We start from the raw sequence: 57,671 nt of genomic DNA, 5'->3' as shown, positions 1-57,671 counted from the left end.
TTGCCTTCGGCAACCTCTCGCCGGCGCAGCAGGAAGCGCTGTACTCGAAGGTCTCCAACGGAGCCATCGTTCACTACGTTCTGGGGCAGTCTCGCAACGCCCAGCACGTGGGTGACGGTGACTGGCGCCTCTTCCGGGAGGGCAGCCAGGCGATGGCTCAGGCCGCTCTGGAGCAGGTCCTGGCGTCCAGCCGGGGCACGAAGTTCGGGCTTTTCATCGATGACTACCAGATGGTCCTCGTGCCCGGACTGATGCGCCGCCTCCTCGTGGAGAACGGCCGCGAAGGGGACGTGCACCTCCAGATGCACATCCACACGACGTGGAGCTATCCGGAAGACTGGAACGGCCTCTCGGCCAACTACCGCGCCGAGATCGTGCGTGGCATGTTGGGAGCCGACGCCATCGGCTTCCACACCGCGACCGACGTCCGCAACTTCGCGAACTGCGTCGGCCGGTGGCTGTCTGGGGCGAGCGTCAGCGGCAACTCGGTGCGGTTCGAGGGCCGTACCATCAAGCTGGTCGCCAACCCCCTCGGTATCGACACCAGGGGGATGACGAGCAAGCTGAACAGCAGCGGTGGCCGGGACGCGGTCAGGAAGATCGCTCGCCTGATCGACGGGCGTACCAACGTCGTCGCCAGCATCGGGCGCACCGATCCGACGAAGAAGCTGGATACGCTCCTCCTCGCGTACGAACGTGACCTCCAGGACAACCCGGAGAAGGTCAGCGACACCGTGCTCCTGCTCCACCTCACGAAGAGCAGGCTCAACGTGCCGGTCTACGCTCGGCACTTCGACCTGCTGAATCGAGAGGTGGACCGGATCAACGGGCGCTTCTGGGAGCAGGCCGGGGGTCGCAACGTGGTGGAAAAGTACGTCGAGAGCGACCCGTTCCTGCCGCTCGGGCAGTATGCCCAGTACACCGTCCTGGTCATCCCGTCCGAGCGGGATGGCCTGGCCCTCACGGCCCTCGAAGGCCCGTGGGTCAACCAGAAGGACGGTGTGCTCATCCTGAGCACGGGCGCCGGTGCGTACACGCTGCTCTCCGACGGTGCGCTACGCTTCGTGCCGGGAAGCGGCGAAGTGGAGCAACTGGCTGGTCTGCTTCAGCAGGCCAGCGAGATGTCCCCGCGGGAGCGGGCGCGCCGCCAGCAGAGCCTGCGGGCGAACATCCGCAGGTACGACATGGGGGCGTGGCTGAAGCAGCGCCTGAGCCTCATGTAAGAGGCCCAGACCTGCGAGGCCGACCCTCACCCCATGATCCGGCCCCATCCGAACACGTACAACGTTCGGGTGTGGGCCGGGGCATGGCTGTTCCATGAAGGACGCTTCCGCACCTGGGTTCCAGGTGCGGAAGCGTCCTTTTTATGTGTATATCTATAAATAGTCGTTTTAGGGGTAGAGACATTTTGTCCCTATTTCCTTCTGGTAGGGGTTAGGGTAGAATGGTAGGGTAAGAATGGCGGCGACTCCACCGTATAGAGATAGACACGGCCGCCGCTCTCTCTGTTGTGCATCGTTGCCTAGAAAGAGGATTGTGTGCATCCTTCCCCTTCCATTCAAGGCTTGCGTATTAGCCTTGCCAGCCCTGAAGTGATCCGCGCCTGGAGTTTCGGCGAGGTCCGCGAGGCCGAGACTCTCAACTATCGTACCCTCAAGCCTGAGCGGGATGGCCTCTTCTGCGAGCGCATCTTCGGCCCCGTGAAGAGCTTTACCTGCGCTTGTGGCAAGCACACAAAGAAACCCCGCAAGCCTGGATTGATTTGCGATCAGTGTGGGGTACCTCTCATACCAGCGAGTATGCGCCGCACGCGAATGGGTCATATTGAACTGGCGGTCCCTATCGTGCACCCCTGGTTCGTTCAGGGCAACCCTGGACGCCTCAGCCTCCTCCTCGATCTACCGCAACAAGAGCTACAAGATATGCTGTATACCGGGGCGGGCGCGGAGGCCCTTCAGCCCCTAATGGCTCAACTTGATCTTGACGCGCTCTCCCAGGACCTCCGCCACGAAATTGCCGAGAAGAAGCAAACGCGCCGCAGCCGTGTCATAAAGCGCCTGAAACTTGTGGAGTCCTTGCGCGCGTCTGGTGTGCGGCCCGAATGGATGATTATGTCCATCCTCCCGGTTCTGCCGCCTGATTTACGACCAGTGCTCAGGATGGGCAGCGGGCACTTCGCATCGACTGACATTAATGTGTTGTATTGTCGAGTAATTCAGCGCAATAATCGCCTTAAGCATCTCCTAGAGGTGGGTGCTCCGGCTCTGGCGCTCCAGCGCGAGAAGCACGCGCTGCAGGTCGCGTGCGATGCCCTCTTCGATAATGGACATAGCCGCCAACCTTTTGTGGGCGCACGTAAGCAACCATTGCGCAGCCTCTCTGATACACTTGTGGGCAAGGGTGGGCGCTTCCGCCATAGCTTGCTTGGCAAGCGCGTCGATTATTCTGGGCGCTCGGTCATTCATGTTGGCCCAGACCTGGAACTCCACCAGTGTGGCCTCCCTCACAAAATCGCGCTTGAACTCTTCAAACCGTTCCTTATACATAAGCTTCTTGCCTATGGGCTCGTTGAGACGCATCGACAGGCTCGGCGTGCGATTGAGGATCGGTGCGAAGAGATATGGGCGCTTCTGGATGCGGTGATGCGCGATAAGGTGGTCATGCTTAATCGCGCGCCTACCCTGCATCGCCTCAGCATTCAAGCCTTCGAGCCCGTTCTAGTAGAAGGGGACGCGATTCACCTGCATCCCCAGGTGTGCGCGGCCTTCAATGCTGACTTTGACGGGGATCAAATGGCGGTCCACCTCCCCCTTTCGCCTGAAGCCCAGGCAGAGGCGCGTGAGCATCTGCTCTCTATCCACAATCTTCTCTCGCCCGCCTCGGGTGAGCCATCCATCGCTATCGCCCAGGAACAGGTGCTTGGGTGCTACTATTTGACGCAGGAGCGCCCACAGAAAAAAGGCGAGGGGCGCGTATTCGCTGATGAGCAGGACGCCATCCTGGCCTACACACATGGCATTATTGATCTCCAGGCCCCTATCCTGGTGCGTATGACGCTGGATACTTGCTACGATCAACCTCCTCCCGCCGCGCCAAACGTCCTTTTTCAAGGGACCCGCCTGTGTACGACCGTAGGGCGTATTCTCTTTAATCAGGCGTTACCCAGAGCTTTGCGCTTTCGCAACTATGCCATGAAGAAGGAGGCTCTCCACCAATTGCTCTGGGACTGCATCAAGATCTGTGGGCAGGAACAGACTGCTAGCATGGCTGATGCGATCAAGCGCCTTGGCTTTCAGTACGCGACCAGGGCAGCCATCTCGTTCTCTATGGCCGATATCGTCGTGCCGCCCCAGAAGCAGGCTATCCTAGAGCAGGCTGATGCCAGGGCTCTTGCTCTCCTATCCGAATGGCAGGAAGGGACCATGACGCGCGAAGAGCTGTATCAACGAACGATTACACTCTGGCAGGGCGCTACTGAAGATGTAGAGCGGCAGGTCCAGGGCGTGCTCGATCCATATGGCTCGCTCGCCACTATCGCGAATTCGGGAGCCACCAAGGCCCGCTTACAGCAGATTCGCCAGCTATCGGGTATGCGCGGTTTGATGGCGAGCCCATCCGGCGCGATTCTCGCTACCCCCGTGCGTGGCAACTTCCTGGAAGGGCTGACTGTCGCGGAGTACTTTCTCAGCAGCCACGGAGCGCGTAAGAGTATGATGGACCGCGCCCTCAACACCGCCCACTCAGGGTATCTGACCATTCAATTGGTGAATGCCGCCCAAAACGTCGTGGTTACAGAGGAAGACTGCGGAACGCAAGAGAGCATAGTTATCTCGCATGCGGAGAGTGTGGCTATGGGATTACCAGATAGTTCAAGCCGCTTACTGGGCCGTGTTCTGGCCCAGGACGTGCCGGAGGCAGGGCTCTTGAAGGGTCATGAGTTAGATGAAATCGCCATCATGCGCCTCTCGCAAGCTGGTGTAACTCAGGTATCTGTGCGCTCGGCTTTCACCTGTTGGTCGCGCACAGGAATCTGCAGTAAGTGCTATGGCTGGGATCTCTCGAAGCGCGCGCTAGTGTGCAAGGGGGTCGCGGTGGGCATTATCGCGGCCCAATCTATCGGCGAGCCCGGCACGCAATTGACCATGCGAACCTTCCATAGCGGAGGAATCGCGGGTGGTCAGGGAGATATTACGCAAGGTTTGCCACGCGTCAAAGAGTTGTTTGAGGTCCGCCCCCCTAAAGATCCCGCTCTTGTGAGTGCCATCACGGGCGTCGTCTCTATTACCAGGGATGAGCGTACTAAGGGCCACATCGTGCGCGTCAGAGCGGATCACAGTGAAGAGAGCGAGCAAGGAGAGGCTCAAGGCTGCTATACCATTCCCGCCGGACGGACCATGCTTGTCCAGCATGGGCAACATGTCCAGGCAGGCGATCCCCTCACCGCTGGAGGATGTGCCTTACAAGATATCCTGCGCTACAAGGGGCGGACAGAACTGGCGCTCTATCTCTTGCGAGAGCTTCAGCAGGTCTATCGCCTCACCGGAGCTTATATTCACGATATTCACTTTGAAGTCATCATTCGCCAGATGCTCCAATATGTGCGCGTAGAAACGTCGGGGGATACGACATTTCTTCCAGAAGATATCATCGACCGCTTTGTATTTACTGATGTCAATGCACTCCTTCAGGCGAAAGGCGGAACACTCGCGACAGCCAACCCGGTCGTGATGGGTCTGATACCTGTCGCCCTGGCAACGGATGGCTGGTTAGCAGCAGCCTCCTTCCAACAAACGACGCGTGTGCTCACTGACGCGATGCTTGAAGGACGTGTCGACTCCCTCAAGGGGATGAAAGAGCATGTCATGCTAGGGAGAATGATACCAGCGGGAACGGGCCTGCTCCCTCATCCAGTGCGTACGGCCCCTCGGAAGCGTGGACGCCCCCCCAAATATCCCCAGGTCCCAACCCTCCTGTGACCGCGCTCCAACCGAACAGGCATGCTAATTCTGCCCACATTTCGCGTGTTCTTACACCTTTTCATTGGCTTGCGAGCTACCATTGATATTCGCCCTTTCAAAATCTTAGTGACTATGCTACAATAGCTTTCAATGAATCATTAAACAAAGTTGTGATAAAAATAGCTTAGTCATAAAGAGAAGCGTGGCTTGTAAGGAGGCTCACAAGTTGTCAAGGGATAATCAGGAAAAGCCTGCTGATAGACGAGGCGAACTGGCACGCGAACTCCGGCAGTTCCACGGACTGGGCGCATCCTTCTTCCGGGCGGCAGCTGCTAGTATCGGTATGACCGTCACAGATATGCAGGTTATCGACCTTTTGGAGAGCGCGGGACCCGCGACGGCGGGTCAACTCGCCGACCTGACGGGCCTCACCACGGGCGCGATCACGGGCATGCTCAACCGCTTAGAGGAGACTGGTATTGTACACCGGGAGCGCGACCCCAACGACGGGCGCAGGGTTATTGTTCGGCTCGCAAGCAATAAAAGCGAAGATCGCAAAGTTGGGCCGCTCTTTGCCTCTCTGGATCAGGCATGGGGAACCCTGACGTCAGACTACGACGAGGAGCAGATAGCCTTTCTATTAAATTTTCTCAAGCGCAGCAACGCGCTTGCGCGTAGCGAGATCGTCCAGTTGCGAGAGGCACCTGAGAGCGATGAGGGGATTTCCTCCGCTCCGCTGGGAAGAATAGAGAGCGGTAAACTCGTCGTCTCATCCGGTCTCTCGCGCCTGAACATACGCGCCGCTGGGAATACTGACAACCTCTATCAGGCTCGCTTTGAAGGGCGTATGCCAGACGTGAAGGTCAAAGAAGGAGCGGTCACCATTCGCTATCCACGACGTCTGCTGGCCCTGAGCAGCAAGCAGGAGGCGGCGGAGGTCGAGCTCAACGCCAACATACCCTGGCGGGTCGCGATCCAGGGTGGTGGTCTGGAGGTTGACGCCGAACTAGATGGTCTGAACCTCGCCGGAGTGGACGTCAAGGGGGGATATAGCATCATCCGCCTGAAGCTTCCCGTACCAACTAGCGTCGTTCCTGTACGATTCACCGGGGGAGCCTCGGAGATTGACATTCAGCGCCCCGCAGGGGTTTCCGCCCGGGCGCACCTCAAGGGCTGGGTCTCTGCCTTCTACTTCGATGACCAGACCTTTAGCGATATTGGCAACAACATACATCTACAAAGCCCAGGCTACGAACCCGCCGGTCCATACTACGATATCGAGGTTGCCAGTTCCGCCAGTTCCGTTACTATCACCTCTAGGTAAGCACCAGACGAATGTGCTGCACTTAACGCGAAATTGGGGGTGAATAGGGAACATTTTTCCTCTTTTTGGGAAAGAAATGGAGTATCATAAAAGATGTTCTGACTTGTTCTCGTTCCGTCCGCTCTTGTCGCCGAGAACAGATTGGTTACGATCTCACCTGAAAGGAGAGAACTTATACCAATCCCGGAGTTGTCCTATATGACTCCCTAGACAAGCTCCATGCCGCACTTGCGCGAAGGGTTTTATATAAGAACCCCACCGCAGCATTTCGCGCAGGAGAAATGGACATTCACAACGAGTTGACTGGGAGGTCAACGTAATGCAGCGGAAAGTCGACGTATTCGGCAGCAAGCCCCAAACCGGGGGCATCTTTCCCCGACAGTGGGAGTGCTTCAAAGCGTGGGCCGAATGCGGCTCAGTCGTCGCGTTCGCGACCTGGCTGGTGGGCGGCTTCATGCGGTGGAGCTGGAACGCGGACCACCGTGGCGAGGGCTACAACGTGCGGGACTACGACAACTGCTTCGACAGCGACTACTCGTGTGAGCGCTGGGTCAGCGCCCAGTGGCCGCACTCCGCCGCCGCCTGGGCCTGGCACGCTCTCATGGCCTTCGTCATCGCGGGCCTCGTCTGCGAGGTGATCTGCGCCTACGCCCGCAAGCGTCACGGCGCGTACAAAGACCTGGTGGAGATCTACCGTACAACGCCTCCCGTGGACGACATCTCGGGCGGCGAGCAGCACCAGCGCCAGCCGGTGGACCTGCGGCGCCAGCGCACGTGGCTCACCGAGGTTCCGCTCCTGGGGGCCGTCTGGGGCGCCGCCATCGGAGTCGGGATCGCGATCCTGACCTGGTTCGTGAGCTCGCAGGTGTTCGGGCTGCGGGGCCTGCCCTACGGGTGGATCTTCCTGGGCGTCGTGCTCGGCACAACGCTCTTCACGGCGTGGACGGCCAGGTACTGGGCCGTCCACACCGACGAGCTGGCCATCACCGAGGCCCAGAACCAGCCCTACCTGCAGGGCTGACCTCTCAGAACAACCGCGCGCACGGCGGGCCGGGAACCCCGGCCCGCCACCCCTGGGGGAGCATCGCTCCCCGGTGGGTGCGGCGCGTCACCTTATGTATCTAAGCGGGAACCACGGCGATAGCATCTATCTCCACCAGAAAATCCGGGTGCGCCAGCCCCGCGACAAACATTCCAGTGATTATGGGTGGATTGGGTTGACGACCCCAGAATTCTTGAAAGGCCTCATAACCTGCCTGAAATGATTGCCCCTGAACCAGATAAATATTCCATTTGATGATATGCTCTGGCCTGGCACCAGCGGCGTCGAGCACTAAGCGCAAGTTTTTCAAGACCTGGCGCGTCTGAGCGGCGAGGTCACCCTTTCCTACGATATTGCCATCAGCGTCAACGGCATCTTGCCCGCCAATATAGATCGTTCTTGTCGGTCCTGTGACGGTGATTGCCTGCGTAAACGCGGGATTCTTATGCATAGTCTCAGGGTTTAGGTGTTGCACTGAGCCGTGGATAGGGCTCTCCTCTGGATGCTGTGTCATGCATATTCCTCGCTTTTCTGATTAAGCGCGTAAGGCCGCTAGATCGGGATCGCTCTTTGAACGCTCTTCGAGTTCGGGTGTGGCTGTCACCGCTTCTTGGAGACGTGTCGCCGCTTTCTCTAATTCATTGTGCTGCGCGTAGAAGCATGCCAGGTTATAGATAAACCACCCCTTCACCCATTCTGGTACCCCCGTCTGAAGGATGGTGTTAATGCACCGCTCACGTACTTCAATCGCCTTCGGGAGGTCGTGATGATCAACATAGTATTGCGCGAGATGCTCATGCTCATGCTCGAAGAGCGCGCCAAAGAAGGTCGTGTACAGTGGATTTTTCCCTGAAATTGCGGGGAAACGGGTGGAAGTCAGATCATCCTCGCTCAATTGCTCTGCCAGGCGGAAAAGCTCCGCGTAGGCGTGCTCAGAGTCGGCATGGATATCCAACCAGGGGCGCTGAGATTGCGTCTTATACGTTGACTCATTGAGATGCTCTTCGTCCTCATCGGTTGAAGGTATCTCCTGCTGCTGTACAAGCGCGGTCAACTTCCGGTTAAGATCCTGACGCCAGAACGTCCTATGAGCTATATGATCCTTGGCGGACCAGAGTGTCCACTCCCCGGCGGCATTGCGCTCGGCCTCGCTCATCCCCTGCCAGAACGCCTCTTCATCAAGCTGACTCTGCCGCACTAAGTCGAGTACTATATCCTTGAATGGCTGTGTGGTCATTGAGATACCCTTTCATAATTCGCTTTAAATATTTGCTTATGGATAGTATCTCATTTAAACCGGACAAGTTTGGTCCGGTTATGCGCGTTTCTGGATATCGCCAAAAAATTTCGTGAAAACAAAAGGAATAATAGGGGTGAATGGAGATCTATAATGAATTTAAGGCCAAAAAAGTAGGCGCTGGCTAAGAAAGTGTCCGAAGAAGAAAGTTTAGTATCGGAAAGGAGCTAAGCGAGAAAGCATGAGCCGGATAGAGGCAAGCTGGATGAACGCCTCGGAACTGGTAGGTAAGCCTTCGTAATCGCGAGCGAGCCGACGAAAGCGCGTAAGACACGCGAAAGTGCGCTCAACGATCCATCGTTTGCGTTGTACCAGAAAGGTCCCCTTGGGCTTCTTCGCAGGCCTGTAAACTGGTTTGGCATTGATCCAAACCCATGTGCCAGAAACCGGAGTGATTGGGCTTGGACGGGCAACAATTTCCGTCCTCCATCCCAAATGCATCCTGATCCAGTCGGTCAGAGGCCCTTGATAGCCACGATCAGCAAACAGGTGCCGCACTCGGGGAAAGCGACCCTGCTGGTTTTGCAGCAGCAAGGGAGCCCCCAGGCAATCGACGATCTGTGCTGAATGGACTTTCACCGCAAGCAGGTGACCTTGGGTATCAACCAGAATATGGCGTTTACGGCCGGTAATTTTTTTTCCACCGTCAAAGCCGCGTTCAGGCCCTCTGACGGGAGCGGTTTTGATGGACTGGCTATCAATGATAACCGCGCTGGGCTCAGGATCTCGTCCCATAGCGGCACGAGATCGTTTGCGCAGATGGGTCATGATGGGCTCCCAGACCCCTTGCTGGCTCCACATGCGAAAGTAGTGATGTGCCGTCTTGCCATGAGGCAGATCATGTGGCATTTGCCTCCATGAGCATCCTGTACGCAAGACATACAAGATCGCATTGACGAGTTCCCGTCGATCAATGGTTGGGATGGTGGCGTTGGCTGACACTTTGGGTATGAAGGGTTCTATCAGTTCCCATTGGGCATCCGTCACATCCGATGGATAGGCTTTTCGCTTGCTCGTCTCACACATCTCGTTCGTTCCTTTCGGCTCATCTATTTGGGGCATTGCTCCTTTCTTTTTTCTATCGGCTACTCTTTGGTCTTAGGACACTCTCTAAAGCTCAGCGCCTACTTTTTTGTCCTCTTCCTGTATCCTCCCACTTGCGACATTTAGCATGCGATCTACGTCCACTCCACTTTTAGATGTTCATAGCCCCGGAAGAGAAGGGTGGGAATATGTGTGAGATGCTGTCCCGGTACGATGCGTAGCTGTGGAATGCGCTGGCTGAGCACCTCGAATGCTATCCGCCCCTCCAGGCGAGCCAGGGCAGCGCCAACACAGAAGTGTACCCCATGACCGAACGCGAGATGATGGTTAGGCGTGCGTTGCGGCTGAAACTCATGCGGACAATGGAACGCGGCCTCATCCCGATTTCCCGATCCATAGAGCAGTAGGAGTGATGCCTCTTCAGGCAAGATCACGCCGTCTACTATAACTTCTCTGGTTGTGGTACGGGCAAACATCTGAATAGGGGCATCATAGCGCAGGATCTCTTCGACGACCTGGGGAATTGACTGAGGATGTTCACGTAACCATGTCCAATGCTCAGGTTGTTCTAGCATGACCTGTAGCCCGGTGCCAATCATATTGGTCGTGCTTTCGTGGCCCGCTAAAATAAGCCCCTGTAACATAATGACCAGCTCGTTCTCTTCTAACGGCTCCTCTTCCGGCATCTCAAAGTGAATAAGCGTGCTAATTAAATCGTCTTTGGGCTCCCGCCTTCGCTCCGCGACCAGCGCGGCTAGATAACGCTGGAAATCCACCGTTCCCCGCGCGTACTCAATCTGGCGCTCCTCCTCAATCTGGGTAGACATGAGAATAAGCCAATCCTGGCTCCATTGCCGAGTTTGCTCAATGTCGTTGCTTGGAATTCCCAATAAGGAAAGCACGACTTCGAGCGCCAGGGGGTACGCGAATTGACTTATGATCTCTACCTGCCGTCGCTGGATAAAAGTGTCTACCAGCCTGTTCGCCACCTCGAATACAAAGGGCTCCATCTTTCTGATTCGAGATGGCGCGAAGGCTTTGATCAAGGGCTGGCGGAAGCGTGTGTGATCGGCACCATCCGTATTGAGAACAATAGGGACGGGGAGGTAACCTTTTATTAGCTCCTCAAGCACGCGTGGAGAAAAGACCACGGGAGATGTTAACGCGTTGGATGATGAGAAGATCGCGGGCTGCAAAAGAATTTGCTGAATATCCTTATAGCGGGTTATGATCCAGGCATCCAGTTCGGGACTGTACATTATTGGCTCTTCATGCCTGGCCCTGGTATAAAATGGATAGGGATCTTCCGCGAGCGGATCAAATGCGACTCCAAGAGCTTCTGACATTGCTCACTCCTCCTTTCTGAAGATCTGTTGCCACGACAAGTTATAACGCGGATGTCAGAACGGTTCTTACTGCCTGGAGTTCATTCAATAGAGTCTCGAAGCGAGAGAGCCCAAAGTTGTTCTCAATGTAGTTCTGAGCCTTTTGCCATAAAGGCCAGGCATCTTCAAGAACTAGCAGCCCTTCCGGAGTCATGCTCAAGGGCATGGTGTAGAGATCATTCCCCGCCTCAAATGAGATAAAATCTTCATTCGCCAGCACTTTCAAGTGACGCGAGAGGGTACCCCGATCCATGCCTATGATTTTGATAAGGCGATTAGTGGTGATGGAATCGAACGTGTCGATAGCGCACAAGATCGAGAATTGCAGGGCGCTGAGGCCACTTGGGGCCAGCATCCCATCATAGAACTGTGAAACCACCAGATCCGTGCGCCGCAGATTGGCGCAGGCGCAGATATTCGCGGCGGAGGTATCGATCAATTCTTTCATTCTGCTTTGCTCCTTGAATTTCATGAAAGGTCTTCCACCAATGGTCGATGCATGAGCTTACCCGCTACTTACATCGCGAGGAAGCATTACTCCTGACGCTTTTCTACGAAATCCTCTCTCAGGCGTCCCGTTGCGACAAGCCAGCGGGCAAAGACCAGACGGTGCCGCTCTTCCCGCTCCTGTTGCTCAAGAGTAGTGCAGAGTTTTTCTAAACGCTTGATCTCTTCTGGAAGAAAGCCAATCGCGGAGAGGCTCTGGACATTCTGATAATTTCTCATGCGATATCTTCTCCTGCCTGCCCTAATGCGGATAGCATGACTGGCGCGACCGATGGTTGAGTAGCGACCTGTCTTGACTGGATGTATTGCTCTAGTTTGTCTGGCGTATCGATAGCGAGCGCGGTGGCCTGTGGTGCGATTTTGCGCACAAGTTTGGTCAGAACCTGGCCCGCGCCGAGTTCGATAAAGGTATCGCAGCCATTCGCGATAAGCTCTTGCATACAGAGAACCCATTGCACGGGACTCGCGATCTGCTCAATTAGCTCTTGCTGGATCTCAGAACCCTGGGTGAGCGGCTTTCCGGTCGCGTTCGCTACCAGGGGCACATCGGAGTTGCGCCAGTTCAGCTTACTCGTCTCTTCTCGTATCTGCTTCTGCACCCCGATCATCAGGGAAGAATGGAAGGCACCCTTCGCTGAAAGCGGCAGGACGGTTATGCCTTTGCGGATGCTTAACAACTCTGTCAGGCGCTGGACACCGCTCATGGTTCCCGAAACAACGAGTTGCTCTGGCGCGTTCCAGTTGGTGACCTGGACGAGATCGCGCCGGGATATTTCCTGGCATATTGGCTCTAGCTCGTTCTTAGGGAGACCCACAATCGCTGCCATTGCTCCAGGGTGCTCATCTTGCGCCGCCTTCATCAGATGCCCACGCTTGCAGACGAGCTCAAGTCCCTCCTGAAATGAGAGCGCACCCGCCGCCACGGCTGCCGTATATTCACCCAGGCTATGACCAGCTACCATATTGGGCCGCAGATCCAATTGCCGGGCATATTCGGTTAGAGCCAGTGAATATGTGAAGAGAGCCGGTTGGGCGATGTGCGTCTGGCTTAACTGCTCAATGGACCCCATCAGACTGATGCGGCTCACTAACTCGCCGGAAACCCGGTCGCTCTGCATGACGTAGCGTTTAAATAACACAGGATGAGAGCGTAATAGTTCTTTACCCATGCCAACTTTCTGCGATCCCTGACCGGGATACAAAAAAGCGATCTTGCTCAAGCTCGTTATCCTTTCTTGTGTCTGCACCCATGACGTGACGCAATATTGGTAATAGTTCTGGAAGACACTGTTGTTCCTCCTTTTTACCCCTGACTTACCGTGATCTTAAATGATTTTCTCGATTGGTAAGAGTCCGTGCAAAAATTTGGGTGGCCGTGGATTTGCCTCTGATCGATGGTTGGGAAATGTTCTTACCTCGAAAGTCAGTAGTTAGCAAGATTGCCTCAGTAGTGTTCACAAAGGTTGTACGAAGACCAACGAGCTGCCATGCCCGCAAGGGGTTGCGGCTCAGGTTTTCCGATAAGGCGGAAGTGAAAGAAAATCCGAAGGGAGATTGCTAATGGCTTTTGTGATTACTCAACCATGCATTGGTAACAAAGACGCTTCATGTGTTGATGTATGCCCTGTAGATTGTATTCATCCCCAGCCTGGGGAGCCGGGCTATGAAGATGCCGAGCATTTGTACATCAACCCGAATGAATGCATTAGTTGTGGCGCATGTGAGCCAGCCTGCCCCGTAACGGCGATCTTTGAGGAAGCAGCAGTCCCCGTAGAATGGCGTGGTTTTCTGAAGAAGAACCAGGATTTTTTTGTTGGCGATCCTCTCGCTCATTGAGGTGAAGGAGAAAATCTTTTATGAGTGATGTATACGAACGTATTGCAGCCCTACCAGCGGAAAAGCGTGCCTTGTTGCAACAGCAATTGCGAAATCGTAAGACACAGAATACAGCCCATGCCACTCAGGATGAGAACCACACGCCAGATCAATATGATGTCGCGATCCTGGGCGGCGGGATTTCTGGTTTGACCCTGGCGCTCGAATTGAAGAAGAATCGCCCCTCGATGCGCATTCTGGTCATTGATAAACAAAAGCACCCTGTGCCAGAGGCCGCGCACAAAGTGGGGGAATCGTCGGTTGAGATAGCCGCCCACTATTTGCGCGATATCCTGGGCCTGAAAGAACATCTAGAGACGCAGCAGATACGCAAATTTGGCCTGCGCATGTTCTTTACCAACGCCGATAACAAGGACATCACGCGCCGAGTCGAGCTTGGTTCAACTGAGTTTCCACCACTCGCTACCTACCAGATTGACCGGGGCCGCCTGGAGAATATGTTGGGCAAATTGCTGCCTGAGCAGGGAGTTAACTTTCTCGATGGAGTCAAGGTACAGCAGATCATGCTGCGACCAGAGCAGGACACGCATTGTATCACGGTAAACCAGGGGGGACAGGAGCGTCAGATATCCGCCCGTTGGGTTGTCGATGCCAGTGGGCGCAGCGCTCTCTTACAGCGTCAGTTAGGGCTCGCGAAAAAATGGGGCCATGCCGCGAACTCGGCCTGGTTCCGGGTCAAGCATCCCATCGACATCAATACATGGTCAGACGACCCGGCCTGGCACTCACGTATCCCGAAAGGTGACCGCTCACTCTCAACCAATCACCTGATGGGTCCGGGCTATTGGGTCTGGATTATCCGCCTTGCCTCTGGCTCAACGAGTGTCGGGATCGTCGCCGATGCCAATGTTCACCCCTTTGAAGGATTTAACCTCTTTGAGCGAGCAATGGCCTGGCTGCATGAGCGGGAGCCGCAACTGGCTCAGTTGATTGAGGAGCATCGGGATGAGGTGCAGGATTTCCGCGTGATGAGGGACTATTCCTATGGCTGCCAGCAACTCTATTCTGGCGAGCGCTGGTGCCTCACAGGCGAAGCCGCTGTCTCTCTGGACCCGCTGTACTCCCCCGGTAGCGATATGATCGCCATTAGCAATGGCCTGATCTGTGACCTGATTACCAGGGATATGAAAGGGGAGGACATCCAGAGCCGCGCCGCGATCAATGACAGGCTCTTCTTAAATCTAGCCAGTATATGGATAAACATCTATGAAAAGCAGTACTCGCTGATGGACAAGGCTCAGGTCATGGTGTCGAAGATTATCTGGGATACCGCCTTCTACTGGGGTGTCTTCGGCCTGCTCTACTTCCACCATGCCTTCCGCGACATAGCGGAAAGCCCCGGCATAGCCACGAACCTCGCGAAGATCGCTCAGTTGAGTAACCGCGTCCAGGCATTCTATCGCGAGTGGCATTCTATCGCGGATAAAGAGGCGGCGGATACTTTTGTTGACCTCTATTCGCCTATCAACTTCATGGTGAAGCTGCATGCTGGAATGGATGCCAAACTCTCCCCCTCTGAGCTTGATGCCCAGTTCGCGGCGAACGTGCGCCTGTTTGAGCAGCTCGCCGGACAACTCATGAGTACGGTAATCCAGACTTACGCGTCTCGCGCTGGAGATGAAGCTGTGCTCAAACAGATTCAGCGCTGGCAAACCGAACCTTATCTGGCTGAGCTGATTGCCACGTACCGGCGCGAGAACCGCGTCAATCCCACCAGCACCGGCTGGATGATGCTAGATCAGGGTGTACGAGAGAAGGTCGAGGCAATTAGATAACTTGAGTTCTCTCATCTGGCACAAAGCGACAATTTACGCATCTGGTAATAGAGCGGTAAATGAAGCAAGCGATTTTGTCTGCTAGATTGAGCATACCTGTTATCCAAGAGCACGCGCAAGATGAAGAAAGGTGAATTACTGATGAGTGAGGCGACAGAGAACACCACTCAAGAGCAACAAACCACTCTGGACGAGTACGATGTAGCGATCCTGGGCGGAGGACAGGCGGGTCTAACCCTGGCTTTGCAGATCAAACAGACCCGACCCGAAACCAGCATCGTCGTGATAGAGAAGCAGCGCTTCCCGGTTCCCGAAGCCGCGCACAAGGTCGGCGAGTCCACCGTCGAGATCATGGCCCATTACCTGCGTGACATCCTGGGTCTTCAGGAGCACTTGCAGACCCAGCAGCTCCGCAAGTTTGGGTTACGCATGTTCTTCAGTGCCGCAGGCAACCAGGATATTACCCATCGTGTCGAGTATGGACAAATCGCCGAAGCCCCCCTGCCATCCTATCAACTGGATCGCGGACGCTTTGAGAACACGCTGAGTCAACTTCTCCCAGAGCGAGGAATCACCCTGCTCGACGGCACCAAGGTCCAGCAGATCGACCTGCAACCCCAGAGCGAGACGCACCACCTGCGCCTTGACGGGGAGCAGGGAGAGCGCGAGATCAACGTGAAATGGGTCGTGGATGCCTCGGGCCGGAGCTCGCTACTCAAGCGTCAGCTTGGACTGGCGAAGAAGGTCGGACACCATGCTAACTCCGCATGGTTCCGCGTCAATTACGCGGTAGACATCAACGACTGGTCCGATGATCCCGAATGGAAGGGACGCGTCACCAATGGCGAGCGCCGCCTCTCGACCAACCACCTCATGGGGCCGGGCTACTGGATCTGGCTCATTCCATTGTCCTCGAACTCGACGAGCATAGGCATCGTGGCGGACGCCGAGATGCATCCCTTTGAGGGCTTCAACCTCTTTGAGCGAGCGCTGAGCTGGCTGCATGAGCGAGAGCCGCAACTGGCTCAGGTAGTGGAGGAGCACCGGGAGCAGATTCAGGACTTCCGCGTGATGCGCGACTATTCTTATAGCTGTGAGCAGGTCTATTCCGAAGAGCGCTGGTGCCTCACGGGTGAGGCCGCCGTCGCCATTGATCCGCTCTATTCGCCGGGTGGCGACCTCATCGCCATAGGTAATGGTCTGACGTGCGATCTGGTAACCAGGTACCTTGACGGTGAGGATATCGAGGACCTAGCCGCCGCCCACAATCAGATCTTCCTCATCTTCAGCGAAGTCTGGTTGGTCGCTTACGAGAAACAATACCCACTGATGAGTAACGCGCAGGTCATGGTCGCCAAAGTCATCTGGGACACCATCATCTACTGGGCCTTTCCAGGCTTGCTCTTCTTCCATGATAAGATTCGCCGCCTGGGAGATAGTGATGGAGCCCTGGCGAACCTGTATCGCTGCTGGAACCTGCATACTCGCGTGCAACAGTTCTTCCGCGAGTGGCATAGCTTCGACCAGCCAGAGGCTACCGATACCTTCGCCGACCCCTATTCGCTCATGGATTTCCTGGTGGACCTCCATAACGGAATGGCGGCAAACCTGCCGGATGACGAGCTTGAGGCGCAGTTCGCGATCAATGCGCGCCTGCTAGAGCAACTCTCCGGACAGCTTGTCCAGACCGTTATCGACAAGCACGAAGGTCGCGTGGAGGATGAAGCCGCTCAAGAGCAGATTCGGAAGTGGCGGGAAGAGCCCTTCATCGCCGAAGTGCTCGCGATCTATGAGGAAGAGCAGCGGACCAACCCGATTGATAATAGCTGGATAACGTTGGGATACCAGAGCGAGCGCGAGAAACAGGAGATCACGCGATGACAGATTCTCAACAGCAAACGCAAGCAACTGAGTACGACGTAGCGATCATGGGAGCGGGGCAGGCAGGTCTGACTCTGGCCTTGCAGATGAAACAGGCCCGGCCCGAAACCAGTATCGTCGTGATAGAGAAGCAGCGCTTCCCGGTTCCCGAAGCCGCGCACAAGGTCGGCGAGTCCACCGTCGAGATCTCTGGTCACTATCTGCGCGATGTCCTGGGGCTTGAAGAGCACTTGCAGACGCAGCAGCTTCGCAAGTTTGGGCTACGCATGTTCTTCAGCACCGGAGACAACCAGGATATCACGCGCCGCATCGAGCTTGGTCACGCCGTCCTGCCACCGCCCATTGTCGGCACCTACCAACTGGATCGCGGACGCTTCGAGAACGCCTTGAGTCAGATGCTTCCAGAGCGAGGGATCACCTTGCTAGATGGCACCAAGGTACAGCAACTCGATTTGCGACCCCGGAGCGAGACGCACCATCTGCGCCTTGACGGGGAACAGGGGGCGCGCGAGATCAACGTGAAATGGGTCGTGGACGCCACGGGCCGTAGCTCGCTACTCAAGCGTCAGCTTGGACTGGCGAAGAAGGTCGATCACCACGCTAACTCCGCCTGGTTCCGCGTCAATTACCCCGTTAGTGTAAACGACTGGTCGAATGATCCAGAGTGGCGGGGACGCATTAAGCAGGGAGATCGTCGCCTCTCAACCAATCACCTGATGGGGCAAGGCTACTGGATCTGGCTCATCCCACTCGCCTCGAATTCGACAAGCATTGGTATCGTGGCAGACGCTAATATGCATCCCTTCGAGGGGTTCAACCTTTTTGAGCGAGCGCTGAACTGGCTGCATGAGCATGAGCCACAACTGGCTCAGACAGTGGAGGAGCACCGGGAGCAGATTCAGGACTTCCGTGTAATGCGGGATTACTCCTATAGCTGCGAGCAGCTCTATTCCGATGAGCGCTGGTGCCTCACTGGCGAAGCTGGCATCTCGCTAGACCCGCTCTATTCGCCGGGTGGTGACCTCATCGCTATTAGCAATGGCCTGGTCTGCGACATGGTCAGCAAGTACCTGGACGGAGAGGATGTCGAAGACCTCGCGGCGACGCATAACCAGCTCATGCTGCTCTTCACCACTTCCTGGCTGAGCACCTATGAGAAGCAATATTCGCTGATGGGCAACGCGCAGATCATGGTCGCCAAGGTCTTCTGGGATACTGCTGTCTACTGGGCCATTCCGGGCTTGCTCTACTTCCATGACAAGTTGCGCACCTTCTCTGACTCGCCAACCATCCCGTTTGACCTGTTGCGCTTCTCTGTTCTAAGCGAGCACGTTCAGGCCTTTTTCCGTGATTGGCTGGCCTTTGCTCAGCAGGATGCCTCTGACGGTTTCATTCGCTACTACGATTATCAGTTTACGTCTGATCTCCATATTGGCATGACGGCTGAGATCGCTGACGATGAGTTTGATACCCGCTTCGCCGCGAATGTGCGCTTCATTGAGCGCTTAGCAGGCAAGCTTATCAAAACGGCCATCCAGGATTGCCTGGAGCGCTCGGACAGTGAAGAGGTGCGCAATCAGGTTGCGCGCTGGCAGGAAGATCCCTTCTTGCAGGAACTTATCACGCTCTATGACGCTGAAGCCGAGACGGCCCCGATTGAGGGTGGTTGGGTGACATTGGGCCGAGTACTTCAAGAGAAACAAGAGGTTGTCAGATGACAGATCTTGCCACACGTATCGCGGCGCTGCCTTCAGAGAAACAGGCGGCGCTCATTCAGCAACTCAAACGAAAACAGCTTAATCAGCGGAATATGGTGAAGCCTTCACCCTCTGAGAAGTGGATCGTGCGCTATCGACCCAACGATCAGGCCCGCTTACGCCTGTTCTGCTTCCCCTATGCTGGTGGGGGGGCCTCGGTCTTTCGCTCATGGGCGGATGGAGCGTTTGAGGATGTGGATGTGTGCGGTATTCAACTTCCGGGCCGTGAGAATCGCATCGGGGAACCAGTCTACACGCAGCTAACCACTCTGATTCAGACCCTGGCGAGTGTCATCCAGCCATACCTGGACCGGCCCTTTGCCTTCTTCGGCTATAGCATGGGAGCCCTGATCAGTTTTGAGTTAGCTCGCGAACTGCGCAGGACTTATAAGAAGCAACCAGTCCATTTAGGCTTTGCAGCCTTTCGCGCGCCCCAGTTGCCCAATCCCAACATCAAGATCTATCACATGCCGGATGAGGTCTTCAAAGTGGTCATGCGCGCGGACGGTATCCCAGAGCAAGTGCTGCAAAACACGGAATTAATGCAGGCTATGTTGCCTACACTGCGAGCGGATTACGAACTCTGCGACACCTATCAGTTCAAGGGTGAACCCGCATTCTCTTGCCCATTTTCCCTATACGGTGGACAAGATGATGTACGCGTGAATCAGGTTGACCTGGACGACTGGCGAATCCATAGCACCGCGCCTACGTCGCTCATGATGCTTCCAGGCCCGCACCTCTTTCTCCATAGCGCGCCAGATCTTTTGATGAGCGCCTTCGCTAATGATCTCGCGCGGAGTGTTAGTGAATTTAGTTCTGCTATAAAAACACGTCAGGAGGGTTCCTATGCGTACTGAAAAAGACGCTGGGCATGATCCCGCGTTGACTTCACAGGTTAGCGATGCTCAACCTGTCGCCACGCGTGAGCCACTCGCGATTGTGGGTATTGGGTGTCACTTCCCAGGCGAAGCGAACAGCCCGCAAGCCTTCTGGGATCTTCTGTGCGCCGGAGTCGACGCCACCAGAGAGGTGCCGGAGAATCGGTGGCAGGTACGAAAATTCTATGATCCCGAAGGGAAAAAAGCCGGTAAGATGGGTACATTTCGGGGTGGCTATTTGGAGCGCCTCGACCAGTTTGACGCCCAATTCTTTGGCATCTCCCCGCGTGAGGCCATGTGGTTAGACCCACAGCAACGCCTCCTGCTTCAGGTGACATGGGAAGCGATGGAGGACGCGGGACTGATTGCTGACCGCCTGTCGGGCAGCAATACAGGCGTCTTCATCGGCGGCTTTACCCTGGACTATCAACTGCTACAGAACTACGGCGTGTACAGCCGTTATGAGTTGCAGACGCACTCAGCTACAGGCATGATGATGACGATTCTGGCGAATCGTATCTCCTATGTCTTCAATTTTCGCGGTCCAAGCATGGCGATTGATACGGCCTGCTCTGGCTCACTCGTCGCGACCCATCTGGCCTGCCAGAGTATCTGGAACGGCGAATGCTCCCTGGCTATCGCGGGTGGCGTCAATGCCATGATGGCCCCCACCATGACCATCGCCGAATCAAAGGCAGGCTTCCTCGCGCCCGATGGACGCAGCAAAACCTTTGACTCGTCGGCTAATGGATACGCCAGAGGCGAGGGCGCTGGTGTCGTGCTCATCAAACCACTGGCGCAGGCTCAGGCCGATGGCGACCCGATCTACGCCCTGATTCGAGGGACCGCCGTTACCCAGGATGGGCACACCACAGGTATCACGGTTCCCAATCCAGAGGCGCAGCAGGCAGCCATGCGTCAAGCCTACGAGCGTGCGAATGTCTTGCCGAGCCAGATCCAATATGTGGAGGCCCACGGCACAGGCACGCCAGTTGGCGATCCGTTGGAGGCTCGCGCCATCGGCACCGTCGTCTCCACCGGACGCCCGGAAGGCGAAGAATGCCTGGTCGGTTCCGTAAAGACCAATATCGGACACCTGGAGGCCGCCGCTGGCGTAGCGGGGCTGGTCAAAACCGCGCTTTCCCTGAAGCATCGCCAGATCCCGCCTCACCTGCATCTGCGCATCCCCAATCCCGACATTCACTTCGACGAGCTACAGCTACGCGTCCCAACCACGCTTGAGGCCTGGCCTGAAAGCGATGGTCCCGCCCTGGCTGGTGTCAATTCCTTTGGCTTCGGCGGAACCAATGCCCATGTCGTCCTACAAGAAGCGCCAGCGGAAACAATTGGCGAGAGCGACGGCGAGCGGGAAGAGCGTCCCTACCTCCTGCCATTCTCGGCTCGAAGCGCGGAAGCCTTGCGAGCCATGGCGGAATCCTATCGCTCCTTCCTGGCAAGCAGCGACGAGCAATTTCATGATATCGTCTATTCCGTCTCGCAGCGTCGTAGCCACCACGACCACCGGATGGCCCTGCCCGCTCGCTCAAAGGCCGACGCGGTCAGCATTCTTGACGCATACCTCGCCGAGGAGCCGCGCCAGGGAACCACAAACGGACGCATCGCGCCCAACGGACGACCGCAAACCGTGTTTGTCTGCTCCGGCATGGGTCCCCAATGGTGGGCGATGGGTCGCGACCTTTTAGAGAACGAGCCCGTCTTCCGTGCTAGCATTGAGCGCTGTTCCGCCGAGCTTCAGCGCTATACTGGCTGGTCGCTTCTGGACGAGTTCGCCGTTACCGAAGAGAACTCGCGTATGGCGGATGCCGAGGTCGCCGAACCCGCGAACTTCGCCTTACAGATTGGGTTGGCGGACCTCTGGCGCTCCTGGGGCATCGAGCCCGACGCCTTTATCGGACATAGTACGGGCGAGTTCACCGCGCACTATCTGGCGGGGGTCTTGAGCTTCGAGGATGCCGTAAAGCTGGTCTACCATCATAGCCGCTTGCAACAGCGCAATAGTGGACAGGGCCGGATGCTCGCGATAGGTATGTCCTATGAAACCCTGAGCAAGGCTGTGCTAGGCGAAGATGATCCCGTCTCGGTCGCCGCCATCAACGCTCCCGCTTCCGTAACGATCTCAGGCGACATCAAAGTGCTTGAAAACTATGCCCAGCAGCTAGAGACCTTCCAGGTCTTCCACCGCTTCATTCAAGGCAGCGTACCCTACCATAGCCAGTTTGTGGAGCAAATTCGCGAGGAGCTGCTTGCTTCATTGGCGGACCTGCGGCCCCAACATGCCACACGTCCCCTGTATTCGACGGTAACTGGCACACGGATTGACGGCAGGGGCGCGGATGCTGCCTACTGGTGGCAAAACGCGCGCTCTACGGTGCTCTTCTCATCGGCCCTGAGCCAGATGATTCAAGATGGCTATACCGTCTTCGTTGAGCTTGCCCCGCATCCCGTCCTGGCCCACTCGATTGACGAACTGCTCACCGATCAGGGACAGGAAGGCCATGTCGTCGCCTCGCTCCGGCGCAATGAGGAGGATCGCTCCTTTATGCTCGGATCGCTTGGCAAGCTCTATACGTTGGGCTACCCAATTGATTGGGCAACCCTTAACGAGCACGCGGGACGCTTCGTGCGCCTGCCTCTCTATCCCTGGCAGTTCAAAACCTACTGGACTGAGTCACTCGAAGCCCATGAGGACCGCTTCCTCACTCAGGTTCACCCCTTATTGGGCCAGCGTATGGGGGCTGTGCATCCAACCTGGGAGTGTGAGATAAGCTCCTGGCTGCTGCCCTACCTTGCTGATCACCGCATTCAGGAGAGTGTCCTGCTTCCTGGCGCGGCCTATGCTGAGATGGCGCTGGCAGCCGCTAAAGAGGTCTTTGGCGAGGGCATGTATGCCGTAGAGGAATTACAGTTCCGCAAGGCGCTCTTCCTCCCCGACACTTCTGATCCGCGCATTCAGACTGTACTCGATCCTGAGCGCGCGCTTGTCGAAATCTCTAGCTACGTTCCCGATGCCAGCGGAGATGCACGCTGGACGCTACACGCGACCGCCAAACTGCGTCAGCTTCCGGTTGGTGAGAGCACGCCTCGTCTCGACCTCAAGGCGATCCGTCAGAGCTGTACTTCGCAAACGACAAGGGACGAGTTCTTTACGCTCACGCGCCAGATGGGCTTCCAGTATGGGCCAGCCTTCCAGGCTATCGAGCACTTAGAGGTTGGCTCAGGCGTCGCGCTCGCGCACCTGCAAGTTCCCGCTTCCATTGAGTCCGACCTGGATGCTTATGCCTTCCATCCCTCAATGGTAGACGCGGCCTTCCAGGTATTACTGATCGCGACTCAATCGCAAGCGACGGCTACCAACCAGCCTTCCATTTCACCGTACCTGCCGGTTGGTGTGGATCGTATCAGCATCTTCGCGCCTCCGATGGAGCAGATGCGCGCGGTCGCTCGGGTCGTCAAAGCCGATAGTCAGGTCGTCGTTGGCGATATCGAGGTTACAGACCTGCAAGGGAATGTCCTGGCGACGATTACTGGCTTCCGAGCGCAATCATTGGAAGCCTCTATGAGTCAGAGTCCTGAGCGCATTGATCGCGGCTTATATGAGCTAGAGTGGCAGCCGCAAGAGCGCCCAAGCGAGCCGAGCGATGCCACGGAGGGCGCGACCCAGGCTGGAAGCTGGCTCATCTTCGCCGATCAGAGCGGCGTCGCGACAGAGCTTGTCAAGCGTCTTGAGCGCCAAGGGATTCCGCATGTCACGGTGACGCGAGCCGATGTGACCGAATTGCGCTCACATGATGCACGCCAGTATGCGTTGAATCCAACCGTGCCGGAGCAGTTCCAGCAACTCGTCGCGACCCTGACCGAGAAGGAGCAAACTACCTTCTCCACCGTCGCGCATCTCTGGAACCTGGATGCTACCTTTGAAGAGGACTCTCCGCTTGTAACCCTGGAACAGGATCAAGCGAATGGCACCCTGAGCATCATGTATATGATGCAGGCCCTTGCGCAGAGTGGATGGTCGCAGTCCCCTCGCGTCTGGCTGGTTACCTGCGGAGCGCAAGCCGTAGGAGAAGAGGCTCGCCCCCTGGCGGTCTCGCAGGCACCTGTCTGGGGCCTGGGTCGCGTGATCGGTCATCAGGAGTTCCCCAACATGTGGGGCGGAATGATCGACCTGGACCAGACCTCTATCGAGGAGCAGGCAAGCTCGCTGTTCGACGAGTTGAGCCAGCCTTCCCAGGAAGACCAGATTGCCTACCGCGCTGGGCAGCGCTACATCATGCGCATGGTGCAAAGCGCGCACCTCACACCTGCCATGCCGCCATCCTTCCGCGTCGATGGGAGCTATCTCATCACTGGTGGTCTGGGAAATCTGGGCCTGCTGGTCGCGCGCTGGATGGCGACGCAGGGCGCACGCAGACTGATCCTCATGGGACGCACAGCCCTGCCTGAGCGCTCAACATGGCAAAGCATCGGAGTCGATCATCCCCAGCGGGGCCAGATTGAGGCCATTCGCGAACTGGAAGCCCTGGGCGCGACGGTCCATCTGGCAGTGGCGGATGCCGCGAATGAGGAGCAACTTACCACCTTCCTGCGCGACTATGAGCGAGAAGGCTGGCCCCCCATCCGTGGTGTTGTCCACACTGCTGGCATCGTTAAGGATGAGCTTATGGTGCGTATGACCACCGAGGACTTCCAACGTGTCCTGCGCCCCAAGGTCTATGGTGGCTGGCTACTGCACCGCCTGCTGAAAGATGCCCCGCTGGACTTCTTCGTCCTCTTCGCCTCAACGGGCTCGGTCATCGCCTCTGTAGGTCAGGGCAACTATGCCGCTGGAAACGCCTTCCTGGACGCCCTGGCGCACCATCGCCGCGCGCTTGGCTTGCCTGCTATGAGTATCGGCTGGGGTCCCTGGTCCATAGGTATGGTGCAACAGCTCAACCTGGAGCAGTTCTACACCCGGCGCGGCATCGACCTGATCACGCCGGAGGTTGGAACGCAAGTCCTGGCCCGTGTGCTGGACCAACGACCCGCTCACCTGACGGTGATTTCGGCGAACTGGGCGACAGCTCGCGAGACATCGCCAATGAAGTCGATGCCTCCCATGTTCTCGCAACTGCTGGAACAAGCCGAGGATGCCGCTGCTACGGAAGGACAGGGCGATGATGGGTCGCTCTTGCAGCAGTTGAGCGAAGCGCCAGTAGGAGAGCGCCAGCCCATGCTGATTGCCCACCTGCAAGGACTGGTCGCGCGCGTCCTTCAACTCGACGCTACCCAGTTTGGTCCCCAGGAATCGCTGACCAGCCTTGGACTTGATTCGATGCTAGCCATCGAGATCAAGCACAGGATCGAAGCCAGCGTGAAAACCGAAATCTCCGTTCTGGAACTGCTCAAAGATGTGACTATAGCTCAACTGGCTACGCGCCTTCTCGCCTCTCTCCAATTCGCGGGTGAGCCTACAGCCGGAGCAGATGCAGACTCGTTCACAGAAATCCAGCAATTGGTCGAGGGTGCAGACGGTGAGGATCTTGAGAGCTTGCTCGCTGAACTGGAACAGGGACCCGAAGACAACCTGGAACAGACACTAGCCGAACTACAGAACGAAGACATCGAAAGCTTGCTCGCTGAACTGGAACAAAGCCTCGATAGCGAAGCCAACGTATAAAACCGCCACCTCCGCGCCGGGCCGACCCCCGCGCGGAGGTTACCCAGCCCATATGTAGGCGCAGAACTATACGCAATCCATGAAGGAGGAAGGCATGGCAATTTCTCTTAGCAAGCTGAAAAGATCTCTCATAGGGGTCTCTCCCAAGGAAGCAACCTCTTTTATCGCGCAGGATAGCGAGGACCTGCCCCACCTGGAAGCCGTAGTGCTTTCAGCGCTTGAGGGCTATCACGCCACCCTCGACAGCAGCCGTTTGGAGAAGCTTGTCCCTCAACTGGACAAGGTGCCGCTCGCGATGCGCGGGTACGCCTATGAAGGCGCGGCAATGGGGCTGACAGGGCTTGACTGTATGATGCCCTGGAAGAACCGCCTTCAGGAATATATCGAAGGCCCTGGCTCGCCGCATTTGTATATGGTCCACATCGGAGCAGGCGAGGCACTCGCGAGGCTAGGCCGAAAGCCAGAACCCTTTATCAATAAGATGAAGGACCACTCGGTTTCCTGGCTTATGTTGGAGGGTTATGGCTTTCATGAAGGCTTCTTCCGCCGCCCGCGCTATGTGGAGGCGCAAGCCATCCCATCCCATCTTTCGGCCTACGCGCGTTGCATCTTCGACCAGGGGGTGGGACGTAGCATCTGGTTTACAGAGGGCGCGAGGATAGAGCGGGTCGCCGCGATGATCGAAATCTTTCCAACTGAGCGACAGGCCAACCTCTGGCTTGGCGTTGGCGTTGGCTCAACCTATGTTGGAGGACTGGAACGTCCCCGGATCGAGAAGTTGCGCCAGGTCGCGGGCTCTTACGCGAACTACATGGCGGTAGGCGCGGCCTTTGTCGCGAAGGGGCGGCAGCGAGCAGGTAATGAAGTGCCTCATACTGACCTCTCCTGCGAGGTCCTCTGTGGACTCTCAGCGGAAGAGGCCGCTCACCAGACCAGCCTCGCCTTTCTAGATTTGCCTGCCGAGAGTCCACAGATCGCGTTTGAAACGATCCAACAGCGACTCCTGGCAAAGTTCACTACTTCCGCCTATCAGCAACAAGGAGGCTTGAAATGAGCGTCTTCGGAGCAATCTTGCGCCCGCTCTTCGGCGTCTCTCAAAAAGAATCGACCGAATTTAGCACAGGCGACAAGCGAGCGGCCTTGCGCCTGGGGACCGTTGTCTCTTCTGTCACAAAGGGCTGTCATCTTACCTTTCAGAATAGCGACTTCGATGTATTGGTTGCTCGGATGAACGAGTTTGATCCAGAACTGCGAGGCTATGCCTACGAAGGTGTGGGTATCGGCCTCATGGCCCTGGATTGCATGCTGCCCTGGAGGAATCGCATCAAGGAATTTCTGGCTGGCCCAGGTGCTCCCTATCCTTACGCCATCCATATCGGTGCTGGTCTCGCGCTCGCGAGAGTGCATGTCCAGCCTGAAAAGTTCCTCAAGCGCCTGGACCCGGTGGTTGGCTGGATCGCCTTAGACGGGTATGGCTTCCACAAGGGCTTCTTCTCCCGAAAGCAGGCCATAGAGAAGCAGATCGTTCCCAGCCATCTCTCAGCCTATGGTCGCCGTGTCTTCGACCACGGCATCGGGCGTAGCATCTGGTTTGTTGGTGGCGCGAAGGTCGACCAGATTGCCGCAACCATTAACTCCTTTCCCGAAGAGCGGCATGCCGCTCTCTGGAGCGGTGTCGGGCTTGGTTGTGGGTATACCGGGGGGTAGGTCGCGAGGAGTTAGAGAAATTGCGTGCCGCCGTCGGACCGCACCTCTCGCAGCTCGCGGTAGGCGTCGCCATCGCCGCGCACGCTCGCCTCCTGGCTCATACGCCCGCGCCCTACGCTGAGATTGCCTCTAGCGTGCTTTGCAACACCACGATTGAGGAAGCCTCCCAAATGGTTGAGTCCGCGTATGCGGATATCCCAACCAACGATACCAGACCTGCCTACCAAATCTGGCGAGAGCGCATAGAGGCGCAACTAGGAGCTTTAGTAGAGTACGGAGTAGGTTAGAGAAAAAGTACTTGCTGTATAAAGATCAAAGCATGATAAAGCGGTGTTACCATACTTATTACGGAGGGATAGAACATGTCTAACTCAGAATTGGCGATCCTCTTTACCCTGCAACTCGCCGTCATATTAGGCGTCTGTCGCCTGGTTGGTTTCCTGGCGCGCAAGATTGGTCAACCCCAGGTCGTTGGCGAAATGATCGCGGGCGTCTTGATGGGACCCTCGTTTTTCGGCCTTTTCTGGCCCGATCTGCAGCATATGGTCTTCCCCAAAGGCGCGCCAATGGGCATCCTGTACTCTGTCAGCCAGGTGGGACTGGTGCTGTATATGTTTCTGATCGGCGTCGAGTTTGATACCAATCTCATTCGCAGCCGCCTTCGTAGCGCCGTATCTGTCTCGCTAGCTGGCATTATAGCTCCGCTCACCCTTGGAGCCTTGCTTGCCTACATGCTGGTGAATCAGACCGGGTTCTTCGGACCAGGAGTCGCTATTGCCGAGTCAATGCTCTTTATGGGGGCTGCCATAGCTGTGACGGCCTTTCCCATGCTTGCTCGCATTATCTATGAGCGCGGCCTATCGGGAACATCTCTGGGAACACTGGCCCTGGCGGCAGGCTCTTCGGACGATGCAATCTCCTGGTGTATTCTCGCCGTTGTCCTCGCTGTCTTCAAGCAAAATATGACGATAGCCCTGCTCGCGGTTGGTGGTGGGATCATTTACGCTGTGAGTGTGTTAACCGTAGGGAAGCGCATGTTGAGTGTCCTGGGCAAGATGACGGAACGACGCGGTGGGATGACCGGGGGAATGCTGGCGTTTGTGTTACTCCTGGTGATGCTTGCCGGATGGGTCACGGATACTATCGGTATCTATTCGATCTTCGGTGGTTTCATCCTGGGCGTTGCTATGCCTCGCGGCCTCTTCTCCAAATACCTGAAGACCACATTGGAGCCGCTCGTTACCAACTTCCTGCTACCCCTGTTCTTCGTCTACTCTGGTCTGAATACGAGCCTGGGTCTGGTCAATAGCTGGTTGTTGTGGGGAGTTGCTATCCTGATCTTTGTCATTGCTGTGTTTGGCAAGGGCGTAGCCTGCTGGGCTGCCGCGCTCTTGAACAAAGAGCCACCTCGCGAAGCATTGGCGATTGGTAGTCTGATGAACGCGCGTGGGCTTATGGAGTTGATTCTGCTCAACATTGGTTTGCAGCAGGGTGTTATTACCCCCACGCTCTTCACCATGCTTGTCCTCATGGCGATTGCGACGACCTTGATGTCCTCCCCACTCTTCGAACTCGTCTATGGACGCTATAGAAGGGAGCGTGCTGTCGTTAAAGGCGAGGATGTTATTAAGACTGAGACGCCAGCCGAAGTCCAGGTATAAAAACGCTCAGTGAAAGGAGACAATACAATGGCTCTGACATTCGGAAAGTTGTTGAAGCCCTTCTTCCGCCTCTCGTCCGATGATTTTCCTAAATTGGCGACTGAGCGCTATGGGCAGAATGATGACATGGACCAGATCTGGCTGCAATTTGAGCCTGTAGCCCGTCATCTAGTGGGTGGATTTAAAACGACCCTCGACGACGACCGCTTTGAAGTTCTGGTACCACACTTGAACTCACTCGAAGGCGATTTCCGTGGCATCGCGTATGAGGGGGCTGGCATGGGGCTCATGCTACTTGACAGCCTGGGACCCTGGAAGAAGCGCCTCATGCCCTTCATCGCTGGCCCTGGTGCTGCGTATGACTGGCTGCTCTACATTGGTGCCGGGCTGGTTCTGCCAAGGGCCCCGATTCGACCGAAACGCTTTCTAGCGACTCTGGACCCCTTTTTGCGCTGGTTTGTCATGGATGGCTACGGATTCTATGAGGGCTTCTTCAATGGAGAGCGTGCGGTCAATCAGCACCGCCTACCAGCGAGGATCACCGATACAGGCTATGGGCTACGCGCCTTCGATCACGGCCTGGGGCGTAGTATCTGGTTCTCAACCGGTGCCAACGTCGAGCGCATCGTCTCGACTATTAGCACCTTTCCAGAAAATCGGCACGGGGACCTGTGGGGAGGCATTGGTTTAGCCTGTGCCTATGCCGCAGGCGTCGTTGATCGCGAGGCGATCAAGACCTTGCGCGATGCGGCGGGACCCCACGCACCCCAGATGATCGCGGGTGCGGCGGTCGCGGCTACTTATCGTATGCAGACAGGCGAGGTCGCGCCCCATACGGACCTTGCTTGCGAGGTCCTCTGTGGCCTCTCTGGCGCGCTCGTCGCTCAAATCGCGAACGTCGCTCGCCAGAATCTGCCGAAGGATGGTCGTGAGCCGGCCTATGAGATCTGGCGTCAGCGCCTGGCGGAGCAGTTCGCGACCTCTACGGTGGGCCAGCTAGAGCGACAGGAGAAAAGATCGTGACGATAATGGGAAAAATCAGCCGAACCCTCTTCGGCATTCCATCGGAGAGAGCCGTCTTTAGTCGTCCGGGCTTCGCTCCAGAGGCGTGGACGAGATTCCAGCCAGTCGCGCACTCGCTTGTGGAGGGCTATCATGCCACACTGGAAGATAGTCGCTTTGAGAAGCTTGTGCCGCGCCTGACGGCCTTCGCGCCCGAATTACACGGCTTCGCCTACGAGGGTGCGGGCATGGGCATCGCCGCCCTGGATATAATCGCGCCCTGGAAGGATCGCCTGACGGCCTTTATCGACGGACCCGCCGGACCTCACATCTACCCTACCTATGTAGGTGTTGGGCTGGCGCTCGCGCGCTTGCACAAGGACCCCGAAAAGTATCTCACGCGCCTCGACCCGCTGCTAGGGTGGGTCGTTGCTGACGGCTATGGTTTCCACGAAGGCTTTTTCCGCCGTCGCAAGTACGTCGATCAACGAGCCGTTCCAACGCACCTCTCGCCATATGCTCGCCGCCTCTTTGACCAGGGGCTTGGGCGCTGCATCTGGTTCTCAAGTGGCGGCTTGGTCGATCTGGTGACCTCTATCGTCACCGCGTATCCACGGGAGCGGCATGCCGACATCTGGAGTGGCGTGGGCACGGCCTGCGCCTACGCCGGGGGCGCGACTCGCGAGGAGGTCGAGAACCTGCTAGAGATTGCTCATCCCTACCGGTCCCTGCTCGCCAGTGGCGCGGCGGTTGCCTCCCAGGGACGCCTGCGCGCTGGCAACATGGCGGAGCACACCGAGATGGCGTGTCAGATCTTTGGTCGTCTCACCGCTCGACAGGCCGCCGATGTCGCCAACTCCGCTCAGGAGAACCTGCCCTTCAATATGCACAAACCAGCCTATGAAATCTGGCACGAGCGTATGCAAGAGCACTTCTCCGCCCTGAGTCTTCGCTAAAGCCCATCAGGGCGAACCTGGGATGGGAGATCCGTAAAGCGCGGGCTAAAGCTCCGCGCCTACATATGGGAGAGAATGATCCCGTGTGTAAGCGTTGAGCTTTAGCCAACGCAATCCCCCATCCCGCCTTCCAATAGGAAAAGAGATACATATGTAGCCGCGTCGCTTTAGCAGCGGCATCCCCATATGTAGCCGCGTCGCTTTAGCAGCGGCACCCCCATATGTAGCCGCGTCGCTTTAGCAGCGGCAGCTTCACACTAGATGATGCTCCAGAGCGTAACGGGTCGCGGCACTGCGTGAGGAGACCCCGAGCTTATTATAGATTGTACGCACATGCGAATTAACTGTTGTGAGACTGACGAAGAGTTGCCTCGCGATGACCGCGCTACTCAGGCCCAGAGTCAGCAGCCGTAGCACCTCCCGCTCGCGTGGCGTGAGCCTCTGGAAGTAAGGAACGGTCTCTTTTTCAGAGGGTGCGGACGATGTGTGAACCATAGACGACTCCGGTTTTGCCAGCAATTGTTTGGGAGAGAGGGACTCCCCTTCGGTCCACGCGGTAGCCAAATCCCGCTCATCGAATTGCATCTGGATTGTCTCAAGCATCTGCGCGTAGGAAGGGTTGTCGCCCAGAATTGAGCGTAACCATTCGTAGGGACGCGACTTAATATGCTCCTCCCTCTCCTTGGTGAGCGCCCTGGCTTTTCCCCACAGGCGAATGGCCCAGATGTAGCGCTTTTGTGTCGCGAGAATGGCCCCCATGACCAGAAAGCAGATTGCTTGTGCCTGAGGCGAGTGCAACTCAAGAATGCGCATCCTGAGCGCCTGCTCCCTCTCTTGCGAAGACAGAAACCAGCTAAAGGAGGATCGCAGATTTTCAAATTCCCGCCTGATCCATTGGAGTGTTTCTTCCCTGTCGTTCTTAAATTCCATGATCTGGGTGAGGGACAGGTAATACTCGGCATGAGCCTGCGCGACCTCTTCCTTCTCTTCGCTGTTCTGCAAGCATTCCGAGGCATACTCTCGCACAGCCTCTAGCATCGTGAAGCGATACTCCTTCTGCGTGGCTGACCTTTCGCGGTACAGCAGGCTTTGATTGAGCAGAGAGGAGAGCGTATCAAGCAGTGTCGCCTCATACTTGTTATTGGCCCCACAGATGGCCTCAATGGCATGCAGTGAATAGCTGCCAGCGAAAATGGAGAGATGGCGGAAGAGTCGCTGCTCCTCCTGGTTGAGGGCGTGATAACTCCACTCTATCGTTTTACGTAGCGATTGATGCCGCTCGGGCGCGTCGCAAGGTCCCTCAGTCAGAAATGAAATCCGCTTCTCTAGCCTTTCCAGGAGTCCATATGGCGTAAAGAGCTTAATACGTAGCGCCGCCAGTTCCAGCGCTAAAGGAAGTCCATCCAGGCGATTGCAGATCTGAGCAATCGTTAAGGCGTTCTCGCGGGTCAACTCAAATTCGGGATGAGCGGTACGCGCTCTCCGCACAAAGAGCGAAACCGCTGGCATTCTGGCAAGCTCCTCGTAAGAGGGGAGAGGCGAAAGTTCGAGCATAGGTAGCGGCTTCACATAGAACTCTTGCTCCCCCTGAAGCCGGAGAATCGTACGGCTGGTAACCAGAATTTTCGATTGAGGCGAGGCGGAGAGTAGCCTTTTTAACTGAGGAGCCGCGCCCGCGATATGTTCAAAATTATCGAGCAGAAGTAAGCAGTTTCGCTCATGCAGTAGCGTTTGAATATGCCTCAAGGTAAATTGACTGGATGGCAGATCAAACGCGCTAGCGATGGCAGGCAAAACCTGATCGACTGAATTGACAGAGGCCAGTGAGACAAAACAGATGCCATCCGCGAACATGAGACTCATTTCATGGGCCACATGCAGCGCGAGGTGGGTTTTGCCAACGCCTCCCGCGCCCGTGAGCGTCAATAAGCGTGTCGCTGGCTGTTGGAGAAGAGCGCAGATCGTATCGACCTCCTTTTCACGACCAATCAGCTCGGTCAGAGGAATGGGAAGATACCGCTCCGTGAAGAGAGGAGAAGGACAGACACGCTGAACTCCTTCATTCTCAGGCAAGTGAATTTGAAGAGTTTTCATTGGCTTAATCAAAGGTCGTCCTTTTACTACTACTCGCCCTATGGCCTTATCCGCCAACCAGCTCTGCGCTTAGATGCTATAGCATCAGACACGGTGCCAGGTTTTGGGATACAGAACATAGAAGCTGCTCTCTTGCTTATTAAACATCTATATCCTGTGGTTCAAGAAAAAGGATAAGCCTGAGATATCCACGAAGTCTTCGCAATTGTTTCGCACCTGCGAAAAAACTGTCCAAAATCTGGGCTGGATGGTGAGATTTTATTCGGGGTAAGTGGGTGGTAAATTCTATCCTCCACAGTTGCTTTATGTGGCAAGCAGCGCTATCTGGCGCTATTGCGTGTGGCTCATGAAGGAGGCAACGCCGTGACAAATTCTCTTTTTAGAACGCTTCGTAGAACCATTCTACGTTCCGTCCCTAAGGCCCAGGGGTCCGACCAGAAAGTCATGGCAGTGGTCATGAAGGGCTTTCGCCTGACCCTGGAAGATGATCGCTTTGATGTTCTGGTCGCGCAGATGAATGAGGTTGATGCTAATTGGCGCGGGTTTGCCTACGAAGGCATAGGGTTGGGCTTCACCGTCTTTGATTACTTTATGCCCTGGCGAACGCGCCTGCAAGAATTCGTGCGTGGGCCAGGTGCCCCATACATTATTCCTATCTATATAGGCGCGGGGCTGGCGATTGGTCGCATGGGAGGTAGGCGCATCGAGCGCTTCATGGCGCGGCTCGACCATCCCGCTTTCCGCTGGATGGTGGTGGATGGCTATGGCTTCTATAAAGGCTTCTTCGCTCGGCAGCGCTATCTTGAAAAGCAGGAAATACCCTCACATCTCTCTCCTTATGCTCGCCGCGTCTTTGACCAGGGCATGGGCCGGAGTATCTGGTTCGCGACTGGCGAGAGTGTTGAGCAAGTCATCGATGTGATAGCCGCCTTCCCCGAATCTCGTCAGGCGGACCTCTGGAGTGGGGCCGCATTTGCCTGCGCTTATGCCGGAAGCCCTATGGAGCGCGAGGCGCTTGGGCGTTTGCTCGCTGCCGCCGGCTCGTATCGACCTCAACTGGCTCTGGCTGGTGCCCTAGCGGCGAAGAGGCGCTATGGCTTTGGTCATATTACGCCCCATACTGAGCTTGCCTGCCGTGTCTTCTGTGAACGCTCTGGTGAGACTGTCGCCCACATCGCGAATGAAGCCCTGGAAAACCTTCCCTCTGGCGACACCGCGCATGAGATCTGGCGAGAGCGGATTGAGCAGCATTTTCTGGATGCCGTGGCGAATGAGGCCCAAAGTTAAGCATTCTCATGCCAATTGTTTTGTACCTTGAAAACTCGGAACTCTGCCTGTTCTTATTTGCATTGATGAACATGCCTTTCATTAGCCTGAGCGTAGCCGCCTGAGATGCTCAGACATGGCACTACACCAACTCAGCTTGAGGTGGAACCATGTGGCGGCTAGCTTCGCCGCCACACCGGCGGCGTTGGCGAATGCTTTTCATAACATGGAGGTAGCAAAAACGATGGGAATAACAGCATCGACAGCCGAGGAGACAAAGAAGCGGGAAGGTACGAACTGGCTGACACCCAAAGAGTTTTCTCTTCTGGAAGCCATTTGTGATACCCTCCTTCCCTCGCTTCAACCTCCTGCGGGTAGCTCCGAAGCGCTATCCGCCTATTATCGACGCTGTGCTCACGATTTACATATCGCCGAGCTGGTTGCCGACAAATTGGGCCAGGAAGGTCCAGAAGTACAGGCGGATATTCGCCTCTTCCTGAGTCTCTTCACCGCCCCTCCTATGGGCCTGCTGCTGGCGGGGAGTGCCCGTCCCTTTGTGGATCTGCCACAGGAGAAGCGCGAGCAATATTTACTAGCGCTCGCCAATAGCCCTGTAAAACCCTTCCGCCAGGGGTTTCAAGGACTCAAGCGCCTGGCTGGCTTGCTGTACTTTTCCGCCATTGATGAGCAGGGAAGTAATCCCAACTGGGCCACCCTGGAATTTGAAGCGCCACCACCACCGCCGGATACTCCACAACGCATAACGCCTGTGGCGATCTCGCGGGATACCACGCTGGAAGCTGATGTAGTGGTGATTGGCTCTGGCGCTGGTGGCGGCGTAGTCGCGGGGGAACTCGCGCGAGCTGGTAAACGCGTGGTCGTGCTGGAGAAGGGGGGCTATAACTACGAAGGCAACTTTTCCTGGCACGAAGAACAGGCGATGCCGGAGCTTTTCTTGAAACGGGGAGCGCTTTCGACGAAAGATCTTGGCGTCATTATGCTGGCGGGTGAAACCCTGGGAGGCGGCACCGTCGTCAACTGGATGACCTCCTTTCGTACCCCCGATGATGTGCTCGCGGAATGGGAGCAGAGTTCAGGGCTTACAGGCCGCTTTACCAGTTCTCAATTACAGGACAGCTTTGCCGCTGTAGAGCGGCGTATCCGCGTAAATGTTGAAAACAGTCAGCATAATCCGCAAAATCAGAAGCTCTTTGATGGTGCCACGCGCCTTGGATATCATGCCGGAGTCATACCGCGCAACGCCGTTGGCTGCGAGCAGCGCTGCGGTTCCTGTAATCTGGGGTGCCGCTATGGATGCAGCCAATCTACGCTCAAGACATACTTGCAAGACGCGTATGACCATGAGGCGCAGATCCTGGTTCGCTGTAGCGCGGAAAAGATCCTTATCGAGCATGGGCGCGCCGTTGGGGTGCAGGCAAGCGTCAGGGATACGCGCACAGGAGAAACCTCCTCGCTGACTGTTCGCGCTGGCGTCGTCGTCGTTGCGGCGGGCGCTCTGTACTCTCCTTTACTTCTGCGACGTTCGGGAATTGAAAATCCACACATCGGGCGGCACTTGCGCCTGCACCCGACAGCGATCAGCGTAGGCGTTTACCCTGAAAAGATCAATGCCTGGCAAGGGGTTTTACAATCCGCCTATTCTAGCCAATTTGCCCACCTGGACCGCAACTACGGCTATACCCTGGAAGTTGCTCCAACGCATCCCGGTCTCTTCGGCCTGGCGACTCCCTGGTATTCCGCGCGCAACTTCCGCGATGAAATGATGGCTGTCTCGCATCTTGCTTCGGTCATCATCTTAAATCGAGACAAGGGAGAAGGCTCTGTGAGCATGAACCTCGCCGGTGAGCCTGTCGTGGACTATACCGTCTCTCGTTATGATCGCAAGCATATCTTGCATGGTCTGCGCCAGGGAGCGCGGATTCATCTCGCGGCAGGCGCGGAGAGAGTGATTTCCCTGCAAAATAAACCAACCGACCTTATAAGGTCAGAGCAGGAAAGCGAACAGAGGCAGCGCTTGCGCGACTTTGACCGCCTTATGCAGCGTCGTGGCCTTGGCGCTAACCGCGTGATCATGTTTTCGGCTCACCAGATGGGTACATGCCGCATGGGAGCCAGCGCGAAAACATCGGTTACGGACGAGCATCAGCGAGTACATGGAGTCGAGGGCCTGTTTGTCTGCGATAGCAGCGTCTTCCCCTCTGCCTGTGGCGTCAACCCCATGCTCTCCATTATGGCCCTGGCTCACAACGCGAGTCAGTACATGAAAACGCTTGTTCTCTAGCTTGTTCGCCAGATTCCTGGCGGAACTATCGTGAAGATTATCGCCTTTTTAGAGGAAAGGAAGGATTCAATGAAGACGCTTATTGTCAAATATCTACCCAATCCAAGGTCCCGTACCAGGAAGATGCTAGATGCCTTTCTTGAAGAGGCATCAGGCACGGAGATTGAGGAACTCGACCTCTGCCAGGACGTACCCGATCTGTTCTCTATCGAGGCGCTAGGGGGCTACTTTGGGCGTATCACCAAAGCCATTCCCCGCGATATCCCCATTCCAGCCCTCGCCAAGATGGATCGCATGACAGAGCAACTCAAATCATGTGACGTGGTGGTCCTGGCGACCCCTATGTACAACTTTTCTCTGCCTGCTACCGTAAAGGCCTGGTTTGATTCGGTCATGCTACAAGGCGATACCTTTCTGCCCAATCCAAAGGGAGCCTTTCTGGGACTGATGACCGGCAAAAAAGCTCTGGTCTTGATGACAGCCTTTGGAACCTACAGCACAGGAGACGGAACCGTTGGCAGTCTCTTTGGTCCAACCTATGACCACGGTTTCTCCCTGGCAAAGCTTGAGTTTAAATTTATGGGCTTCTCTGAAATTCGCGGTGTGTTGGGCGAGGGCATGAGCCCTTCGAAAAGCGAGGATGTGAAAGCTCGCTTGCTTGATGAGTCAATTGAAGAGGTGCGCTCCATTACCCAGGAGTGGTATGGAAAGAAGCCACTTGTGGTAGGCGAGCCAGCCTATGGCGACGCGTCAAATGTAGGCGCTCGCTAAAGGTTGCCTGCACCAATGCCGATGATCGTGAAATTTGTTGTCGCGACAACAACTGGGGGGAGGGTCATGGAAAAAGTTGTTGCGACGACAAATGGGGCTAGCGAGCGTTTATGTTGTCAGATGACAATGGCAATAGTTAACTGAAGGCTAGCCTTTTTAGAGAATGGAGTACTGGTGTGCTCGCACATCCGGTTCTTTTCTTGTATAAATGTGTTAATATGTTTGCACTCCAAGGAAGAATTATCCTATGCCTTTCATTAGTCTGAACGCAGCCGCCCGAGGTGCTCAGACATGGCACAACACAAACTCAGCTTGAGGTGGAACCATGTAGCGGCGAAGCTAGCCGCCGCCCGTGCGGCGTTGGCGAATGCTTTTCATAACATGCTGTGTATGCTTGCCATACGAGGGAAAGGAGGACATCGTGTCCTGGAAAACACTCAACAGCATACTGGGTTTAGCCGCCGTTGACAAACAATTCTGGCGAGAATTGAGAGAGAATCCTCTCGTCTCGACTCAAAAGAGAGGATTTGAGCTCACAGAAGAGGAGAAAGCTGTATTCAGCACAATCAGCGCCGAAACTCTCTCAGAATTTAGCCAGTGTTTGTTAGACGCCTTTAGTGATAGCGATGATGTGGAACCTTCATAGCTGGTGCTGCGCAAAGGAGCACACTTGTTTATTTCTGAAGAAACATAGATCCAACATTTTCGCTATCAGGCAAGATTTCTTGCCAGTTCAGAGACTAAAGGTTAGTCAAACAATGGTACGTTCAATCACTCAGCGGCGAGGCAGGTACTCAAATGACTTGTGCCTAGATTCCATAATCAGCTCTTGATCAGGAGTCATGATTTCCAGCCACGCCGCGTTATAGTGCCCACTATTTCCATCCTTATTCCTGAAATTCTCGCACTGAGAAAGACTTTGCGTAAGCAACCCCCACTGCCGGCCCCTTCACACTGGTACACAGATCGCGTACTACCCGTTCATCATCTGTTAAGAAATATATTTCCTATGATGCATATATTAGCTCTTTATATAGTGACCTACGTGCAAAGATCGGATTTGCGAAGTAACTGCGAAGAAAACTATTTTATGGCGAAACAAGCGCGAATAGCTAGCGAAAGATGATGAGCTATCCTATCCTCAGCAATTGAATGTGGTCACTGAAAATTCTCTTTAAAGGAGCAAACATCATGCACGGACAGCACTGCTTAACCACCCCCTCTCTCCAGGCTCACGTCACGTTGTGGTCAAAACTCATTCTGCTGATGATTACCGCGCTCGTTCTATTTCTGCTCAGCCTTTCATTTGCATTTCACTTTCCCTCTGTCGAGCGTGTGCATGATTCCATATTTGGTGCCTACCAGCTTGACGAGGGACCTCCAGATAGCCCAATGCCCATTTACGTTGGCGACGAGGGACCTCCAGACAGCCCAATGCCCATTTACGTTGGCCCTGTATTATAGCCATACGTGACTATTATAAAGCCATGAGCGCTCCCCAATGTAAGATAAAGCGCTCGCTAAAATTGAGCGCCTACATATTGCTGGTTAACATGATCAGCACCTATGTAGGCGCTTTAATCTGCGTCGTGCCCACTCATAATACAGTGCTCATCACCTACGCCGGGGGCTTCTCTAATGCAGGCTCAGCGCATTAGCCCTATCTTCCGCAAACTCAGCTATTTCGTTTGTTTAGGATGTGTCCGTTTAATCCCCATTAGTTTTATTCGCATTTATCGCATACTCAACAGCAAAAAATGGTAATATGCCCCGTTACCTATATAGTAATTGCTGTCTTTTTCTCTGATTCTTCAGCGAAGTCAGAAATAGCGGTTACATGGTGTGGATGCGCCAAATGCTATTTGATCCCAATATTTGAGGGGGGAAAGGAAAAAACTGAATACAAGATCTGGCACATCTCTTCAATTGGTAAGCGCGAATGAGTCGCGAACATGTCGAAGGAACGCTTTATTGTTAGACCTTAAGGATGAGGTACTTGTGTAACCAAAAAATTTGCTTATACTTAATTGTAAGACATGGTACTGAATATTATTGACATTTGAGTTTGTTAGTAAAAATCATTCAGCCATACATCATGTCTTTGCATCTTCCATAAGCGAAGATAATATACCAAGTTCTTAACAAGAACCAAACAACCTCCATCCCCCTTTCCCATGTCAAAATGCTCTGCCCCAAACCAGAGTATTTTATACATCTTCATGCTAGAAATTAGTATGGCCTTGTGCGAAAACCACCGCGAAGGATGCGTTGAAGGTCGTATCAACAAAAACGCGTTCCGGTTTTTGGATAAGGAGCTCAGGAAAGGCAGCAACTTGTGAACGATTTGCTTAATCAAAGGAAAATTACTTGTCCACCCTTGACCGCGACCCATGTGCATCGTGATGGGCTGGTACAAAAACTCATCAACGCGCTGGGAGAATCAGGGATGGGAACGGAGAAAAAGGTTCGCCTGCGCCCCTATAAATTGGTTCTGCTCCAGGCTCCCGCCGGTTATGGTAAAACAACCCTATTGACTGACTTCGCTCACCAAACAACGCTCCCTTGTTGCTGGTATATTCTCGATCATACCGATGCGGATCGTATGACCTTCCTTACGGTCCTTCTCGCCAGTATTCGCCAATGCTTTCCCAATTTTGGTAGCGCTTTGGACTCCCTGCTCAATAAAAATTCTTTGGAGTCCCGGAAAACAGGCTATTTTGAGAGGACCGTTGACGCCTTCGCCTCAGCGATAGAGGCTGAGATCCCTGAGCGTTTCGCTCTCTTGCTCTGTAACTATCAGGAGATCAATGACCTTGAGGAAATGAACCACCTGATAGGCTCACTGCTCAAAAAGCTTCCGCCACAGTGTACTATCATCATCGAGAGCCGTGTCATTCCTGCTCTCAATTTTGCCTGGCTTCTCGCGAAGCAAATGCTTTTTGGGGTTGGAGTCGATCAGCTCCGCTTTACCGCCCAGGAGATTCATCAATTGGCTCAGTTGCAGGGCGTGGAACCGCTCTCGGATGCTGAAGCCAACCAGTTAGCTCTCGCCTTCAATGGCTGGGTCGCTGGCATCTTGCTTGGCACACACCTGAGCCATATCTCGCAATTCCAACAAAACCTCATGACTTCACCTTTTACGGATATACCCACGCATCAGGCAGCCTCAGAATATCTCTTTTCGTATGTCGTCAATGAAGTCTTCCAAAAGCATGAGGATACCTATGCCTTTCTCAAGGAGGTCAGTATCTTACAAGAGATGCATCCGGCAACCTGCGCGGAACTTCTCGACATCCCACCCACGGAAGCTCTCCACCACCTGCAATATTTGGAGCAGCAAAATCTATTTGTCACGCATAACGGCGAAGGGCCGAATGTCGTGTATATCTGTGCCCCTGTCCTGCGGAAGCTCTTCATTGAAGAGTTACGCCACGAAACTCCTGAGCGCTTTTTTTACCTGCACCAGCGAGCCGCTGAGCTGCTAAGCAGGGCTCATAACTATAAACAGGCGATCTACCATGCCCTGGAAGCAAAAGTCAATGATACCGCCGCCAGCCTGATTGTTGCATCCTCTGAGCAGATGATGAGCCAGGGCAATATGGAAACGGTGGCACGCTGGATCGATGCCTTTCCGCTATTCATAATGAAGCGGTATCCAAAGCTGCTGCTGATTCGCGCGAACATTTATCTTGGGCAAGGTAATATTTACGCGGCTCTTCCCCTGGTTGAAAGCGCCGAAAGCGCTATACAGACCTTGATGACTCATAATTCCCCGCTCCACAACCAGAATCTTCCAACCTTGCAGGCTGAGGCGAGCATTATGCGGAGCAAAATTTTATTTCGGCAGCGAGAATATAGCCAGAGCATGGATATCTGCCAGCAAGTCCTGACCAGCCTGCCAGTCGACGAAGTGCGACTGAGAGCCGAAGCCCTGACTCGGCTTGGTGTGGGTCATATTCTGCTCGGCGATTTCGCCTCTGGGATCGCTCACATCCAGAAGGCGTTACAACTCTGGGGAAGACATACCATTCAGCGCGAGGCGGCTAGCGGGCATAGTGTGCTCGCCAGGGCATATTGTCTCCAGGGTAATTTCTCCCTGGCGGAGCATCATATGAGCCGCGCCATCGCCTGCTGGGAGAAGCTTGAGGAGGATGAAGGCAAAGTCGATAATCTTGTCCGCCTGGGGAATATCAAAGTGCGGCAAGGAGCCTTCGAAGAAGCTGAGCCTATTTTTCAGCAGGCATTGACCCTGGCGAGAGGTCCACTGCATTACCTGCGGGGTGAGGCGTATGTCCTCGACTGCCTGGGGATCTTCTACCAGCGCCAGGAGCGCTATGAGGCTGCCCTGGAAACAACTGAAGAGGCTCTAGCCCTGGCGCGACAGCTTCGCGACCAGGGTCTCATTTATGATGCGCTCTGCGATCTGGCGATGATTTATCTGGCGATGGGCGATACCGCGACGGCCCTCATCCTCATTTCTGAAGCCGAAGTTCAGACTACCAGCGGAAACTCCATCGGGTATGAACAGGCCCTGCGCGACTTGATTTTTGGGACCATTTATCTCTATCAGGGCTACTATAGCAAAGCCTGGCCCTACCTGATTGAGAGTGAAGCCACGCTGCGTACAGTTGGACTCAAGCAAGAACATCTGCGCGCCCTTCTCTGCCTGGCTTCTTACCACATTTTGCAAGGCCAAACCTCTGACGCGATTGAGCGCCTGAAAGCAGCCGCGCGGATCATTACCATTTGCGAAGGCTATGAACAACTGGCGCGACAGGAAATAAGCCGCCTTCCAGGCTTATCTAAAGCCTTCGCCAATCCCGAGTTCGCGCGCGAGAAAGCCTTATTTCACCTGAGCCCTGACAGTCAGATTACTACCACAGACGAGGAGCAAAACTCTATACAGGAGAAGCAACGGCCCACGCAATCCGCGCCGTTAGTTACTCCTGCTATTGAAACGACTGGCCCCATAACATCCAGTAGTTCGCCAACTCAAAGCGCACTCACGATTACAGCCTTTGGCGAACCTGTGGTTGCTATTAACAAGGAGCCAATCACTCGTTGGCGCATGGCACGCGCGATGGAGCTTTTCTTCTACCTGCTTGACTGTGGTCGCCCCATGCGTAAAGAAGTGATTATCACCGCCCTGTGGCCTGACGTAGACGAGCAGACGACGCGCACATTCTATTCCACTATCTACTACTTGCGCCAGGCACTAGGGGGAGAAGCGGCAATTGTCGCCAAAGGTGGCACCTATATGTTCAGACCAGAAGCCCTCTATGGCAAGTCGGTATGGTACGATGTCGAAACGTTTCTGGATGCCCAGGTACAGGCCAAACAAGCCCTCGAAGAGGAAGACGACGACCAGGCGAAAGCCTCTTTCACGTGTATGGTTGAGCTCTATCGCGGCGATTATGTTCAACCTTTTTATAGCGATTGGTCCACGATTCGTCGCGATGAGTTGCGTCGAGCTTATCTGGATGCGCGCCAGCAGCTTGCGTTGCTTGCCTGGCAGGTTGAAGAGCTTGATGAGAGCATCATCCACTGGCAGCATATGCTAGCCATCGATGAGTGGCTGGAAGAGGCTCATTATGGCCTTATGCGTTGCTATGCTCGTCAGGGAAAGCGCGGGCTCGCACTGCGCCAGTATCAACGCTGTAAGGATGCTCTGGAGCAAGAGTTTGGGGCCGCCCCTCCCGCTAACATTCAAAACCTCTATCAGCGTCTTATGGGTTAGCCCTAAAAATGACGAGAGATGATAATCAAGCAAGTGAGCGGTAGCATGGGAAGAAACGGGTCTCTCCATGCTACCGCTCACTTGCTTTGCCCTCCTCTTCTCCCTTGTGATATGGCATCTAAACTATGAATCGCTTATCTCCGCGTTGTTTGTGGATGGCGAATGGCGTGGATGCCAGAGCGGGACCGCCAGACCCGCGATCCGATTCATAATGAAGCCCTGACAGGTGAGCAGAACAACTGCCGCCATCAATACTAGAAGTTGCCAGGGTTGTGTAAGGAGCCCTAATGAAACGATGAGCGTCGTTGAGCCTGCCGGGGGATGTGGAACCTTGAATAAGGCCATCAAACCCGCCGTAATCCCAAGTGACAGCGCGGCGGCTACGACTCGCGACCAGGTGACGCCTGTAGACAGTGCTGGTGCCGCCATAGTCAGGCCCGTGACCACAAGACTAAAGTAGCCAGCGAGCACACCGATACCATGCCCAAGAATCGTGTTGCGGGGCGAGGCTGAGGGGGTTAACGGAGCATAGAAAAAGAGAAACGCCGTTGGTCCCAGGGATGGGAAAACAAACGGAGAGTGTGTAATGACCGCCAGCACAGCCATAAGCCCGATGCTTACACCACCATTGAGAAAACCAAAGCTTGCCAGGATGGGCGATTGAGCGGAACTGCGCAGGAGCCAGAGGGTCCCGAAGCGCTTGAACAATCCTCTGGCAACGGCGGACGTACCACCTGGAATCTCTAAGAACATAGGTGCTCTATCTTCTGCTTGCTCGCTTGCCGACGTGTCTTCCGGTGCCTTAATTTCTAATTTCATGCTGATCCCTATTACAGAAGTAACGTAGCTCTCGCTCTAAATAGAAGCATTCAAGATGTGACATAATCCTCTCACACACTCTCTCATCGGTTCCATTTCAATTACAATATCTAGCAAGAGGATTATGCCTCCTATACTCTTCGCGCGACGCTCTTACCTGTAGGTTACTTCCCATAAAAGTCGCGCCCTGATACCATCTGGGGAACGTCTCCCGTTGGAGATCCATATTTTTGCCATAGGAAGAGAACACCTGGGACACATCGAGGACGATCATTGCTGATCGTCCTCGATGTGTCCCAGGTGTTCTCTTCCTACAATGACTTTCTTAGGCGTTCTTTATCTCCAGTAGACCTTGCCAGCATACTCCCTATTTCTTATATTCCAGAATGTCTCCAGGTTGACAATCTAAAGCTTTACAAATCGCCTCCAACGTTGAAAAGCGGATAGCTTTTGCCTTCCCATTCTTCAGTATCGAAAGATTCGCCATGGTTATACCTACCTTTTCGGTAAGTTCTGTGACACTCATTTTTCGCTTAGCCAGCATTACATCGATATTTATTATTATTGCCATACTGTAGCCTCAAACTGTTAAGTCGTTCTCTGATTTAATGTCTACCGCGTTTTGTAGAAGCCTTTGAAAAACAGCAGCGGCAGTTGCAATAACAAGGGCTGCGAAAGATACAAGCATTCCAAGTGCCGTTGGGCCTGCTGGATCATCACCATGCGCAAAGAAACGGATATAAACCTCCGCTAATGCAATAAAACCGATAAGACTGAGAGACGCAAATTTCATATTCTTGAGTGTATTAATAGCGCTTTGGGAAAAGGCCTTATCAGCATCAATGAGGTTTAATAATTTGAATGCTTGATACAACCCAACAAAAAAAGGAATCGAAGCTACATACCCATAGATAATAAATGGATCTGTATAAATACTGATGAGATCTAGGTTAGTCGCTCTTCCTTCAGTCTGAGGAAACCAAATCAGGCCAGCAAGTGCGCCGATTGCGATAAGTAAAAGAACAGCTTTCAAGAAGAATGTCGAACTTCGTTTCATAATTATCACCTCAATTCGTATTTGATAGCCATATTTTAGCACATAATTTATTGTTTATCAATATATTATTATCGTTATTTGGTAATTCACTGCGTATTTTCAAAAAGATAGCCCAATCGTTGAATCCCTCGGGAAGGCCAGGCGTTGGCTTCACTTCTGTCTTCATATGATCCTTCTACAAAAGCCTTTTACTCCTTATCCGGAAACCTGAGCGCGCCAGCGGCGCCGTGCCCTCGTATGAGGGTTGGTTTTCGAATAAGAACTTATTGATGTAGAACGACGGTAAGTGACTGGTAAGCTTCTTTTCGCACAATTGCTAATACAGTCTTATGCGAAAACCAACCCTCATACGAGGGCACGGCGCTGTTAACGCGCCCAGGTTTTCAGGCAAGGAGCACAAGTCTTAATGTTGTGAGAGAGCTGAAGTCGAAAGGAGCGCCAAAAAAGCCCATGTTTTCCATGACTCCTAGTGTAAAGATCTCAACACCATCTCTCCGCAAACTACCTAAAGATATCGTGATAAAGTGCCCACGGTGCAAGGAAATACTTCTGGAGAGAGATTGCAGGGAAAACCACAAGATCTGCCCTGAATGCCAGTATTATTTTCATCTGGGCGCGTATGAACGCCTTGAAATTCTGGTAGACACGAATAGCTTTGTTGAAATAGATAAAGGATTGACCTCCGAAGACCCGCTCGCTTTCGGCAACCAGTCGCAGGTATATAGGGAGAAACTCACGCAAGAGCGCCACAAGACGGGCATCAAAGATGCCGTCGTCACTGGTTACGCGACTATTGAAAGAATGCCTCTTGCGCTTGGAGTTATGGACTTCAACTTCATTGGTGGGAGCATGGGAACTGTCGTGGGGGAAAAGCTCACTCGCGCCATCGAACTAGCGATAGCGCGCCGCCTGCCTTTGCTCATTGTCTCCGCGTCCGGCGGCGCGCGTATGCAAGAAGGTCTCTACTCGCTGATGCAGATGGCGAAAACCTCGGCGGCCCTGGCGAAATTAAGCGAACTGGGTTTGCCATACTTCAGCCTACTTACCAACCCCACCACAGGAGGCGTCACCGCGAGCTTCGCGATGCTTGGTGACGTCATTTTAGCGGAACCGGGCGGATTGATCTGCTTCGCCGGTCCGCGAGTAATTGAGCAGTTTATGCATGAAAAATTGCCAGATGGAGCGGTAACAGCCGAGTTCTTGCTCCAACATGGCATGCTTGATTTTATCGTCCAGCGCCAGGATTTGCGGTGCACTCTTGCGCGATTGTTACGCTTCTATGACCGGGCTGGCTCATTGCCAGCAACTAAAGAGAAGGGCGGTTCACCATCGCTTGAACACGAAGTGTATGCATAAAAACTCAATCGCAACGGAGCGAGCAGGCACACCGCGCCAATGAGAAAAGAAGGGCCTTATGGAAGCATTAGAATTCGATCTCGAATTTGAGAAGCCATTGATGGAACTGGCGAAAAAAATCCGCCTTATGCAAAAGGAGAAAGGCGAGCCAGGGAATCCTACAAAGCTTCAGGAGGCGCGTGAAGAACTATCCTCACGCTTGCAGGAGATCTATGCCAACCTGAGTACGTGGGAGACCGTCCAGGTGGCACGGCACAAAGCCCGTCCGCACGCCGCTGATTACATTCACCTGATCTTTGACGATTTTATGGAGCTGCATGGTGATCGCGCCTTTGGCGATGACGCTGCCTTGATTGGTGGGCTAGCCACGTTTAATGCTGAAACCGTCATCGTGCTGGGTCACCAGAAGGGTCGCGGACCAAAGGAGCAACAGCTCCACAACTTTGGCATGCCTCATCCAGAGGGCTACCGTAAGGCCTATCGCCTCATGCAAATGGCAGGGAAGTTCAAATTTCCGCTCATCTGTTTTATTGATACGCCAGGTGCCTTTCCTGGCCTGGCGGATGAAGAGCGAGGCCAGGCCGAAGCCATTGCCGCCAATCTCACCTTGATGGCTCGCCTACCAGTGCCGATAATCGCGGTGGTTATCGGCGAAGGAGGCAGCGGCGGCGCGCTTGGTATCAGCGTCGCGGACCGACTTTTGATGCTCTCATATAGTATTTATACAGTAGCCTCTCCAGAGGCCGCGGCCTCCATACTCTGGCGTGAAACATCCTTCGCGCCTCAGGCCGCCGAGGCCATGCGGATCAGTGCCCGCGAGATCATCGCGACCGGGATCATTGATGGTCTCGTACCGGAGCCTGTGGGGGGCGCGCATCGTAATCCTGTGCTGACCGCCAGTTTCTTAAAGACCGCTTTGAAAGAACACATGGCGGACATAAAAAAGTATTCCATCGAGGAATTGTTAGAAATGCGCTATCAGAAGTTTCGCTCGATTGGCAATTTTCAGCGCCATAATTCCGCGCAGCAGAAGGGCACAATCTTGAATTTTGAGCGACACTTCGTAGCAAGCACTGGTCGTGAGGACACCTAGCACTCCGAACATTCGCCTGAGCGCGAAGCGGTAGCCGCCGAGGAGGCGGCGTTGGCGAATGCATTTAGAGGACACTCCGAACATTCGCCTGAGCGCGAAGCGGTAGCCGCCGAGGAGGCGGCGTTGGCGAATGCATTTAGAGGGCAAAATTTTCAAGAGCAGGAGGACAATATGAGCAAACAAGAGTCGTCGAGAGCACAAAGAAAACGCGAAGCCTACGCAACTTTTGAGAAGACCGTTTTGGATCTCTATGAGCAAAGCACGCTCACCTTGGAGCAATTGAACCGTATTGCCCGCCAGTACCAGGATGTAGAAATTGATAGCGCGGGGAGCCAGCAACGCCTGACATTTGATGAGAAAGATCTCGCGCAGGTGTGCATTGAACTTGAAGATCCCTCTTTCCCGCTCGCCACAAGGCGATCACATGATGACCATGATGAATACTGGGAGCGAGAGCTTCAGAAGTGGGAAGAAGTTATTCATCAGCGTTGGGGCTGGAACGCTTACAACTTCCCAGGGATCGCCTGATCCCTGGGAGGGACGGCGTGAGCGTCAGTGTAACGCTTATATGGTGTAGGTCGCGTTTCTGGGGGATGAATATGGGTCCTCAATCCTGAGGATTACAGCGAAAAAGAAACTCTTGTCGAGAAATCATCAGGATTGAGGATGCTAGTTTAAGGAGAAATTACTACACTTATTGATAAAGGCTGATAAAAGGCGTGTGAAGCGATGGGAAGCGAAGGCCGACATCCTTCATGCGATTTCAAATTATCAGCCAGACGCTCTGGATATGTTCTAGTAGCGAGAGAAGAGTGGCACACTCGCCAGAGGTGCTATTGTTCAGCTCTTCCCTCGGCATTCAAGGAGGTTTTGGAATGGCATACCATCGTTTTGCTGTACTTACCGAGCAGGGGGAAAGCGGAATCAATTCGCCTGAGTTCGCGGCCCTTCTTGCGTCAGATGTCGTCTTTAACGGCCCTTTCCTGATGAAGTCACTGCGTGGCAACAAAGAGGTCACCCAGCGTCTCCTGAGCGACGTATATACGATTCCCGCGAATATCAAATATACGCATCAGCTGGAAGACAATCAAGGCTCAACCCTCTTCCTGTGGGAAGCGACATTCACGGGACCGGACGGTCGCGATTTTCCGCTTGAAGGATCAATAGTCATTACGGAAGGGGAAGATGGCTTGATTCATGAGGTGACGAACTACCTGCGCCCTCTACAGGTTGGCGGACTTCTGAAAGAGAAAATGGTGAAGTCCATCGCTTCCGTCCTGCCTAGAGAGTATTATGACCCAACCGCCACGGGCGCGAACTAAGACAGCCTACTATGTATATTGACCGTCATGAATGTGGGAATGAGTGGCCCGAAACTGCGCAGAGGAGAAGACCACCATGTCGTTAGAAGAGAACAAGGCGCTCGCGAGTAGCAGTCTAAGCCTGATAACCGAGAAGAACTTCGCGGCTATCGACCAGATCTATGCTTCTAGCTATGTGCGCCATGATCCGGATAGCCCTCAGGTGACGAACCTTGAGAGCTATCGAAAATATCTTGCCGGGCTTTGCACTGTCTTCCCTGACCTTCACTTTACCGTTGAAGATGTCATCGCGGAAGGCGACCAGGCTGTCTGCCGCTTCCGTATCCGTGGGACGCACGCACAGCCGTGGAGGGGTCTCCCAGCGACCGGAAAGCAAGTAGAAATCACAGGCATTAACATCAGCCGCATCGCCGAGGGCAAGATTGTCGAAGATTGGTTTAACACAGACATCTTTGGCCTGGCTATGCAACTTGGGGCGATCCCCTCGCCAAAATAGACGATGTCTGCCCTCTCAGGAGGAACGCGCCCGCATTGATGTATCCATTGTAGATGGTTCGCTCTTGAGCCTTCCACTATCGCTACCCTCAGTAATGAGGAGTTAGAAATGAGGAGAATATAATGTCATACCAACGTTTCGCGGAACTTACAGAGCAGGGAGAAAGCGGCGTCAAAACAGAGGAGTTCGAGTCTCTCTTTGCCCCCGACGCGGACCTGTATAGCCCCTTCCTCGTCAAACATGTCGAGGGAAAATCGCTCACCCTGCAATTTATGACGGAAGCCTTCTCCAACGTCGGCTATCCCAAATATACGCATCAGTTCTACAATGGGACGGACACGGCTGTCCTGCTGTGGGAATCCCAGGGCCGGGTCCGTGGTCATCAGGTACAGGGCACCATGGTCCTGACCTTTGACGAGAATGGCCTGATTCGCGCCGCGAAGAGCTATTTGCGCCCGCTCCAGGTCGTCAATATGCTCCGAGAGTATCTCTTTGCCTCAGCTGGCGCGAAGCTGTCATCCGATTATTGGAAAGCCTCACCTGTCGGTTTCGCCGGGGATCCCTCACTGTTGACGCACCCAACTTCACAGGGAAACACTGTTAAATCCGAATCATAGGGCCGTATGTAAGTAATGCACTGCTTTCATGGCGACACGGGCGCTCTGGCATCTAAACATAGGAATGAGATGCCAGAGCGCTCTGGCGTTATACTAAACGTTAGCAAATCACCTGTAGAAAGGGAACCTTCCTATGGAGAAAACAGCGCTTCAAACCGGCCTATTGAACATAATTCGTCAGGCATGGAAGGCCGAAATCGCCTGGATCGGCATCCTGCGCACAGATGAATATGAGGCGAACGGAACGCTCGAGAACTGGTCGGCCAAAGAACTCCGGGCTCACCTCGCGTCCTGGCGAAGGCGAGGGGTAGAGGAACTTCAAGCGGTCCGAGCGGGCGAGATGCCACCTCCTCCGAGGGACATGGATCGGTCCAACGCCGAGACCTTCATCGCTTCGCAGGGACGCACCTGGCAGGAGGTGTGGGATGAATCCGAGCAAGCCTTCGCGGCCCTTGTAGAGCAGGTAGAGCAGCTTCCAGAGACGATATTTGTCGAGCGAAAGGAGGCCATTGGACCCATTGTTGCCTATGGTGGCAAGCATCCATACCGGCATCTGGCGGAAAACTTTTTGCGGCGAGGTGAGCTGAAACAGGCGACCCGACTGTACGAAGAAATGATCGAAGAGCTGCAGCTCATGCCCCTACCTCCACAGGAGTTTGGGCGGGCATTGTACCAGTTAGCCTGCTTCTATGCCGAGGCTGAGCTGCACCAAAAGGCTGTGGAGGCGCTCAAGCATGCTTTCCGGCTTGAGCCCAAAGTCGCCGCCTGGCTGGAACAGGATGATGCCCCGAACTCGCTACGCGCCATCCTCATAAGCGAACTCAACTAAGAGTAATTGGAACATGGTTGCTTTTGTGTAGGCTGACTCCAAGGTTACTCGTCTTCTCAGGCCCAAAAAAACAGCGACGGGGAAGGGGGCTCCTGGACTCTGCCAGAAGTCCCCTTCCCCGCGCACTGATTACTTGACGTGCCAGACTGGCCGGGTCCATCCGGCCCGCCTGACGCGCCATCTTTGCGCTTGAGAGGGGGGCGATCCATGCCCTGGTTTATCGCGCCATTGTAAGGTTATGGGCAAGCGCGTTGGACACTCTTATTAGTCAGACACGCCTGCCTCTCTATGTCAATGGGGGATGACTCCTCCGGGCGCTTGCGCTAGGCCGCCTTTTTTACGCGCCTGTATATACTATTTGGTGGCAAGCGGAGTGGTAAGAGATTGTACTCGCTTGTCACGCCAGGGAGAACGACGTGACTGAAGCCCTGACCCATGGGAATACGATCTGCGTTCTCTTCAAATTGCAATCCCCGAACCTGGGCCAATGAATCGATCAAATCAACGTACAATTTGGGTTGTCCAAGCACAGGATCGTACATCTGCGTTTGATGTTTCCAAAGCGCCTGTTGGGCAAGAGAGTGCGTTGATGAGATGTCCACTATGAATTCAGGCACATGCACAGGGTATGCCTCAGCGAGGAGATCGCATGCGGGAGATGCCCAGATACTTCGCTGTTGTAGGCCAAACTCTACATCATGAATGAGAAGTGTGGGCGCTTTTCCACCCGCCCGGGTGTACATTCCCAACGCAGCGATGGTCAACAAAAAGCTTTGCGCGTGGTCAGGGTGATCGTTTTTGGGAGGATGCACCACTACGATACTTGGCTGGATCGCTTCTATTTCCTGTGCAAGTTGCGCGATCAAGCGTGCTTTCGTTCCAGGAGCAAGCGACGAAAGACCTCCATCTGGATAACGAAGAAAGTGCAGGTTGCTCTCGACGACCTGTGCCCCAGCATACGCCTCTTTCATCCTTACTTGTCTCGTTCGCTCAGGATGCCACCCATCGACCCCTCCCTCGCCGTCAGTTAAAAGGACCTCATGAAAGCTATTGCGATAGTGCGTATTGCTTGCCACTTTGAGATAGGTGGCATAGAAAAAATCGGGGCCATCTCCCGGATGTGCGGCAATCTGCATGACAGGACCGCTTGGATCAACGTCAAGTGGCGAGAGAGACGTTTCCTGTTCGTAGCCATAGCCTGGAGGTGTAGCAATGCGCACCTGGTTTTCTCTCCCATTCCTGCTGAATATATCAGCCAAGAGAGATGACTCGGCCTGGTAAGTTTGTGCTTTTGCAAGGGTATCAAGGCATTCCTGTAAATGAGCTCTCAAAAGCGTAAGCTCGTCTTGCAATTGAATCATATTTTCTCCATAAAACTGACTATGCCTGACGGCCATTGAGCACGTTAACGACCATTGCTATGCGCATGAGCTAGACCATTTTTGTAATGGAACTGTAATGTGCCTACATTACCGGAAGATTACCTTTTTCTTAAGATTCTATTCTGTGAGATCGATTTGTGAGCTTTCAAACGAGAATAACATTGAATGAGGAATGGGATCGTAACAAATCCTCTCAAAGAGGCGAAAGTTGGAGCGTGACCTGGCGCTACACAAGCTGTTGAGAGACATAACGCAATGGGTGTAATTCACTTTAGTCAATACAGCTTACGCATGTAGTAACTGCCACTCTGCCCTTCATGGCAGCTTATGTAGCGCCAAGCCTTCTTTTTTCCTACTTCTCTGGAAACCTGAGCGCTAGCCGCATCAGCGGCGTTGGTTTTCGAAGAAGACCTTAAGGAAGATTTTCAGTAGGAAAATTTTCAGCGATTTGTTTAATCTTTTGTAGCCGTTCATCCCAGAGCGTTGCAGCCCGTGATAGTTCCTGGGCTGCAACACTAAGTCCATCTGGCGAGAGGCTAAAGAGAACCTCTTTGCCAGCTTTGCGCTCTTTAACGAGACCTGCCCTTTTCAGAACAGCTATGTGTTTACTCACCGCCTGGCGGCTAAACGGGACTTCATCCGCCAGCTTGCTTGCAGTTGCTTCACCTTTGAGAAGCAAAAGCTCGATGAGCTTCCGTCGGCTCGGCTCAGCAACGGCAAACCAGAGCTCTTCATTAAAAGGTGCAGTTGATGACATGCTTACGCCTTTGTTGGGATATTCTGGGCAACATTCTGCAACTTGGACAAGAAGTCGACCCAGCCGGGGGTATGGTTGGCAATCAGGTTCGCCTTCTGGGCCTCAGTAAGCTCAAGCTTCTCGAAACCCCTCTCCGCGAAGCTTACCTTTGTCTCCGCACCATTCTCTGTGAGCTTGAACTCAATTAGGGTTTGCTGATTGGTGGGTTTGGTCTCCTCATCGGGTGCGACCCAGAAGAAAGAGAAATGATGGGGCTTGTCTACGTCTACAACTTCCAGGGGAGCCTGAAAGTCCTCGGCCCAGACCAGTCTGCCTTTTCCACCCTGCCGCAAGTCGAGTTCGACCTGGCTACCAAACCACTGGCTGATGTATTCAGGTTTTGTGATGACTTCCCATACTGTTGCAATTGGTGCCTGAACGCTGATTTCTCGCTCGATCATATCGGTCATCGAAATTCTCCTGACTACTTCTTATCCGGAAACCTGAGCGCGTAAGCGGCGATGGTTTTCGCATAAGACCTTATGTAACGTAACTATCTGACGTAACTAACTATCCGGAGTGTTTATGTGCAACCTTTGGTTGCACGTGTTATTAGTATAATAATGTGAAAGAAGCATTTTGTCAAGGGGAGGGCAGGCTGATTTCAAAAACTTGATAAAATCAGAATGCTGCCCTCGCTTTGGAAACTGCTTAAAGGGGCCGCTAGAGCCCATCGGGCGCCAGAGCACACAACTAGAGATTGCTGATAATGCGCTCAAGTTGTGCAAGCTCTTTCTTCTCATCTACGACTGGAACATGCGTGATATTGATTTCACGCAGCTCTGACGAGAGAATCTGGCGGAGTTGCTGCTCTACCTCGGCGGCACTTCCCTGCACAACCAGGGCATTCAGGAGCCGCTCCATTCCCTCGTTATTGGGACCGAGGGGCAGACCGGCAGCTTCAAACAGGCGCGGGAAGTAAGGGACATCCAGGTAGATCACAAGCTGTTTAAACGCCTCGCGTTGGACCGCTGGCTTATCTTCGCTCAGTGCTACCAGCACACTCGCGATAATGGGAGGAGCCTGGCGCTGGCGAGACTCGGCACCTTTTCTGATCGCTGGAAGGGCTGTGTCATGCAGGTAAGAAACAGGAGCCAGCCACGGCAGCGCGGCATCAGCGATCTCACCGGCGGTTTCAAAGGCCTTCTCGCCCAGGGCGGAGATCATGAGCGGAACATTGACAATACGGTTGTCAAGCCAGTGATAGTGAGCATGGAGGTATTTCCCCTCGAAATCTACCTGCCCTGTCTCAAGCACCGGCCTCAGGATGCCCATGAACTCTTTCAGATAGGTGAGAGGCTTCTCTATCTGGATGCCATACATACCCATGAGACCCTGATTACTGGACCCGATGCCAAGGCGGAGCCGTCCAGGTGCGATCCCGTCGAAGGCGACGACCTGCTGAGCCAGGACCAGTGGATGACGGGTATAAATGGGCACAATGCCAAGATTAAAGCGGATACGCTTCGTCTGAAGCGCGGCTGCGGTAAAGATGGTCATTGTATCGATGCCACCGACCTGTGGTACCCAGACTTCCTGGATGCCTGCATCCTCCATCGCTTTGATTTCGTCAATGACTTCTTGTACCGAGTATCCCGGAGTGAAGCCTTCTTTTTTGATTGATATACCAACGCGCTCTCGCATAGGCCGCGTCTCAATATCCTGGATAACAGATCGCTCTTGAACCATCGTCTTTTCATCCTTTCTCTGTGAATTTAGCCTAAACACCAGGATTTATCCCCCATGTTAAGAAAAGCATTTGCCAACGCCGCCTGTACGGCGGCTATCTTCGCCGCCACATGGTTCTACTTCAGGCTGAGTGTGTGTCACGCGACGTCAGAGAATCTCAGGCGGCTGCGCTCAGGCAAATGTATGGCAAAGGGATTCTGGTCTTTCGAGACGTTGAGCAAGGCAAACAGGGAAGCCACTGCTTGCCCTAGCCCTTTGTGACGCATGAGCAGAAGCCGACCTGTGGCATTGATATGCCCATGCTTAGCGCAAACGGGTCCAATTAATCGGTTGGAAGAACTGGCATGAGCGAAACCAGTTCCGTTTGCATAAAGGGGTAGAGTGGGAACCCTTGCAGCGTTTTCTCTACCTCTTCTTGCGTCTCTCCCCGCAGAACGGTATACCCTCTAATCCCGTCCTCGGCGATATAGACCTTCTCCAGGATGCCTAGATTTTTTAAGCGGGTGATGTTTTCCCATTCAGCTGGAAGAGTGGCGTTGAAGGCCTCCTGGTCGCTCTGATCGAATTTGACAAGCGCGATAAATTTCTTCACAGGGATACTCCTTTCTCGTACACACAAAATGCTTGTTTTTACAGATATCTCTGTTTTTACGCCCAATATCGCATGGTTCTGCCTCAAGTATAGTGTCCAGTCGCTAGCCCTACATCGTGAGAACTGAGGATTTTTTGAAAGTAGAATTCCCTGAACATTTCTCCTCAGAACTGGGGACATAGGCTGGAACACCCTTGAGGCCACGCGAGACGAATCCATCACGGTGTACTGGTCTGGAATCGGTATGCTGGATGCCCAACGTCACTTTGCATGGAGTGCCCGGCGCTCGCGCTAAAGCGCAACGCCGGGCATGTCTGCGTCAGGCTTTCCTAATCGGCGATTGACTCTGATGACATAGCTTGCTCAGGCTGACTGGGTTTTGGCCCTTTGAAGCCCACAAGAGCAACAACTATTCCCAGCAAGCCAATGACGGCGGCAAGTAACAGCGCTGGCTGGAAACCAGTGACCAGAGCCTGATTGACGGCCTGGACTGCAGGATGCGCTCCTACTACCACAGGCGTGAAGACGGCGGCGACGAAGATGATCACAGCCAGTCCAAGCGCACCGCCGAGCTGACCAGCTGTCGTGATCAGACCAGAGGTAAGCCCCTGATTAGTGGCTGAGGATTCAGACATGGCAGCAATCACCACGGCTGGGAAGGCCAGGCTTAGGCCACCACCGAGTAGCAGATGCGGCAAGATGATATTCCAGAAGGTGCCATTAGTCGTGAGCATCCAGGGCATAATAGCGATTCCAGCCGTGAATAGGACCATACCGATAATGAGCGTCGGCTTGATTCCTATGCGATTGACAAGCGGGGGGGCCAGGTTGGAAAAGATCGCGGCTTCAAGGCCCAGAGGCAGGAAAGCCAACCCTGTTTGGAATGGTGTGTAGCCGAGCACATTCTGTAGATAGAGCGTCGAAATGAATACCACGCCAGTGAAGCCTACGTATTGGATGAAGCCAATTATGTTGGCGCTGGCAAGCGTGGGCAAACGGAGAACCCCAAGTGGGAGAATAGGTGTGCGCACGCGTGACTCAATCACCACAAAGCCAATGAGCAGGATGATTGCCGCGACCAGCCCTCCAATTGTCAGACCCACAGGCGCGCTATGTGCTTCGCCTATGGTATAGACCAGGAGTAGCAAGCCTGCGGTGACTGAGAATGCCCCGGCGAAATCGATACCTCGGGTCGCGGAACTAGGACGCTCGCTCTTTGCCACCAAAGCAGGTGTTAGCGCGATTACCAGGACGGTAATGATGACATAATCGAAAAAGCCCCAGCGCCAGTTCAACAAACTTGTCAGCATACCAGATAACAAAGCTCCAATAGCGAAGCCGCTCCCGCCGACCATACCATAGATCCCCATTGCCTTGTTGCGCTCGGGACCTTCAGGGAAGGTTGCGGTGATGATCGCCATTGCTGCGGGAGTCGTAAAGGCCGCCGCTATTCCCTGGACGGCGCGAGCCGCGATGAGAATCGTCGGGTTCCCCGCCAGACCAGCCGCTAACGAGGCCACTCCGAACACGGCAACGCTACTGATAAAGACAAGGCGACGGCTGACCAGATCGGATATACGACCACCAAGTAATAAGAACCCGGCATAGGCTACCTGGTAGGTGCTTACCAGGAACTGTGCTGTTACGGTTGTGAGACCAAGATCCTCGCTAATAGCAGGGATCTGGACATTGACGCTGGAAAAGTTCAGGGCCTCTAGAAAGAGGGCCACACAGAGAACGATGAGACCGGCCCAGCGACGCCAGTCTGCTGCGACTACCTGCTGGGGAGCATCCCCGGCAAGGCGTTCCACCTTGGATGACATGCTTTCTTACTCCTTGTCATACTGAAGAAACTGTGAAATGCTGGCGGTAGTACTACTCTCGTCGAGCACGTTGGTACCAGCGCGAAGAAAATGTGCGCAGAAACAGCTTTCAACGGTCTCCTAGTCTTTTGCGCCTACCCTACCATCCTACATTCAGGATAGCGTCTAGCTACGGAAGCGACACCGTCAGAACTGAGGATTTTTTGGCAGGAAAAGCGTCCCACTATTGCTCCTCAGATCTAACGATGCCTGTTTACTGATTAAAAGACTATACTTGTACTAACATCTTTATGGATAGGTATGGTCTACGCTTGGCAAATGCCATTGATAATAAGGGGAAGGAGCAACATGGGTAAGGTACGTCGCACCAACAAAGTCGTCACGTTGATAGTTGCTTGTCTTGGCTCGTTTATGATTCAACTGGATAATTCGATTATCATCCTGGCATTGCCAAAGATTCAGGCGAGTCTCCATACGAGCCTGTCGGGTCTGCAATGGACAATCGATGCGTACACCCTGATCCTGGCCGCCCTTATGCTCACAGGTGGAACTCTTGGGGACCGCTTCGGGCGCAAGCGGTTCTTCCTGATAGGGCTTGCCCTGTTTACCATCGGATCAGCGCTGTGTGGCTTCGCATCGACGCTGAGTTGGTTGCTCTTTGGTCGCGTGGTGCAAGGCGTGGGCGCGGCGGCCCTTACAACCAACAGCCTCGCGCTTCTGGCGGTCGCCTTCCCTGAGGCAAAGGAGCGTGCGCAAGCTATTGGCCTCTTCACCGGCCTATCTGGTGTGGCTGTTTCCGTAGGACCGCTCATTGGCGGGGTTCTTACCCAGATTGGAAACTGGCCGACGATCTTTTTCGTGAACGTGCCTATTGGGCTGC

At 54.5% G+C, this 57,671-nt stretch carries 47 protein-coding genes and 1 pseudogene (2 of these 48 running past the window's edge); 31 read left to right on the top strand and 17 right to left on the bottom strand.

The window, feature by feature from the left end:
- From K3T82_RS30355 to K3T82_RS30340, 4 genes are all read left to right on the top strand, one after another.
- Window positions 1-1,223 carry the 3' portion of a trehalose-6-phosphate synthase gene (locus K3T82_RS30355; RefSeq protein WP_220197257.1) on the top strand. It extends 202 nt beyond the left edge of the window, so 1,223 of the gene's 1,425 nt are visible here — the last part of the coding sequence; the start codon falls outside the window, past its left edge; it ends in the stop codon at window positions 1,221-1,223.
- A gap of 315 nt (window positions 1,224-1,538) precedes the next feature.
- Window positions 1,539-4,976 carry a DNA-directed RNA polymerase subunit beta' gene (gene rpoC / locus K3T82_RS30350; protein WP_220197256.1) on the top strand — a complete coding sequence of 1,146 codons (3,438 nt, stop codon included), beginning with the start codon at window positions 1,539-1,541 and terminating at the stop codon, window positions 4,974-4,976.
- Window positions 4,977-5,184: 208 nt separating this feature from the next.
- Window positions 5,185-6,282: a MarR family winged helix-turn-helix transcriptional regulator gene (locus tag K3T82_RS30345; RefSeq protein ID WP_220197255.1), complete on the top strand. Its 1,098-nt coding sequence runs from the start codon at window positions 5,185-5,187 to the stop codon at window positions 6,280-6,282.
- 319 nt (window positions 6,283-6,601) lie between these two features.
- Window positions 6,602-7,303 (top strand): hypothetical protein, encoded by a 702-nt coding sequence (locus K3T82_RS30340; RefSeq protein ID WP_220197254.1) that lies wholly within the window; start codon window positions 6,602-6,604, stop codon window positions 7,301-7,303.
- Between the two features lie 100 nt (window positions 7,304-7,403).
- Here the strand turns inward: K3T82_RS30340 and K3T82_RS30335 are convergent, their stop codons facing one another.
- From K3T82_RS30335 to fabD, 7 genes are all read right to left on the bottom strand, one after another.
- On the bottom strand, window positions 7,404-7,838 hold the full coding sequence (locus tag K3T82_RS30335) for a RidA family protein (RefSeq protein ID WP_220197253.1): 435 nt from the start codon (window positions 7,836-7,838) through the stop codon (window positions 7,404-7,406).
- Between the two features lie 21 nt (window positions 7,839-7,859).
- Window positions 7,860-8,561: a TPR end-of-group domain-containing protein gene (locus K3T82_RS30330; protein ID WP_220197252.1), complete on the bottom strand. Its 702-nt coding sequence runs from the start codon at window positions 8,559-8,561 to the stop codon at window positions 7,860-7,862.
- A 210-nt stretch (window positions 8,562-8,771) separates the two neighbouring features.
- On the bottom strand, window positions 8,772-9,647 hold the full coding sequence (locus K3T82_RS30325; protein ID WP_220197505.1) for an IS5 family transposase: 876 nt from the start codon (window positions 9,645-9,647) through the stop codon (window positions 8,772-8,774).
- 152 nt (window positions 9,648-9,799) lie between these two features.
- Complete coding sequence (locus K3T82_RS30320; RefSeq protein WP_220197251.1) at window positions 9,800-11,011, bottom strand: cytochrome P450; 1,212 nt, start codon at window positions 11,009-11,011, stop codon at window positions 9,800-9,802.
- A 40-nt stretch (window positions 11,012-11,051) separates the two neighbouring features.
- On the bottom strand, window positions 11,052-11,498 hold the full coding sequence (locus K3T82_RS30315) for a MarR family winged helix-turn-helix transcriptional regulator (protein WP_220197250.1): 447 nt from the start codon (window positions 11,496-11,498) through the stop codon (window positions 11,052-11,054).
- A gap of 86 nt (window positions 11,499-11,584) precedes the next feature.
- A complete protein-coding gene (locus K3T82_RS30310) occupies window positions 11,585-11,776 on the bottom strand; it encodes a hypothetical protein (protein ID WP_220197249.1) in 192 nt (63 codons plus the stop codon).
- Window positions 11,773-12,777 carry an ACP S-malonyltransferase gene (fabD, locus tag K3T82_RS30305; RefSeq protein ID WP_220197248.1) on the bottom strand — a complete coding sequence of 335 codons (1,005 nt, stop codon included), beginning with the start codon at window positions 12,775-12,777 and terminating at the stop codon, window positions 11,773-11,775. Before fabD ends, K3T82_RS30310 begins: the two co-directional genes overlap by 4 nt.
- A gap of 340 nt (window positions 12,778-13,117) precedes the next feature.
- On the opposite strand from fabD, the gene K3T82_RS30300 reads away from it, so the two are divergent.
- The 11 genes and pseudogenes from K3T82_RS30300 (at window position 13,118) to K3T82_RS30245 (ending at window position 30,750) form a co-directional block, all read left to right on the top strand.
- A complete protein-coding gene (locus K3T82_RS30300) occupies window positions 13,118-13,393 on the top strand; it encodes a 4Fe-4S dicluster domain-containing protein (RefSeq protein WP_220197247.1) in 276 nt (91 codons plus the stop codon).
- Window positions 13,394-13,413: 20 nt separating this feature from the next.
- Entirely contained in the window at window positions 13,414-15,228 is a 1,815-nt protein-coding gene (locus tag K3T82_RS30295) for an NAD(P)/FAD-dependent oxidoreductase (protein WP_220197246.1), read from the top strand.
- A 141-nt stretch (window positions 15,229-15,369) separates the two neighbouring features.
- A complete protein-coding gene (locus K3T82_RS30290) occupies window positions 15,370-17,109 on the top strand; it encodes an NAD(P)/FAD-dependent oxidoreductase (RefSeq protein ID WP_220197245.1) in 1,740 nt (579 codons plus the stop codon).
- Window positions 17,106-18,827: an NAD(P)/FAD-dependent oxidoreductase gene (locus K3T82_RS30285; RefSeq protein WP_220197244.1), complete on the top strand. Its 1,722-nt coding sequence runs from the start codon at window positions 17,106-17,108 to the stop codon at window positions 18,825-18,827. The genes K3T82_RS30290 and K3T82_RS30285 overlap by 4 nt, the downstream gene beginning before the upstream one ends.
- Window positions 18,824-19,726 (top strand): thioesterase II family protein, encoded by a 903-nt coding sequence (locus K3T82_RS30280; protein WP_220197243.1) that lies wholly within the window; start codon window positions 18,824-18,826, stop codon window positions 19,724-19,726. The genes K3T82_RS30285 and K3T82_RS30280 overlap by 4 nt, the downstream gene beginning before the upstream one ends.
- The gene (locus tag K3T82_RS30275) at window positions 19,716-25,424 is read left to right on the top strand and encodes a type I polyketide synthase (protein ID WP_220197242.1); all 5,709 of its coding nucleotides are present in this window, start codon (window positions 19,716-19,718) and stop codon (window positions 25,422-25,424) included. Before K3T82_RS30280 ends, K3T82_RS30275 begins: the two co-directional genes overlap by 11 nt.
- 94 nt (window positions 25,425-25,518) lie before the next feature.
- The gene (locus tag K3T82_RS30270; RefSeq protein WP_220197241.1) at window positions 25,519-26,478 is read left to right on the top strand and encodes a DUF1702 family protein; all 960 of its coding nucleotides are present in this window, start codon (window positions 25,519-25,521) and stop codon (window positions 26,476-26,478) included.
- Window positions 26,475-27,418: pseudogene (locus K3T82_RS30265) on the top strand (DUF1702 family protein). Before K3T82_RS30270 ends, K3T82_RS30265 begins: the two are co-directional and overlap by 4 nt.
- 75 nt (window positions 27,419-27,493) lie before the next feature.
- Window positions 27,494-28,792: a cation:proton antiporter domain-containing protein gene (locus K3T82_RS30255; protein ID WP_220197238.1), complete on the top strand. Its 1,299-nt coding sequence runs from the start codon at window positions 27,494-27,496 to the stop codon at window positions 28,790-28,792.
- Between the two features lie 27 nt (window positions 28,793-28,819).
- Window positions 28,820-29,815, top strand: coding sequence for a DUF1702 family protein (locus K3T82_RS30250; protein WP_220197237.1), 996 nt, complete (start codon window positions 28,820-28,822; stop codon window positions 29,813-29,815).
- A gap of 5 nt (window positions 29,816-29,820) precedes the next feature.
- Entirely contained in the window at window positions 29,821-30,750 is a 930-nt protein-coding gene (locus K3T82_RS30245; RefSeq protein ID WP_236031668.1) for a DUF1702 family protein, read from the top strand.
- 252 nt (window positions 30,751-31,002) lie between these two features.
- Here K3T82_RS30245 and K3T82_RS30240 read toward each other — a convergent pair whose 3' ends face one another.
- Entirely contained in the window at window positions 31,003-32,856 is a 1,854-nt protein-coding gene (locus tag K3T82_RS30240; RefSeq protein ID WP_220197235.1) for a LuxR C-terminal-related transcriptional regulator, read from the bottom strand.
- Window positions 32,857-33,207: 351 nt separating this feature from the next.
- Here K3T82_RS30240 and K3T82_RS30235 point away from each other — a divergent pair, with 351 nt between their 5' ends.
- The 7 genes from K3T82_RS30235 to K3T82_RS30205 all read left to right on the top strand — a co-directional run bounded on the left by K3T82_RS30235 (window position 33,208) and on the right by K3T82_RS30205 (window position 42,920).
- Window positions 33,208-34,131 carry a DUF1702 family protein gene (locus K3T82_RS30235; RefSeq protein WP_220197234.1) on the top strand — a complete coding sequence of 308 codons (924 nt, stop codon included), beginning with the start codon at window positions 33,208-33,210 and terminating at the stop codon, window positions 34,129-34,131.
- Window positions 34,132-34,246: 115 nt separating this feature from the next.
- On the top strand, window positions 34,247-36,412 hold the full coding sequence (locus K3T82_RS30230) for an FAD-dependent oxidoreductase (protein WP_220197233.1): 2,166 nt from the start codon (window positions 34,247-34,249) through the stop codon (window positions 36,410-36,412).
- A 69-nt stretch (window positions 36,413-36,481) separates the two neighbouring features.
- The gene (locus tag K3T82_RS30225; RefSeq protein WP_220197232.1) at window positions 36,482-37,183 is read left to right on the top strand and encodes an NAD(P)H-dependent oxidoreductase; all 702 of its coding nucleotides are present in this window, start codon (window positions 36,482-36,484) and stop codon (window positions 37,181-37,183) included.
- Between the two features lie 291 nt (window positions 37,184-37,474).
- Window positions 37,475-37,651 carry a hypothetical protein gene (locus tag K3T82_RS30220; protein WP_220197231.1) on the top strand — a complete coding sequence of 59 codons (177 nt, stop codon included), beginning with the start codon at window positions 37,475-37,477 and terminating at the stop codon, window positions 37,649-37,651.
- Window positions 37,605-37,829: an Os1348 family NHLP clan protein gene (locus K3T82_RS50215; protein WP_220197230.1), complete on the top strand. Its 225-nt coding sequence runs from the start codon at window positions 37,605-37,607 to the stop codon at window positions 37,827-37,829. Before K3T82_RS30220 ends, K3T82_RS50215 begins: the two co-directional genes overlap by 47 nt.
- A gap of 545 nt (window positions 37,830-38,374) precedes the next feature.
- Window positions 38,375-38,647 carry a hypothetical protein gene (locus K3T82_RS30210; RefSeq protein ID WP_220197229.1) on the top strand — a complete coding sequence of 91 codons (273 nt, stop codon included), beginning with the start codon at window positions 38,375-38,377 and terminating at the stop codon, window positions 38,645-38,647.
- An 871-nt stretch (window positions 38,648-39,518) separates the two neighbouring features.
- Window positions 39,519-42,920, top strand: a complete 3,402-nt coding sequence (locus K3T82_RS30205; RefSeq protein WP_220197228.1) for an AfsR/SARP family transcriptional regulator — start codon at window positions 39,519-39,521, stop codon at window positions 42,918-42,920.
- Window positions 42,921-43,043: 123 nt separating this feature from the next.
- Here K3T82_RS30205 and K3T82_RS30200 read toward each other — a convergent pair whose 3' ends face one another.
- The 3 genes from K3T82_RS30200 to K3T82_RS30190 all read right to left on the bottom strand — a co-directional run bounded on the left by K3T82_RS30200 (window position 43,044) and on the right by K3T82_RS30190 (window position 44,796).
- Complete coding sequence (locus K3T82_RS30200; protein ID WP_236031646.1) at window positions 43,044-43,739, bottom strand: HPP family protein; 696 nt, start codon at window positions 43,737-43,739, stop codon at window positions 43,044-43,046.
- Between the two features lie 367 nt (window positions 43,740-44,106).
- Window positions 44,107-44,310 carry a helix-turn-helix domain-containing protein gene (locus K3T82_RS30195; protein ID WP_220197227.1) on the bottom strand — a complete coding sequence of 68 codons (204 nt, stop codon included), beginning with the start codon at window positions 44,308-44,310 and terminating at the stop codon, window positions 44,107-44,109.
- Between the two features lie 9 nt (window positions 44,311-44,319).
- Window positions 44,320-44,796 (bottom strand): DUF2975 domain-containing protein, encoded by a 477-nt coding sequence (locus tag K3T82_RS30190; RefSeq protein ID WP_220197226.1) that lies wholly within the window; start codon window positions 44,794-44,796, stop codon window positions 44,320-44,322.
- 450 nt (window positions 44,797-45,246) lie between these two features.
- On the opposite strand from K3T82_RS30190, the gene accD reads away from it, so the two are divergent.
- From accD to K3T82_RS30155, 7 genes are all read left to right on the top strand, one after another.
- A complete protein-coding gene (gene accD / locus K3T82_RS30185) occupies window positions 45,247-46,152 on the top strand; it encodes an acetyl-CoA carboxylase, carboxyltransferase subunit beta (protein ID WP_236031645.1) in 906 nt (301 codons plus the stop codon).
- Between the two features lie 58 nt (window positions 46,153-46,210).
- Window positions 46,211-47,245 (top strand): acetyl-CoA carboxylase carboxyltransferase subunit alpha, encoded by a 1,035-nt coding sequence (locus K3T82_RS30180; RefSeq protein ID WP_220197225.1) that lies wholly within the window; start codon window positions 46,211-46,213, stop codon window positions 47,243-47,245.
- Window positions 47,246-47,296: 51 nt separating this feature from the next.
- Window positions 47,297-47,773 carry a hypothetical protein gene (locus K3T82_RS30175; RefSeq protein ID WP_220197224.1) on the top strand — a complete coding sequence of 159 codons (477 nt, stop codon included), beginning with the start codon at window positions 47,297-47,299 and terminating at the stop codon, window positions 47,771-47,773.
- Between the two features lie 347 nt (window positions 47,774-48,120).
- Complete coding sequence (locus tag K3T82_RS30170; RefSeq protein WP_220197223.1) at window positions 48,121-48,567, top strand: nuclear transport factor 2-like protein; 447 nt, start codon at window positions 48,121-48,123, stop codon at window positions 48,565-48,567.
- 76 nt (window positions 48,568-48,643) lie between these two features.
- Window positions 48,644-49,063 (top strand): ester cyclase, encoded by a 420-nt coding sequence (locus K3T82_RS30165; protein WP_220197222.1) that lies wholly within the window; start codon window positions 48,644-48,646, stop codon window positions 49,061-49,063.
- Window positions 49,064-49,185: 122 nt separating this feature from the next.
- On the top strand, window positions 49,186-49,680 hold the full coding sequence (locus K3T82_RS30160) for a nuclear transport factor 2 family protein (RefSeq protein ID WP_220197221.1): 495 nt from the start codon (window positions 49,186-49,188) through the stop codon (window positions 49,678-49,680).
- Between the two features lie 133 nt (window positions 49,681-49,813).
- Window positions 49,814-50,509 carry a TPR end-of-group domain-containing protein gene (locus K3T82_RS30155; RefSeq protein WP_220197220.1) on the top strand — a complete coding sequence of 232 codons (696 nt, stop codon included), beginning with the start codon at window positions 49,814-49,816 and terminating at the stop codon, window positions 50,507-50,509.
- 323 nt (window positions 50,510-50,832) lie between these two features.
- Here K3T82_RS30155 and K3T82_RS30150 read toward each other — a convergent pair whose 3' ends face one another.
- From K3T82_RS30150 to K3T82_RS30135, 4 genes are all read right to left on the bottom strand, one after another.
- Window positions 50,833-51,870: a PIG-L deacetylase family protein gene (locus tag K3T82_RS30150; protein ID WP_220197219.1), complete on the bottom strand. Its 1,038-nt coding sequence runs from the start codon at window positions 51,868-51,870 to the stop codon at window positions 50,833-50,835.
- A 433-nt stretch (window positions 51,871-52,303) separates the two neighbouring features.
- On the bottom strand, window positions 52,304-52,648 hold the full coding sequence (locus K3T82_RS30145) for an ArsR/SmtB family transcription factor (protein WP_220197218.1): 345 nt from the start codon (window positions 52,646-52,648) through the stop codon (window positions 52,304-52,306).
- Between the two features lie 2 nt (window positions 52,649-52,650).
- Entirely contained in the window at window positions 52,651-53,097 is a 447-nt protein-coding gene (locus K3T82_RS30140) for an SRPBCC domain-containing protein (protein WP_220197217.1), read from the bottom strand.
- Between the two features lie 283 nt (window positions 53,098-53,380).
- Window positions 53,381-54,376, bottom strand: coding sequence for an LLM class flavin-dependent oxidoreductase (locus tag K3T82_RS30135; protein ID WP_220197216.1), 996 nt, complete (start codon window positions 54,374-54,376; stop codon window positions 53,381-53,383).
- A gap of 54 nt (window positions 54,377-54,430) precedes the next feature.
- On the opposite strand from K3T82_RS30135, the gene K3T82_RS30130 reads away from it, so the two are divergent.
- On the top strand, window positions 54,431-54,637 hold the full coding sequence (locus K3T82_RS30130) for a hypothetical protein (protein ID WP_220197215.1): 207 nt from the start codon (window positions 54,431-54,433) through the stop codon (window positions 54,635-54,637).
- Window positions 54,638-54,698: 61 nt separating this feature from the next.
- Here K3T82_RS30130 and K3T82_RS30125 read toward each other — a convergent pair whose 3' ends face one another.
- Both K3T82_RS30125 and K3T82_RS30120 read right to left on the bottom strand, forming a co-directional pair.
- On the bottom strand, window positions 54,699-54,968 hold the full coding sequence (locus K3T82_RS30125) for a muconolactone Delta-isomerase family protein (RefSeq protein WP_220197214.1): 270 nt from the start codon (window positions 54,966-54,968) through the stop codon (window positions 54,699-54,701).
- Window positions 54,969-55,297: 329 nt separating this feature from the next.
- Window positions 55,298-56,791, bottom strand: a complete 1,494-nt coding sequence (locus K3T82_RS30120; RefSeq protein WP_220197213.1) for an MFS transporter — start codon at window positions 56,789-56,791, stop codon at window positions 55,298-55,300.
- 348 nt (window positions 56,792-57,139) lie between these two features.
- Between K3T82_RS30120 and K3T82_RS30115 the strand changes: the two genes are divergently transcribed.
- Window positions 57,140-57,671, top strand: the 5' end (the start) of a protein-coding gene (locus K3T82_RS30115; protein WP_220197212.1) for an MFS transporter. 1,070 nt of this gene lie beyond the right edge of the window; only the first 532 of its 1,602 coding nucleotides appear in the window; the start codon lies at window positions 57,140-57,142; its stop codon lies beyond the right edge, outside the window.

This window comes from Ktedonospora formicarum, assembly GCF_016587355.1.
Classification (GTDB): Bacteria; Chloroflexota; Ktedonobacteria; order Ktedonobacterales; family Ktedonobacteraceae; genus Ktedonobacter; species Ktedonobacter formicarum.
This window is presented reverse-complemented; position numbering and strand designations above follow the sequence as displayed.

Bases quoted from the DNA above. Each gene is read 5' to 3' on its own strand.
- K3T82_RS30225 (WP_220197232.1), top strand. From the start codon at position 36,482: ATGAAGACGCTTATTGTCAAATATCTACCCAATCCAAGGTCCCGTACC.
- K3T82_RS30200 (WP_236031646.1), bottom strand. From the start codon at position 43,739: ATGAAATTAGAAATTAAGGCACCGGAAGACACGTCGGCAAGCGAGCAA.
- K3T82_RS30180 (WP_220197225.1), top strand. From the start codon at position 46,211: ATGGAAGCATTAGAATTCGATCTCGAATTTGAGAAGCCATTGATGGAA.
- K3T82_RS30320 (WP_220197251.1), bottom strand. From the start codon at position 11,011: ATGTCAGAAGCTCTTGGAGTCGCATTTGATCCGCTCGCGGAAGATCCC.
- K3T82_RS30255 (WP_220197238.1), top strand. From the start codon at position 27,494: ATGTCTAACTCAGAATTGGCGATCCTCTTTACCCTGCAACTCGCCGTC.
- K3T82_RS30135 (WP_220197216.1), bottom strand. From the start codon at position 54,376: ATGGTTCAAGAGCGATCTGTTATCCAGGATATTGAGACGCGGCCTATG.
- K3T82_RS30315 (WP_220197250.1), bottom strand. From the start codon at position 11,498: ATGAAAGAATTGATCGATACCTCCGCCGCGAATATCTGCGCCTGCGCC.
- K3T82_RS30220 (WP_220197231.1), top strand. From the start codon at position 37,475: ATGGCACAACACAAACTCAGCTTGAGGTGGAACCATGTAGCGGCGAAG.
- K3T82_RS30155 (WP_220197220.1), top strand. From the start codon at position 49,814: ATGGAGAAAACAGCGCTTCAAACCGGCCTATTGAACATAATTCGTCAG.
- accD (WP_236031645.1), top strand. From the start codon at position 45,247: ATGTTTTCCATGACTCCTAGTGTAAAGATCTCAACACCATCTCTCCGC.
- K3T82_RS30210 (WP_220197229.1), top strand. From the start codon at position 38,375: ATGCACGGACAGCACTGCTTAACCACCCCCTCTCTCCAGGCTCACGTC.
- K3T82_RS30275 (WP_220197242.1), top strand. From the start codon at position 19,716: ATGCGTACTGAAAAAGACGCTGGGCATGATCCCGCGTTGACTTCACAG.
- K3T82_RS30145 (WP_220197218.1), bottom strand. From the start codon at position 52,648: ATGTCATCAACTGCACCTTTTAATGAAGAGCTCTGGTTTGCCGTTGCT.
- K3T82_RS30165 (WP_220197222.1), top strand. From the start codon at position 48,644: ATGTCGTTAGAAGAGAACAAGGCGCTCGCGAGTAGCAGTCTAAGCCTG.
- K3T82_RS30160 (WP_220197221.1), top strand. From the start codon at position 49,186: ATGTCATACCAACGTTTCGCGGAACTTACAGAGCAGGGAGAAAGCGGC.
- K3T82_RS30285 (WP_220197244.1), top strand. From the start codon at position 17,106: ATGACAGATTCTCAACAGCAAACGCAAGCAACTGAGTACGACGTAGCG.
- K3T82_RS30340 (WP_220197254.1), top strand. From the start codon at position 6,602: ATGCAGCGGAAAGTCGACGTATTCGGCAGCAAGCCCCAAACCGGGGGC.
- K3T82_RS30230 (WP_220197233.1), top strand. From the start codon at position 34,247: ATGGCACTACACCAACTCAGCTTGAGGTGGAACCATGTGGCGGCTAGC.
- K3T82_RS30245 (WP_236031668.1), top strand. From the start codon at position 29,821: ATGGGAAAAATCAGCCGAACCCTCTTCGGCATTCCATCGGAGAGAGCC.
- K3T82_RS30140 (WP_220197217.1), bottom strand. From the start codon at position 53,097: ATGACCGATATGATCGAGCGAGAAATCAGCGTTCAGGCACCAATTGCA.
- K3T82_RS30300 (WP_220197247.1), top strand. From the start codon at position 13,118: ATGGCTTTTGTGATTACTCAACCATGCATTGGTAACAAAGACGCTTCA.
- K3T82_RS30150 (WP_220197219.1), bottom strand. From the start codon at position 51,870: ATGATTCAATTGCAAGACGAGCTTACGCTTTTGAGAGCTCATTTACAG.
- K3T82_RS30270 (WP_220197241.1), top strand. From the start codon at position 25,519: ATGGCAATTTCTCTTAGCAAGCTGAAAAGATCTCTCATAGGGGTCTCT.
- K3T82_RS30325 (WP_220197505.1), bottom strand. From the start codon at position 9,647: ATGTGTGAGACGAGCAAGCGAAAAGCCTATCCATCGGATGTGACGGAT.
- K3T82_RS30120 (WP_220197213.1), bottom strand. From the start codon at position 56,791: ATGTCATCCAAGGTGGAACGCCTTGCCGGGGATGCTCCCCAGCAGGTA.
- K3T82_RS30290 (WP_220197245.1), top strand. From the start codon at position 15,370: ATGAGTGAGGCGACAGAGAACACCACTCAAGAGCAACAAACCACTCTG.
- K3T82_RS30250 (WP_220197237.1), top strand. From the start codon at position 28,820: ATGGCTCTGACATTCGGAAAGTTGTTGAAGCCCTTCTTCCGCCTCTCG.
- K3T82_RS30330 (WP_220197252.1), bottom strand. From the start codon at position 8,561: ATGACCACACAGCCATTCAAGGATATAGTACTCGACTTAGTGCGGCAG.
- K3T82_RS30130 (WP_220197215.1), top strand. From the start codon at position 54,431: ATGTTAAGAAAAGCATTTGCCAACGCCGCCTGTACGGCGGCTATCTTC.
- K3T82_RS30335 (WP_220197253.1), bottom strand. From the start codon at position 7,838: ATGACACAGCATCCAGAGGAGAGCCCTATCCACGGCTCAGTGCAACAC.
- K3T82_RS30170 (WP_220197223.1), top strand. From the start codon at position 48,121: ATGGCATACCATCGTTTTGCTGTACTTACCGAGCAGGGGGAAAGCGGA.
- K3T82_RS30295 (WP_220197246.1), top strand. From the start codon at position 13,414: ATGAGTGATGTATACGAACGTATTGCAGCCCTACCAGCGGAAAAGCGT.
- K3T82_RS30280 (WP_220197243.1), top strand. From the start codon at position 18,824: ATGACAGATCTTGCCACACGTATCGCGGCGCTGCCTTCAGAGAAACAG.
- K3T82_RS30310 (WP_220197249.1), bottom strand. From the start codon at position 11,776: ATGAGAAATTATCAGAATGTCCAGAGCCTCTCCGCGATTGGCTTTCTT.
- K3T82_RS30195 (WP_220197227.1), bottom strand. From the start codon at position 44,310: ATGGCAATAATAATAAATATCGATGTAATGCTGGCTAAGCGAAAAATG.
- K3T82_RS30190 (WP_220197226.1), bottom strand. From the start codon at position 44,796: ATGAAACGAAGTTCGACATTCTTCTTGAAAGCTGTTCTTTTACTTATC.